Below are 57671 nucleotides of genomic sequence, written 5' to 3'. Positions count from 1 at the left end.
CTGGGCAGCACGTCGGACCGGGTCCTCCACCACGCCGCCCGCCCCGTCCTCGTCGTCCCCGCCCCGGACACCGACGACTGACCCCGTCGGCCGGCAGCCTCCGGCCCTGCGGTCGCCAGGACACGACCACTTTCCGCATAAGGCCGGAAGCCTCCGGACCCGTGCCTTCCCTGACGTCTCGCGGGCGCGCGGTCTCCCTGACCCCGTCCGGCCTCGCGGCCGCCAGGACACCGACCGCCTTCCGCACAAGGCCTCCGGACCCGTGCCCTCCCTGACGCCTCGCGGGCGCGCGGTCTCCCTGACGGCGACCGCCTCTGGCCTAGGTCCGCCGAGGCGTGACTTCGGACCCGTGGTCTCCCTGGCGCCGACGAGTACCCAGCGCCCTGACGGCCACCGTCGTTCGGAGCTGGGGTCTGCCGGACGTCGTACCTCGCGGGCGCGCGGTCTCCCTGATGGCCCGCCACCCTGGGGCTCCACACAGCGGCCGGAAGCCTCCGGACACCGACCGCCCAGGAGGCTTCGCCCCGGCCCGGGGCTACTCGCTGGTCGGACAGGCCTGGTTCCTGTCGTTCCGGGTTACGCCGTGGCGTCGCCGTACGGGCTGGGGCGGGGTCGTTTTCGTCGGGGGCGTACGGCAGAGTGGTGCCCGGCTTTCAAAAGGGAGGGGCCGGTGGCGGAAGGGCTGGCGCGGCGGCTGAGCACGGTGGACGCCGTCGTCGTGGGGCTCAGCGCGATGGTGGGCGCCGGGGTGTTCGCGGCGTTGGCGCCTGCCGCGCGGGCGGCCGGATCCTGGCTGCTCGCCGCGCTCGCGCTGGCCGCCGTCGTGGCGTACTGCAACGCGACCTCCTCCGCGCGCCTGGCCGCCCGCTACCCGGAGTCAGGCGGCACCTACGTGTACGGTCGGCGGCGCCTCGGCGACCTGTGGGGATACCTGGCCGGATGGGGCTTCACGATCGGCAAGACCGCCTCGTGCGCCGCCATGGCCCTGACCTTCGGCGCCTACACGGTTCCCGCCCTGGCCAGACCGCTCGCGATCGCCGCGGTGGTGGCGCTGACGGTCCTCAACCTGTTCGGCGTCCAACGCTCGGCCGGCGTGGCCAGGATCCTCGTGGCCTTCGTCCTGGCCGTCCTAGTGGCGGTGTCACTGGCGAGTCTGGGCCTGATCGGCGGGCACGAGACCGCCTTCGTAGCGTTCTCGCGAGACGTCGGCGTGCTGGGGGTGCTGCAGGGAGCCGGGTTACTGTTCTTCGCGTTCGCCGGATACGCCAGGATCGCCACGCTGGGCGAGGAGGTCCGCGACCCGTCCAGGACGATCCCGCGCGCCATCGGCATCGCACTCGCGATCGCGCTGGTGGTCTACGCCCTGGTCGCCGTCGCGTCCTTGCACGCCCTCGGCCCGCTGCGCCTGTCGACGTCCCAGGCCCCGCTCGCCGACGTCGCCCGTGCGTCGGGGGCAGACTGGCTCGTGCCCGTCGTCGGGGTCGGCGCCGCCGTGGCCGCACTCGGTGCCCTGCTGGCGCTCCTGCTCGGCATCTCCCGCACGGTCCTGGCCATGTCCCGCGAACGCGACCTCCCCACCGCCCTGGCCAAGGTCGGCAACGGCGTACCCAGGCGTGCCGAGGTAGCCGTCGGCATCGCCGTGATCGTCCTCCTCCTGGTCGCCGACCTACGCGGCGCGATCGGCTTCTCGTCCTTCGGCGTCCTGGTCTACTACGCGATCGCCAACGCCTCGGCCTACACCCTCACCTCCGAGGAAGGCGCCCCACCCCGCTGGATCCCCGTCCTGGGCTTCACCCTGTGCACACTCCTCGCCTTCACCCTCCCCCTACCCTCGGTCCTGTCCGGCCTCGCACTCTTCGCCCTCGGTTTCGTGATCTGGGCAGTACGGCGACGCCTTCACTGAGCGTGTCGGTCGCCGTACGCGTCACACCGGGCATCGCCGTACGCTTCCTCGCCGCACCGGCGCGAAGAGCGGGAGTACGCAGGTGCGTCCGGGCCCCCACACAACGCGTCCCCTCCCAGCCCACCAGGACGAGAAGCCGCCCGACGCCACCCTCCACAACACCCAACCGCCAACCCGCCACACGCCGCGATCACCGGCGACCCACGGCACCCCACGGACTCCCCGCCTGCAACGCCCCCGCACGCCAGGATCACCGCCGACCCACGGCGCCCTACCCCGCCCCGTCGCCAAACGCCATGGACACCCCGGCCCCTGGCGTCACACACCCGATCCACCCTGGCGCGCACACCAGCCCTCCACGACCCCGGCCTCAGCGCCCTCGTCCTGCGCCGGTCCGGCGAGGAGACGTACGGCGGTACCCGGCGCAACGCGTACGGCGTCCAACCGCCATGGACACCCCGGCCCCTGGCGTCACACACCCGACCTACCGCGCACATCAGCCCACCCCGGCCCCCGCCTCAACGCCCCCGTCCTGCACCGGTGCGGCGAGGAAGCGTACGGCGGTATCCGGCGCAACGCGTACGGCGTCCAACCACCACACCCCGCAGGGGCTCTTGGCATGTGTGGGCAGGTGGAAAAGGGGAGGTGGGGGGTGGGATGGGTTAGTAGGGTGGGAGGGTGAGCGCGGTGGGAGTGGTGATGATGGGCCCGTGAGGGCTCTCGTTGCGATGTCTTGACCGCGGAGGCCCTGGTGATGGGGCCTCTTCTCGTGGGCGGGGCCCTGGGAGGTTCCCGTGTACGTTACGACGACGATTCCGTATGTGAATGCGCGGCCGCATCTGGGGTTCGCGTTGGAGATCGTGCAGGCCGATGTGCTGGCTCGGCATCATCGGCGGCGTGGCGAGGCCGTACGGTTCCAGACCGGGACCGATGACAACTCGCTGAAGAACGTGCTGGCCGCGGAGGCCGAGGGCGTGGCCGTGCGGGAGCTGGTCGACCGGAACGCGGCCGCGTTCGAGGGGCTGCGCGGGCCGCTGGATCTGTCGTTCGACTCGTTTGTACGGACGAGTCGGGATTCGCGGCACAGGGCCGGGGTCGAGCGGATCTGGGAGGCCACCAGGCACGATCTCTACCAGCGGCACTATGAGGGGCTGTACTGCGTGGGGTGCGAGCAGTTCTACCCCGAGGGGCCGTGTCCGGAGGGGCATGAGGCGCCGCTGCAGCTCGTCTCCGAGCGGAACTGGTTCTTCCGGCTCTCCCGATACCAGGACGAACTGCTCGACCTGATCCGCGGCGGGAGATTGCGGATCGAGCCCGTCGCGCGGCGGAACGAGGTGCTGGCGTTCCTGGAGGCGGGGCTGGAGGACATCAGCGTGTCCCGCTCGGCCGAGCGCGCCCGCGGGTGGGGCATCCCGGTGCCCGGCGACCCCGGGCAGGTGATCTATGTGTGGTGGGACGCGCTGCCCAACTACGTCACCGGGCTCGACGACTACGAGCGCTGGTGGGTCTGGGAGCCGCGCCGCGTGCATCTCGTGGGCAAGGGCGTGATCAGGTTCCACGCCGTGTACTGGCCGGCGATGCTGCTGTCTGCCGGGCTGCCGGTGCCGACCGAGATCTACGTTCACGACTACCTGACCGCGAACGGGCGGAAGATCAGCAAGTCGTCCGGTGGCACGGTGGATCCGTTGGCGCTGGTGTCCGCCTACGGGGTCGACGCGGTGCGGTGGTGGCTGCTGCGGGAGGTGCCCCGGGTCGGGGACGCCGACTTCACCGAGGAACGGCTGATCGCCCGGGCCGACGAGGACCTGGCCAACGGGATCGGCAACCTGGTCAACCGCGTGGTAACCATGATCCACCGCTTCGAGAACGGCCTGGTCCCCGAAGCAGGTCGGCGTCGCGCGGGATCTGGTGCTGGTGAGGGTGGTTTCGGGGCCACGGGCCATGAGGGTAGTGGCGGCGGGGCCACGGGTCGCGAGGGTGGTGGGGGTGGTTTCGGGGCCGCGGGCCACGATGGTGCCGGGGCCGCGGGCCACGAGGGTGGTGGGGGCGTCGGAGTCAACGGGCGCGAAGGTGATGTGGGGGAGCGGGTGCATCTGGCGCTCGAGGAGTATGACTTCCGGCGGGCCGTGGGGGTCGTGTGGTCGGCTGTGGAGGAGGCCAATCGGCTCATCGAGCGCACCCAGCCGTGGAAGCAGCCGCCTGCCGCCAGGTCCGCCACGCTCGCCGAGCTCGTCCGGCGCTGCCGGGTGCTGGCCGAGGAGTTGGCTCCCTTCCTGCCGACCGCGGCGGCCAAGGTCGGTGCGGCCGTTTCAGGGGTACGGCTGCCGCCGCCCCAACCCCTGTTCCCGCGCCTCGCTCCCCGCCGGGAGTCGTAGGGAAGGGCGGCTTGTCGTACGGGAGCCACGCAGGCTTGTCGTACGGGAGCCACGCAGGCTTGTCGTACGGGAGCCACGCAGGCCTGCCGTACGGGAGCCACACCGGCCTGCCGTACGAGAGTCGCACAGGCTTGCTGTACGGGAGTCGCACAGGCTTGCCGTATGAGCCATACAACAGGCGTCGCGGAAGAACAGGATGTTCTTCTGGCGGGAGGGGATGTACGTTGGCCCAAACCGACCAGCCGGTATGGGAGGCGATCATGCCCACCGTCAGCACCATTCGCGGTCCCGTCGATGTGGAAGAGCTGGGCCAGACGCTGATGCACGAGCACGTGTTCGTCGTGGCCACCGAGCACCTGGAGAACTACGGGCGCGGCGCCTGGTGGGACGAGGAGTTCCGGGTCGCCGACGCGATCGGGAAGCTCAACGCCGTGGCCGCCAAGGGCGTCAGGACGATCGTGGACCCGACCGTGTGGGGGCTCGGGCGGTACATTCCTCGCATCCAGCGCATCGCGGCCGAAGTGCCCGAGCTGCACATCATCCCCGCCACCGGCATCTACAGCTACGACGAGCTCCCGCACCAGTACGAGCACCGCGGCCCCGGCCTGATCATGGACGTTCCCGAGCCGATGGCCGAGGACTTCGTGCGCGACCTCACCGTCGGCATCGCCGACACCGGGGTCAAGGCGGCCTTCCTCAAGTGCGTGGTCGAGCAGAACGGCCTGACCGCCGGAGTCGAGCGCATCTGCCGGGCCGTGGCGCAGGCCCACGTGCGCACCGGCGCGCCGATCACCGTGCACACGAACTCCTTCACGCAGAGCGGCGTGATCGCGCTCGACCTGTTCGCCAAGGAGGGCGTCGACCTGACCAAGGTCGTCGTCGGGCACGCGGGCGACAGCAACGACCTGGACTACCTGATGCGGCTGGCTGACACCGGCGCCATCCTCGGCATGGACCGCTTCGGGCTCGACCTGTACAACCCGACCACGCAGCGCGTGGCCACGATCGCGGCGCTGTGCGGGCGCGGCTACGCCGACCGGATGGTGCTCAGCCACGACGCCGCCTGCTTCATGGACTACTTCGGCGGCGCCTGGGACGAAGCGGTCGGAGCGACGGCGCCGAACTGGCGCTACGATCACATCCACGACGACGTCCTTCCCGCCCTCAGGGAGTCGGGTGTGACCGCTGAGCAGATTGAGCAGATGCTGGTGTTCAACCCGAGACGCTACTTCTCGTAAAGTGGTGGGATCAAACGAGCGACGCGGGTAGGTGGAGCTGGGTGACTTCGGAGCAAGCCTTGTCGATCAGCCTGGGTCTCCAGGGTCCGTGTGTCATCGCAAGGCTGACGGGGGACTTCGACTTCGGCTCCGCGGCCGAGGTGCGCGACCGCGTCACGAAGGCTCTGGACCTGACCCAGCCACCACTGCTCGTGATCGACATGCAGGCTGTCAGCGTCTGCGACTCCTCGGGCCTGTCCGTGCTGGTCTACCTGCACAAAGCGGTGACCGCCTCGGGCGGACGGCTGCTGCTGTCCGGGCTGAACGGGCGGTGCAAGCACCTGTTCGCGATCACCGCGCTGGACAAGTTCTTCGACATCCGCACCACGGCCGAGCTGGCCATCGCCGAGCTCAACGAGGAGCCGTACTCTCACTAGCCGTATGCCGGTTGGGTACGGCATTTGTTGACCTTGTCGCTTTCCTGATAGTTAATCGGAAGTGCCGCTTTCAACAGGGGGAAGCGGCGTTCCGCGCACTGGGGGAAGCATGGTCAACCGGTTAGTCAGCACGCTCGCGATCGCCTCGGCGGCCACGTCCATCGCGTTCGTGGCGCCAGCACCCGCTCAGGCCAGTACGGCCAAGGCGGCCGCCGTGGCCGAGGCGCAGCGGGGTTACATCCGCACCAAGATCTACAAGACGCGGTGCCCGAGCACCTGCCGGATCAAGGTGCGCATCACCAACATCTCCGGCAAGAACCTCTTCAGCATGAACGCCCGTGTCACGCTCTACGTGAACGGGCACAAGATGGGCCGCTGCAGCTCCTGGGTCGGCAGCCTCCGCGCGCACCGCGCGCGGAACGCCTCCTGCACGGTGCACACCGCCAAGCTCGCCAGGTACTGGGACCGGTGGGAGGCCGGTGAACTGAGCCAGTGGCGCCCCTACGCCGCCGTGTCGGTGTACTACAAGTACTACCGCTGATCCACGGCCAGGGGGTCGGCCGCACCCGGCCCCTCGTCCTCGTGCTTCAGCTACGCCGTGATCATCAGGGCGAGGCCGATGAGCACAGCGACCGGGACGATCCACACCACGGCCTCGACAGCGAACTCCTTGTACATCCTGCAGATCTCCCTTGAGGGTCGCGACATATGCCACTGCGCAGCATAGCCGCCCCGCCGTACCGCTCGGGTCCTACCTCTCCTGCTGGGCCAGGCGCTTGCGCAACCCCGCGAGCGATTCGTCGGCCATGAGCTCGGGCAGTCCGGCAGCGTCGGCGTCGATCCGGCGCAGGATCTCCGGCCTGTCTCCCGTCCAGGCGCGCAGCACCTCCGGCATCGCGGCGATCGCCTCGTCGCTCAGGATCGCCTCCCGCGGCAGCCACGACGTCAGGAACCGGCCGGCCCTGTCAGGACTCCACCACAACGGACGATCCCCCAGGAACTCCTTCAGCGCCTCGAACGCCTCCCGCGCTCCCGGCACCTCCGGCAGCACGAATCCCGACATTTCCTCATCTGCAGCGCCGTCCGCCGGGACGACGCGATCTGCGCCGCCGTCCGCCGGGACGGCACGATCTGCGGCGCCGCTCGCCTGGACGGCGCGCGCCCGAGCGATCGCGAGATGCCGTACGGCGGGCAAGGTCTCGGCCACCTCGGCCCCGAGGACGCTGTCGGTCCGCCGGAACGCCTCCAGAACCCGGGCCGCCACCGTGCCGGGCGAGGCCGGAGCGAGGTCCAGGTCGTCGAGGAACTTCGGCTCCTCCACCACGGCGTCCACCGCCAGGCCGCCGTGCACCTGGTCGATGCCCACGACCAGGACGTGCGGCTCCTTGCCGTTCTCGTAGCGGAAGGCCAGCGCGCCCAGCACCTGCTCGCCGTACGGGTCGGCCTTGCCGTACCAGGCGCCCTCGCAGGAGACCCGCCCCATCCGCAGCGCCCAGTCCGGCACGCCAGGGTCCTCGCGACCTGGGATCGCCCCGACGGCGGCCAGCGCCGCGAGCGCCAGCCTGCTCTCGGGCCTGCCGGTCCGCTCGAGCCCCTCGACGAAGTCCTCGCCCTCGTCCTGCCCCCACGTCGTGGTCAGGCGGGACGCCCACAGCTCGGTCCGCAACGGGGAACGCCACCTGAGCAGGTCGCGCGCCTGGGTGATCGTCGTGCCCACCACTTCACTACTCACACTCCGACGCTACCCCGGGACCAGGGTGCGAGAACCAGGGCCCCGGGGTCGTCGGCGATCAGGAGCCGTCGCCGGTGAGGCCCGCCTTGCGCAGGGCCTCGGCCATCGCGCCCGTGGGGGCCTGCCGGTCCTGGCGGCGTCCGCCGTCACGACGGTCGCCGCCGCGGCCGCCCTGGCCGTCGCGCCGCCCGCCGTCACGCCCGCGACCGCCATCGCCGCGACCGCTGTCGCCACGTCCGCTGTCGCCACGTCCGCTGTCGCCACGTCCGCCGTCACGTCCGCGACCGCTGTCGCCGCGCTGGTCGCCCCGGCCGCGCTGCCCGTCGTCCGGGCGTCCCGCCCGGCCGCCGTCGCCCCGGCCCCGCTGGCCCTCACCTCGGCCACGCTGACCCTCGCCCCGGTCGCGCTGCCCGCCGTCACCACGACCCTGCGCGCCGTCCTTGCGGTCGCGAGGACCGGCACCGCGTCCGCCGGTGTCGGCGCTGCGAGAGCGCGCGTCGGTTTCGTCCTCGAGGCGGAGGGTCAAGGAGATGCGCTTACGGGGGATGTCGACGTCCAGGACCTTGACCCGCACGATGTCGCCGGGCTTGACCACGTCGCGGGGATCCTTGACGAAGTTCCTGGACATGGCCGAGACGTGGACCAGCCCGTCCTGGTGCACCCCGATGTCGATGAAGGCTCCGAACGCGGCCACGTTGGTGACCACGCCCTCGAGGATCATGCCGGACTCCAGGTCCGAGATCTTCTCCACGCCCTCCTTGAACGTCGCCGTCCGGAACGCGGGACGCGGGTCACGGCCCGGCTTCTCCAGCTCGCGCAGGATGTCCGTGACCGTGGGCAGTCCGAACGTCTCGTCCGTGAACTGGTCGGGCTTGATCGACCGCAGCGTCGCCGTGTTGCCGATCAGCACCTTCAGGTCCGAGCCGACCGAGCTCAGGATGCGCCGCACCACCGGGTAGGCCTCGGGGTGCACGCTCGAGGCGTCCAGCGGGTCGTCGCCGCCGGGGATGCGCAGGAAGCCCGCGCACTGCTCGAACGCCTTGGGCCCCAGCCGTGCCACGTCCTTCAGCGCGCCCCTCGTACGGAACGGGCCGTTGGCGTCGCGGTGCCGCACGATGCTCTCGGCCAGCGTCGAGCCGATGCCCGACACCCGGGTCAGCAGCGGCGCGGAGGCGGTGTTGACGTCGACGCCGACGGCGTTCACGCAGTCCTCGACCACGGCGTCGAGCGAGCGGGACAGCTTGGTCTCGGCCAGGTCGTGCTGGTACTGCCCGACGCCGATCGACTTGGGGTCGATCTTGACCAGCTCCGCGAGCGGATCCTGCAGCCTGCGCGCGATCGACACCGCCCCGCGCAGCGACACGTCCAGCTCGGGCAGCTCCTGCGAGGCGTACGCCGAAGCGGAGTAGACCGAGGCGCCCGCCTCTGACACGACCACCTTCGTGATCGACGGCATGTGCTTGACCAGGTCACCGGCCAGCTTGTCGGTCTCGCGCGAGGCGGTGCCGTTGCCGATGGCGATCAGCTCGACGCCGTGCCGCTGCGCCAGCGCGCCCAGCACGGCCAGCGACTGGTCCCACTGCCGCTTCGGCTCGTGCGGGTAGATCGTGCTGGTCTCGACGACCTTGCCCGTGGCGTCGACCACGGCCACCTTCACACCGGTACGCAGGCCGGGGTCGAGCCCCATGGTCGCGCGGGTGCCCGCGGGAGCGGCGAGCAGGAGGTCGCGCAGGTTCGTGGCGAACACCCTGACCGCCTCGTCCTCGGCCGCCTGCCACAGCCGCATCCGCAGGTCGAGGCCGAGGTGGACGAGGATGCGGGTGCGCCAGGCCCACCGCACGGTCTCGTTCAGCCACTTGTCGGCCGGGCGCCCCAGGTCGGCGACGCCGAACCGGGAGGCGATGCGCATCTCGTACTCGGGGCTGTCGTCGGGCTCCAGCGCGACGGAGAGGATCTCCTCCTTCTCGCCGCGGAACATCGCCAGGATCCGGTGGGACGGCAGCTTGGTGAACGGCTCGCCGAATTCGAAGTAGTCGGAGAACTTGGCCCCCGCCTCCTCCTTGCCCTCGCGCACCTTCGACACGAGCTGCCCGCGGTTCCACAGCTGCTCGCGCAGGCCGCCGATGAGGTCGGCGTCCTCGGCGAAGCGCTCGATCAGGATCGCCCTGGCGCCTTCCAGCGCCGCCCCGGCGTCGGCCACGCCCTCGACGACGAACCCCTCCGCCGTGGCGACAGGGTCGAGCTCCGGGTCGGCGAGCAGCTGGTCGGCCAGCGGCTCCAAGCCGAGCTCGCGAGCGATCTGCGCCTTGGTACGCCGCTTGGGCTTGTAGGGCAGGTAGATGTCTTCGAGGCGGGCCTTGGTCTCGGCCGCCATGATCTGCGCGCGCAGCTCGTCGTCGAGCTTGCCCTGCGACTCGATCGACTCCAGGATCGCCGCCCTGCGCTCTTCGAGCTCGCGCAGATAGCGCAGGCGCTCCTCGAGCGTGCGCAGCTGCGCGTCGTCGAGCGCGTCGGTGGCCTCCTTGCGGTATCGGGCGATGAAGGGCACGGTGGCGCCGCCGTCGAGCAGCTCGACGGCCGCTCCCACCTGCCCCTCGCGTACGCCCAGCTCTTCCGCGATCCGCTGGTGAATAGAGAGCACTTGCCTGCCTTTCGATGGTCCCCGCCGGTCAATTGTGCAGGACCCCGCCGCCACTCACGACCGCCACACCTACCTCACCCCGCACCTGTACGGCCCGCCACCCGCACCCACGCCCCACCACGACAACCCCGCATGAGTGCCACGCCGGGACGCACGCCCGGACCAGGAGCCCGGGGCCCGGCATGACTCGGTATCCCTTGGGCGCGTGTCCCGTGAGTGCGGGGTGGTGTGCCCTGTCCCCTTGCTCCCGCACCAGGGCGAGAGCACGGGGAACGGGTGCCGTGGCGTGCGTTGTGAGCACGAAACGGTGAGAGCGCGCACATAGGTGAGAGCACGCGTTGTGCGCCGTGATGTGAGTGCGTGCGTGCGAGCTCGGGCACGGACGTCGTGGCGTGGTGCCGTGTGTAGACGCGAGCGCGTGGTGTGCGCTGCGGAGTGCTGTCGTGCGTGCGTGCGTGCGCGTGCGCGGCTGTGGTGCCGTGCGTGGGTGCGTGTACGGGTGCCGTGGTGTGGTGCCGTGTGTAGACGCGAGCGCGTTGTGCGCTGTGACGTGCTGTCGTTCGTGCGGGCACGGGCGTGGGGGCGCTGTGGCGTCGTCCCGAGCACCAGGTCGTGTGCGCCGTGGCGTGCTCTGCGCACGAGGTGGTGTGCTGCGGCGTGCGGGCGTGGGCGTCGTGGTGTCGAGCGCTGACGCGAGCGCGCCGTGGGCGCTGTGGCGTGCTCCCGTGCGGGGGGTGTGAGCGCGGGAGCGGGTGCCTTGGGCGTGGGGTGGTGGGCATGGGTGGTCAGGGGGTGGGGTGGAGGGGGGTGCCGGATTTCATGACGAGGGTGCGGGGTGGGTGGGTGATCACGGCCTGGGCGGGGGTGGTGGCGGGGACGGCGACGAGGTCGGCCGGGTTGCCGGGGGTGAGGCCGTAGCCGGTGAGGCCGAGGGCGCGGGCGCCGCCGTGGGTGGCGGCCTCCAGGGCCAGCTCGACGTCCTCGTCGCGGCGGAACGTGCTGCGGTACGCCAGGTGCATCGCGCGCTCGAGCATGTCGCCCTTGCCGTAGGGACCCCACAGGTCGCGGATGCCGTCGTGGCCGCAGGCGATCGTCACGCCCGCCGCCCGCAGGCGTTTGACGGGCGGCACCGGGAAGCTGTAGACGGCCGCGGTCGCCAGGGCGACGCCCGCCTCGGCGAGGCCGTCGGCCAGCCGCGCGGCGGCCGCGTCGTCGAGGGCGTAGGCGTGGCTGACCGTCACCCGGCCGCCCAGGCCCAGGACGCGGGTGCGTTCGATGATGAGCTCGAGCTCCCACACGCCGAGCGACCCGCCGTCGTGCAGGTGGATGTCGACGTGGGCGCCGTAGCGCTCGGCCAGGCCGAAGATCAGGTCGAGGTGGCGCACGGGATCGCGGTCGATGCCGGCTGGGTCGAGCCCGCCGATCGCCTCGACGCCGCTCTTGAGCGCCTCCTCCAGCAGCTCGGCGGTGCCCGGATTGATCAGCACGCCGTGTTGCGGGAAGGCCACCTGCTGCACGTCGGCCGGTGAGCGCGAGGCCGCCTCGCGGACCGCCTCCACGCCGCGCAGCCCCACCTCGGGATCGATGTCGGTGTGCGTGCGGACGTGCGTGGTGCCGAATCGGGTCATGGTCTCCAGCAGCGCGGAGATCCGCTCGACGCTGGGCACGCCGAGCTCGCCCCGGCGCCGCAGGTCGTTGCCGATACGGCCGGCCAGCGTGTCGTCGGCGGAGTGGGGCACCCACGGCCCGCCGTACAGCGTCTTGTCGAGGTGGCAGTGGCTCTCGACGAGGCCGGGCAGCACGAGGTTGCCCGAGAGGTCGATCTCGCGCGCGCCGGGGGCGTCGATGCCGGGGGCGACGTGGGTGATCAGGCCGTCGCTGACGAGGATGTCGGCGGGCGAGCCGAGCCCCCACGGGGTGCCGCCGCGCAGGACCACGTCGTTCATGACGAGAACCATAGACGGCGCCGCCGACGATTTCCCTCCCCTGGACGAAGGAGCCGTCGTTCACCTCTCCGATCGGTGCGAGTGAGGAAGACGAAGTCTCGTGTGACGCCCTGTTCACAATTGACGATGGTCAACGTAAGAGATTAGCGATATACAACGCTCTAAGCTGACAAACCTCCCATTTCGGAGGAAGGACCCGGAGGGGGCCCGATGGCACCGAGAGATGAAGAGGAACTCAGACAGACCAACAGCGACCTGACCGATGCCGCCAGGTTCTTCGACCTGGAAAAGGCGCATTTCACCGCCGACACCGACGCCCTGTTCGATGTGCTGGAGCGCATCGGCGACATCGCCGGCAGTGACGAGAACGGTCAGAGGTTCAAAGAGGGGTACGGCAAGGCCGACAAGAACGCGAAGTCCTACGTGCACGCGATGGAGGACGCCTACCAGGGGATCGCCGATCGGCTCCGGCTGATGGCGGTGAGTGTCGACCTGGCGAACTGGTCGACCATGGCCGCACTGCCGAAGGTCCCTGACAAGGGGCCCGGGTTCTCCTCGGGTGATGGCACCATGACAGCGTAAAACCTACATTACCTAGCGGTAAAACATGTCAAGGAGGGAGTGGGGATGGACTTCGAGGGAGAGTTCGGGCGGCTGCTTGGCGAGTTCCGCGACGAGGTGAGGCCGCTGGAGGACGCGCAGGAAGAGGTCGCCGCCATCCGCGGCCACGGAGAGGCCGCGGACGGGCAGGTACGGGCGGAGGCGCTGCCCACCGGGGTGCTCGCGGGGCTGCGACTGGACCCGCGGGCGCTGCGGATGGGCGCGGACGCGCTGGCGGAGGCGATCGTCGAGGCGGCCACCTTGGCCGCCAGCGACGTGACGGCCAAGGTGACGGAACGCATGTCCGAGGCGCTGGCGCCCTATGTGGACCAGGCGGGCCGCTTCCTCGACGGCCTGAGGTGAGAGGAGCCGGTCAGTGACGGCTCCACTTCTCGCCTCGCTGACCGGCTCCGACCATGAACTTGCCGATCATCTGCTGCCACGTCGGCAGCAGATGCCACGGATCGGTGACGGCGCCGGGGTCGTTCAGCAGGTTTCCCGCCGTGGTGAACATGACCGAGCCGTACATGAACTCCCCGTACTTGTTCCACTGTTCGCTCTTCGGCAGGATCTTGCTGAGGAACTTCAGCTTCTTCTGGTCCACGCCGTAGAACACCATGCAGGCGGCGAAGTTCTTGGCCATCGTCTTGAACTGGTCGCCCCACGAGTCCAGTGGCTGGCCGAAGGACAGCTTCACGCCGTCCACGATGACCTGGTCGGCGACCGCGAAGAAGGCGCTGCCGACGATCGACGTGGCGTACCGCTCGAGGATCTTCTTCAGCAGCTTCGCCTTGGCCCTCTTCTTGAGCCGCTCCGCGGCCCACTTGATGGGCCCGGCGCCGATCTCCGGCCAGAGCATGAACATCAACATCTCCAGGTAGGAGATGATGGCCATCTCGATGATCGTCTTCTGGGTGTGCCAGAGCAGTTCGGCGTAGTTGTCCAGGGCATCGGCCAGGCGGCGGATGTAAGCCGAGGCGTGCGGGGGGAACGGCGCGAAGTCCTCGTTCCAGTAACCCGCGAAGCCCGGCGCGTTGTTGTCCTTGAGTACGTTCGCGGCCACGGGGCCCATGTCGCGGCTGCTCTGGTCGATCCTGTCGGCGACCCGGCGCCACACCCTGGCGGCCTCCCGGACCTCGTCGGGATCGCCGTCCGGCAGCTTCTCGAGGAGTTGCCACATGACGAAGGCGGAAACGCCCATGGTGCCCAGCGGGTATGCGGTAATACGAGTAAGCGCCATCCGATAAGACCTACCGGATTCACAGGAAACTTTAAAGCCTCGCAATGTGCTCGATATTGGCACGATCTGTGCCATCGGTGCTAGCTTCGCCCGCCAACCAGGCCTCCAGAATCTCCCCGAGCACGATCTCGGAGGTCAGACGCAGGCTCAGCGCGAGCACGTTCGCGTCGTTCCACCTGCGGGCGCCGTCGGCGGTGTAGGCGTCCACGCACAGGGCCGCCCGGATCCCCGGCACCTTGTTGGCCGCGATCGAGGCTCCCGTGCCGGTCCAGCAGCACACGACGCCCTGGTCGGCGCGGCCCTCTGCGACGTCGCGCGCCGCGGCCTCGCACGCCCACGCCCAGTCGGCCCGCTCGCCGGCGTTCAGCGCGCCGTGCGTCACCACCTCGTGGCCGCGCCGGCGCAGCTCGTCCACGACCCGCTCGGCCACGCCGTCCAGGCTGTCGGCCGCGACAGAAATCCGCATGCCTTCCACGGTAGTCAGATCGGCACCTGGCGGTCGCCCATGATGATGCGCCCGAGGTCGAGCAGGGAGACGGAGTGGGGGACCCAGTGGCCGGAACGGTCTTCCCTGGATCCGCCGACGAAGACGACCTCGTCGGCGAGCTTGCGCGGCCGCAGCAGCACCGCCCGGGCCACGACCGGGCAGCCGGGCCCCTGAGCCAGGACGACGTGCCGCCCGGGCTCCCTGACGGCCGCCAGCGCGTCGGTGAAGGCCGCCAGCTCCTGCGCGTCGCTCTCGACGGCTCCGGCGCCGAGCCAGGCGATCGAGGCGACGGTGCGGGACCCGGCGACCGCCCGCGTCCGCTCCCACAGCAGCCGGGCGCGCTCGAGGTCGTCGGCCCCCGGCACGTAGGTGAGCGTGACGTCGGCCGTGTCAGGATCGCCCCAGGCGACGACCAGGCGCTTGGAGCAGCCGAGCAGGAGCACCGGAAGCTCCAGCGGGTGGACGGCCCGGTTCGCCTGGTCGCGCACGGCCGCGGGCAGCCCGTTCAGCGCCCCGAACCCCGGCATGGCCGGCAACCGCTGCTGGATCGTCGATGACAGCCCGCGCCACCAGGCGTTGACCCGGGTGGGCAGCGCCGCGTCGCGCATGCCGAGCAACTGCTCCAGCGACCCCGCGTCACCACGCGCCACCCTGGCGAGCAGCACGTCGGGATCCCCCGGCGCCGCGTAGGCGCCGAACAGGTCGAAGGCAACCACGTCGGCGGGGATCCAGGCGGCCCGCAGCTTCGCCAGCCGCCGCCGGAGATCGGGCGCCTGGGTGGCCGCCCACTCGCCGGCCCGCGAGATCGTCCAGCCGGGCGAGGCGGGCAGCGACAGCGCGGCCAGTTCGCCGCGCACGCGGGTGCCCACGTGCGAGAGCCGCGGCGCGGCGGCCTCGAGCGCGGCGACCAGGGCGGCCACCGCTGCAGCCTCGACACCACGCGAGGTCTCCTCGGTGCTCACGACGGGCGTCGCCAGGTCGGGCAGCCCCGGCTCCGGGTCGCCCTGCCGTACCGCCTCACGTGCCAGGGCGGCCAGCGCGACTGCGAGCGCCGATTGGACAGAGCCGCGCTGGGTGGCCAGGGAGGCGGCGAAGTGCGGGGCGCCGCCGCCGACCCAGGCGTGCGCGGACATGAGCCGGGCCGCGGCGTCGAGATCGGCGCGATGTTCCGCGGCGAGCGCCGAAACGCGGCGGAACGCCTCCAGAGCGTCGGACATGGGCTCCAAGCATCGCAACGCCCACCCGCTCGACACAGAGAAACGGCAGTTCACGGGGATAAGTCGGGTCCGCAACAAATGCCGGACTGGCGGAATGAGGTGGCTTGTGCTTGGTTGTGACGCCATATGGAGATGACAAGAGACGATATTTCCGCCCTTGCCCGGGGTTGTGCGGTTTTAGGCACCGGTGGAGGCGGTGACGTCAGGGCCGGCGCGCTGGCGGCCGTGCGGGCGATCGACGCCCACGGGCCCGTGCCGCTGATCGAGCTGTCCGACCTCGACGACGACGCCCTGGTGGTGCCGCTGTCGGGCATCGGGGCGCCCACGGTCAGCCATGAGATGATCCACGGCGAGGACGAGCCGCTGCGCATCGCCGAGGAGATCGAGCGGATCTTCGGCCGCCGCCCGTCCGCGGTCATGTCCTCCGAGATCGGCGGGTCCAACGGCGTCGCCCCCGTGGCCTGGGCCGCCCAGCTCGGCCTGCCGCTGCTCGACGCCGACGGCATGGGCAGGGCCTTCCCCGAGGTCCAGATGGTCTCGATGTACGTCGCCGGGCTGCCCGCCGACCTGGTGATCATGTCGGACGTGGTGGGGAACGTCACGACGATCCGCCCGATGGACGGCCTGTGGTCGGAGCGCATCGCCAGGGCGGTGTGCGTGGCGATGGGGTCGAGCGCGCTGATGGCCGACTACGTCCTGACCGCCGCCCAGGCGCGCGGCGCGGTCATCGAGGGTACGGTCACCCGCGCCCTGACTGTCGGCCGATCGACCGAGCACACCCGCGAGCCGCTCGAGGCGCTGCGCAGGACGCTGCAGGCCATCAGGCTGATCACCGGCAAGCTCACCGACGTCGAGCGCCGCACCACCGGCGGCTTCGTCAGGGGCACCGCCAGGATCGAGGGCACCGGCGCCGACAAGGGCCGCACGCTGACCCTGGAGCTGCAGAACGAGAACCTGGTGGCCGTCGAGGACGGCCGCGTCAGGGCGATGGTGCCCGACCTGATCACCGTGGTGGACACCGAGGCGGCGACGGCCGTACAGACCGAGGGCCTGCGCTACGGCCAGCGGGTGAGCGTCCTGGCCTGGCCCTGCGACCCGCTGTGGCGCACGCCCAGGGGCCTGGAGACGGCCGGCCCGCGGGCCTTCGGCTACGACCTGGACTACGTGCCGATCGAGGAGCTGAGCGCATGAGGATCGGGATCGACGTCGGCGGGACCAACACCGACGCGGTCGTCCTCGACGACGCCGACCGGGTGCTGGCCAAGGCCAAGCGGCCCACGACCCCGGACGTCACCGAGGGACTCAAGCAGGCACTCGACGCCGTCATCGGAGAAATCCCGATAGATCGGGTCACGCGGGTCATGCTCGGCACGACCCACGCCACCAACGCCATCCTGGAACGCCGCAACCTCGGCAGGGTCGCGGTCATCAGGCTCGGCGCCCCCGCCGCCACATCGGTGCCGCCGCTGTCCGACTGGCCGGCGGACCTGCGCGCGACGGTGTCCGCGGGGGAGACGATGATCCGTGGCGGGCACTACGTGGACGGCCGCGCGATCAATGCCCCGGACCTCGATGGTGTCCGGAAATTTCTGGACAAGGTGCTTACCGATGCCGTGGCCGTGACCAGCATCTTCAGCCCGGCCGACGCCGAGCACGAGCTGGCGGTCGCCGACCTGGTCAAGAGCGAGTACGGCCTGCCGGTCAGCCTCAGCCACGAGATCGGCTCGCTCGGCCTGCTGGAGCGCGAGAACGCCACCGTGCTCAACGCCGCCCTGTACGGCGTGGCCACCCAGGTGACCGAGGCGCTGGTCGGCGCGCTCGCCGAGCGGGGGCTGCCCGCCGTGCCGTACCTGGCGCAGAACGACGGCACGCTGATGACGCTGGAGCACGCCAGGAAGCTGCCCGTCTCCACGATCGGCTCGGGACCGGCCAACTCGCTGCGCGGCGCGGCCTACCTGTCGGGCGTGCGCGAGGCGATCGTCGCCGACGTCGGCGGCACCTCCACCGACCTGGGCGTGCTGGCGGGCGGATTCCCGCGCGAGTCGGCCGCGGCGGTGGAGATCGGCGGCGTGCTCACCAACTTCCGCATGCCGGACATCCTGGCGATCGCACTCGGCGGCGGCACCGTCGTCAGGCCGCGGGGGATCGGACCCGATTCCGTCGGCTACGAGATCGTCGACAGGGCACTTGTGTTCGGCGGGACGACTCCCACGATGACCGACGCCGCCGCCTACGCCGGCCGCGCGCCTATGTGGAACGTGCCCGACATGTCGGAAGAAATCCGCGACACTCTGGAAAGGGCGACAGCCCTGGCCGATGACATGGTGGTCGACGCCGTCGACAGGGTCGCTCTCGGCCGGACGGACCGACCGCTGGTCGCGGTGGGTGGCGGCGCGTTCCTGCTGCCCGGTGAGATCCCCGGCGTGAGTGGCGTGATCCGCCCCGAGCACGCCGAAGTCGCCAATGCCGTCGGCGCGGCCATAGCCCTGGCGAGCGGCAGAGTGGATACGATCTTGCCTGCGGGCGAAACCCGATCAAAAGCGATCGAAAGGGCCAAGGAGGAGGCGGCGGCCCGGGCCGTGGCGGCGGGCGCGGATCCGGACAAGGTCGAGATCGTCGACCTGTTGGAGGTGCCGCTCAGCTACCTCTCCGAGCCCGCAGTTCGGGTACACGTCAAAGCCGCCGGACCTCTCGCCCGGTGACAACTCGAAAGGATCCCCCCACATGCGCTGGCACAAGCGTCTGCTCGTCGCCGGGGTGGCCGGTGCCGTGGCCTTGACCGCATCCGCGTGCGCGGGCGGCCAGGTGCGCGGCACGGGCGGCACTCCCAAGCCCACGAATAGCACCAGCACCAGCACCAGCACCGGCACGAGCGCGAGCGCCAACGACGCCACGTTCGTCTACGCGCCCAACCTCGACGTGGTCACCGACTGGGATCCGGCGACCTCGTACTCCAACGAGATCATCGCGATGGAGAACATCTACGAGGGACTGACCAGGTACAACGCCCAGATCCAGAAGCCCGAGCCGCGCCTGGCCACCGAGTGGACCTCCTCCACCGACGGCAAGGAGTGGACGTTCAAGCTGCGCCAGGGCGTGAAGTTCCACACCGGCGTCGCGCTGGACTCGACGATCGCCAAGAAGGCCATCGAGCGCACGATCAAGGCCAACTCCGGCGCCGCCTACATCTGGGGCGCCGTCAAGACCATCGACACGCCCGACCCGCAGACGCTGAAGTTCACGCTCAAGTACGCGGCCCCGATGGACCTGATCGCCTCCTCCGGCTACGCCGCCTACATCTACGACCCCGACGGCGTGGACAAGGACGGCAAGAAGGACGGCGGCACCGGCCCGTACACGATCGACACCTGGCAGAAGGGCAAGGAGACCGAGCTCTCGCTGAAGGCCTTCGACGGCTACTGGGGCGGCTGGAAGCCGGAGCAGTACAAGAAGGTCGCCTTCCGGGTGACCCCGGAGATCACCACGGCCTGGCAGCTCCTCCAGCGCGGCGAGGTCAGCTTCGTCGAGCGGCTCAACCCGCAGCTGTTCGCCCAGGCGGGCACCACCGCCGGGGTGCAGACCTCGCAGACCCCCTCGTTCCAGAACCTGCTGCTGCTGTTCAACACCGCCTCAGGCCCGGCCAAGGACGTCAAGGTACGGCAGGCCCTGCAGGCGGCCATCGACTACGACGGGCTGAACGCGGCGCTCAAGGGCGCGGGCACCAAGGCCAGCGGGCTCGTCCCGAAGGGCCTGCTCGGCTACGCCGCCGGGCTCGAGCCCAAGCAGGACCTGGCCAAGGCGCAGCAGCTGCTTGCCGACGCCGGCTTCGGCCCCGACCTGCCGCAGCTGAAGCTGAAGATGACCTACGCCCAGGGCGACGACGACCAGAAGCTGCTCGTCACGCTGCTCAGCGAGCAGCTCAAGAGGCTCAACGTGGAGCTGCAGGCCAAGCCGATGGCCTGGAACGCGCAGTGGGACCTGGGCAAGAAGCAGGGCCAGGACATCTTCGTCATGTACTGGTACCCGGACTACGCCGACGCCTACTCCTGGTTCGTCAACGTGTTCAGGAGCGCGGACAAGCCGCAGTTCAACCTGTCCTACCTCAAGGACGGCGCCATCGACCAGGCGATCGACGGCCTTCCGCAGCTGACGGCCACCGACAGGACCAAGGCCGAGATGTCCTACGCCGACCTGCAGAAGAAGATCATCGATGAGCAGGCCGCGGTGGCCGTGCCGTACGTGCAGACCTACCAGCGGGCGCTGTCGGCCAAGGTGCAGGGCTACATGGACAACCCCGCCTATCCCAACGTGGTCTTCTTCTACGACCTCAAGTCCGCCGGCTGATCCGTGTTGCGTCACCTGACCCGCCGGCTGCTCCAGGCTCTCCTGGTGGTGGCCGGCGTGGTCGCGCTCACGTTCGTCATCATGCGGCTGGTGCCCGGCGACCCGGCGGTGGCCTTCGCCGGGCCGAAGGCCTCGCCCGAGCAGCTCGCCGCGGCGCGCAGGCAGTTCGGGCTGGACGACCCGATCCCCGTCCAGCTGTGGAACTACGTGCGCGACCTGGCGGGCGGCGACTGGGGGATCAGCCTGCACACCCGCCAGCCCGTGCTCGACGACCTCTACCTGGCCTTCCCGGCCTCGCTCGAGCTGGTCGGGTCGGCGCTGGTCATCGCGGTCGTGGTGGGCATCCCGACCGGGGTGCTGGCCGCCCGCTACAAGACGCGCTTTCCCGACTTCGGGGTGCGGATGACGTCCATGCTGGCCGTGTCGGTGCCGGTGTTCTGGCTGGCGCTGACGCTGCAGACGGTCTTCGCCAGCAACCTCGGCTGGTTCCCCGTGGCGGGGGAGTACGACTCCTCGCTCGACACCTCCAGCCCGCTCACCCTGTGGACCAACATCACGGTCGTGGACGCGCTCATCACCGGCAACTGGCCGATCTTCACCAGCACGCTGCACCACCTCGTGCTGCCCGCGCTGGTCGTGGCCGCCTACCCGGCGGGGGTGATCGCGCAGATGACCAGGGCGGCGCTGATCGAGGAGGCCGGTCAGGACCACGCGCGGCTCGAGCGGGCGCTCGGGTTCGGCGAGACGTCCATCCTGACCCGCTTCGCGCTGCGGCCCGCGCTGAACCCGGTGCTGTCGCTGATCGCGCTGGTCTTCGCCTACGCCATCGTCAACGGCTTCCTGGTCGAGGCGGTCTTCAACTGGCCCGGGCTCGGGCGGTACGCCGCCGAGTCGATCAGGTCGCTCGACACCCCGGCCATCGCGGGCGTGACGCTGCTGGTCGCGCTGGTGTACGTGCTGGCCAACCTGGTCGTCGACCTGCTGCAGGGGGTCGTCGACCCGAGAGCGAGGGCCAGGTGACCGTACGGCTTCGCCGCAGCCTGCCGAGGATCCCCGACCGCTTCGCCGCGGTCGGCGCGGTGCTGATCGTGCTGGTGGTGCTGGCGGCGGTGTTCGCGCCGCTGATCGCGCCCTACCCGGTCGACGAGGTGAAGCCGGTCGACAGCCTGCTCGGGCCGAGCGGCGCGCACTGGTTCGGCACCGACCAGGTCGGCCGCGACGTCTTCACCCGGGTGCTGTACGGCGGGCGGACCTCGCTGTTCGTCGCCGTGGCCGTGCTGGTGGCGGCCGCCCTGGTCGGCGTGACGCTGGGCATGGTGGCCGGCTACGTGGGCGGCTGGGTGCGCGATGTGATCATGCGGGTGACGGACGTGTTCCTGGCCTTCCCCGCGCTGCTGCTGTCGCTGGCGCTGGCCGTGGTGCTGCAGCCGAGTGTGACCACGGTCATCCTGGCCATCGCGGTGACCTGGTGGCCCTGGTACGCCCGGCTGGGGGCGTCGATGGCGGCCTCGATCGCCACGCGCAGCTACGTCGACGCCGCGCGCTGCCTGGGCGTGCCCGCTCCCAAGATCATCCTCCGGCACGTGCTGCCGAACTCGCTCACGCCCGTGCTCGTGCAGGTCTCGCTGGACGCCGGAGGCGTGATCCTCACCTCGGCCGCCCTGTCCTACCTGGGGCTCGGCGCGCAGGAGCCGACGGCCGAGTGGGGGCTGATGGTGGAGCAGGGCCAGTCGCTGTTCACCACGAACTGGTGGGTGGTGGCCTTCCCCGGCCTGGCCATCCTGGTGACGGCCTTCGCCTTCAACGTGCTGGGCGAGGGGCTGCGCAACGCCCTCGATCCCCGGAGGGTGGCGGTCAAGTGATCTCGGTGCGGGACCTCACGGTCTCCTACGGCGGGCGTACGGTGGCCCGCGTCCCCGCGCTCGAGGTGGGCGCGGGGGAGTGCGTGGCGATCGTGGGCGAGAGCGGGTCGGGCAAGTCGACCACGTTGCTGTCGCTGCTCGGCCTGACCGAAGGCGCCGACGTGTCAGGAAATATCAGTGTCTGCGGGGTCGACGTGCTGCAGGCTCCCGCGAAACGGCTCAGGGAACTGCGCGGCGCACGGGTGGCGCTGGTGATGCAGTCACCCCAGGCCGCACTCAGCCCGACGACCCGGCTGGGCACGCTGATGAGGCGGGCGCTGAAGCTGCACGGCCTCGCGTCGGACGACCGGGTCATGGGCGAGGCCGTCGAGGCGGTCCTGCTCGATCCGGCGATCCTGCGGCGCTACCCGCACGAGGTCTCCGGCGGCCAGGCGCAGCGCTTCGCGATCGCGCTGGCCATCGCGCTGGGCGCGGAGGTGATCCTGGCCGACGAGCCCACCAGCGCGCTGGACGTGACCGTGCAGGCCGAGGTGGTGGGCGTGCTGCGCCGCCTGCGCGAGGAGCGGGACCTGGCGCTGCTGCTGGTCTCGCACGACCTGGCGCTGGTGTCCACGATCGCCGACAGGGTGCTGGTCATGAAGGACGGCGAGGTCGTCGAGTCGGGCCCCGCCTCCCAGGTCCTGGCGGACCCGGCCCACCCCTACACCCGCGAGCTGCTGGAGGCCCTGCCGTGACGAGCCTGAGAGCCGAGCGGGTCACGATCGGGTACGGCCGGACGCTGGTCGTCCACGACGTCAGCCTGGACATCGTCGAGGGCGGAGTGGGGCTCATCGGGGAGAGCGGCTCGGGCAAGACCACGCTCGCCCGGGCGTTCCTCGGCCTCCTCCGTCCCATCTCCGGAAATATCTGGTACGGCGAGCAAGACCTGAAAAATGCGGACATGCGGGCCTTCCGGAGGGAAGTCCAGCCCGTGTTCCAGGCCGAATCCCTGGACCCGCGCATGCGCGTTTCGACGTCCATCCAGGAGGGCCTGTCGCTCAACCCGGCAGGAGGAAGCGTCGCCGAGCTGCTCACCCAGGTCGGCCTGGACCCCGAGCAGGCCTCGAGGAAGCCGCACCAGCTGTCCGGCGGCCAGCGCCAGCGCGTGGTCATCGCCAGAGCCCTGGCGGTCAACCCGAGCCTGCTCATCCTCGACGAGCCCACCAGCGCGCTCGACGTCACCGTGCAGGCCAGGATCCTCGACCTGCTGGCCGGGCTGGACACGGGACGGCTGCTCATCACGCACAACCTGGCCGTCGTGGACCGCCTGTGCCGCACCTCGCACGTGATGTTCGCGGGCCGCGTCGTCGAGTCGGGCCCCACCGAGCAGATCCTGCAGTCTCCCGCGCACCCCTACACCCGCGCACTGCGCGACGCCGTGCCCAGGCTCGGAGGGGAGCCTCCGGCGGCCTCGGGGAAGACGGAGGCCAGGCAGGCCGCGACGGGGTGCTCGTTCCGGCTCAGGTGTCCGCTGGCCGTACCGGAGTGCGAGCGGGCGCCCGAGCCGAGAGAGCTGGAAGGACGGCGGGTGGCCTGTCACCGGGCGGAGGACGTGCTGGTCAGTTGACCCGCTGCCGCTGGATGTGCTCGGTCACGTCGGTGTTGAGCTTGGTCAGCAGCCGCAGCAGCTCGTCGCGGTCCTCCTCGGGCCAGTCGGCCATGGCCGCGCCGAACCAGGCGGTGGTGAGCTCCACGCACTGCTGGGCGACCTTGTCGCCCTCGGAGGTGAGCGTGATCTGCCAGGCGCGCCCGTCTTCGGGGTCGCGGACGCGCTCCAGCAGCCCCCGGCCCTCCAGAGCGGACACGTGCCTGGTCACGTGCGGGCCCGCGACCTGCAGCCCGTCGGCGATCGCGCCGACCCTGCGGGGCTCGCCCGCGTCCAGGAGATAGACCAGCACCTGCACGTCAGGCTGGTCGAGTGGCATGCCGGCCGCCCTGCTCAGCCCTCCGGCCATTTTTTCGCGCCTGAGAGTGGCGATGATCTGGCGAAACGCCGCCACCGTGCCCGTGAGCCGCTCGTCCATCTATTTGCTTACCTAACTCAGGTATGTAATATCTCGCCTTGTTACTTACCTAAGTTACCTAAGGAGCCGTCATGGCGAGAAGTCCTTGGCCGGGGGTGGTGGCACTGTCCCTGGCCGCCTCGATCGCGGCCCTGCAGAACACGGCCGTCGTCCCGCTGCTGCCCGTGCTCCAGAAGGACCTGGGCGTCTCGTTGCCCGCCGCGAGCTGGACGCTGACGATCAGCCTGCTCGTCAGCGCCGTGGCCGCCCCGCTGATGTCCCGCTTCGGCGACATGTACGGCAGGCGCCGCATGATCGTGACCGCCCTCGTCCTGCTCGTGATCGGGTCCGTGGTCGCGGCCATGGCGCCCTCGTACACGTGGCTGATGGTGGGACGGGTCCTGCAGGGGTTCGTGGCGGCGCTGTTCCCGCTGGCGGTCGGCCTGGTCAGGAACGTGCTGCCGCGCGAGAGGATGGCCACCGGCATCGGGGTGCTGAGCGCCACGATGGGGTTCGGCAGCGGGTTCGGCATGATCCTGTCCGGCGTGGTGGGCGACTGGCACGGCGTGTTCTGGGTGACGGCCGTGATCACCATGGTGGCCGGCGCCTTCGTGCTGGTCTTCGTCCATGACGGTGCGGCACCCGTGCGGGGGCGGCCCGACCTGGCCGGCGCCGCGCTGCTGACCGGGTGGCTGGTGCTGCTGCTCCTGGGCATCAGCCAGGGCAGGGCCTGGGGCTGGACGTCCGCCGCGACCATCGGGAGCTTCGCCGGCGCCGTGCTGCTCGCGGTGGTCTGGGTGCTGGTCGAGCGGAGGACGGCCGAGCCGCTGGTGCAGCTGTCCATGCTGACCGACAGGCGTACGGTCGGCGCGACCGTGGCCTCGACCCTGATCGGGTTCTCCTTCTTCCTCTGCATGACCGCGATCTCCAACCACACCCAGGCGGATCTGGGCGCCTCGACCCTGCAGGTGGGCGTCTACCTGCTGCCGACCACGCTGTTCATGCTGGTGCTCTCGCTGTTCATCGGGCGGGTGGTGGCCAGGTACTCGGCCTCGTTCGTGGTGTCGGGCGGCTCGGTGGTGTCGGCGCTCGGCGCGCTGTGGCTGGCGCTGGAGCACACGAGCCCTGCCGACATCTACATCGGCTCGTCGCTGCTGGGACTTGGGCTCGGGCTCGGCTACTCGGCGCTGGGGACGATGGCGGTCGAGCACGTGGCCGCCGACAGGGCCGCGGCCGCGGCCGGGATCAACGCGCTGGTGCGCATCGTGGGCGGCAGCGCGGCGGGCACGGTCCTGGCGGCCATCGTCTCCGCGGTGCCGGGGGAGGGCGGCTACGAGTGGGTGTTCGCCGTCGCCGCCCTGGGCGCGCTGCTCGGCGCGCTGTCGGCGGGCATGTCGGGGGTGCTGAACAGGCGGGCTCCGCAGGAGACGCCTGTCACAGTGCCTTCAGGCCGCTGATCACCTCGAGCAGCACGCTGGCGTCCGGCGCGGGCGGCGGCAGCTCCACCTGGACCAGCTTCTGCGCGTGCAGGTCGCCGACCAGCACGCGCACCACGCCGATGGGCAGGTTGAGCTCCGCCGCCACGTCGACGAGCCGGGTCGGCTTCGTGCACTTCTGCAGGATGATCAGGTGTTCGGGGCCGAGACCGACCGGCGGCGTGAGCCCGCCCGCGGTGATGATGACCGCGATCAGGTCGATGGCCTCGCTGGCGGGGATGGTCCTGCCGCGGGTCAGCAAGTACGCGGGGACGATGGGGCCCGCGTCCTCGTCGAGCCAGCGCTCGTCCTTCTTCTCTTCACTCACCGGGCACCGCCCGCATCTGACGAGCGCCGGGGTCCTTGGCGTGACCGTCCGACTCTCGCGGCGGCTCGCTCACGTGTTCTGCCGGGATCAGCACGATGGCAGTGGTCCCTCCATATGGTGAACCGCGCAACGTCACGCGGATGTCGTGCCTGGCGGCCAGGCGGGAGACGACGAAGAGGCCGAGCCTGTCACTGTCGGCCAGGTCGAACTCCGGCGGGCTGGCCAGCCGCTCGTTGATACCGGCCAGCTCCTCCTTGCTCATCCCGAGCCCGCGGTCCTCCACCTCGATGGCGAAGCCGCGGGCCGCCACCTCGCCGCGGACCGCGACAGGCGTGTGCGGCGGCGAGTAGACGGTGGCGTTCTCGATGAGCTCGGCGATCAGGTGGATCACGTCGCCGACGACGGGTCCCGCCAGGCGGTGCCCGGGCATCGGCTCGACCGTGACCCGCTGGTAGTCCTCGACCTCGGCGGCGGCGCCGCGTGCCACGTCGAGCATGGGCACCGGCTTGCTCCAGCCGCGGCCGGGGGTGGCTCCGGACAGGATGATCAGGCCCTCCGCGTGCCTGCGCATCCGGGTGGTCAGGTGGTCCAGGCGGAACAGGTCGTCCAGGGCGTGCGGGTCGGTCGTGCGGTGCTGCATGCCCTCCAGCTGGATCCGCTGCCGGTGCAGCAGCGTCTGGCTGCGCCTGGCCAGGTTGCGGAAGACGTGGCCGACGCCGTCACGCAGCTGCGCCTGCCCGACGGCGGCCTCGACCGCCGTCTGCTGGACGGTGGAGAAGGCCTGGCCCACGTCGTCGATCTCGGCGGTGGTGGTCGGCACCGACAGCTCGGGCACCTCCACCTTCTCGCCCTGGCGCAGCTTGGCCACGACCTGCGGCAGCCGCTCCTGGGCCACCTCCAGCGCGGCCTGCCGCAGGGCGCCCAGCTCCTTCGACAGCCGCGTGCCCATCCGCAGCGAGAACGCGATCGACACGATCACCAGCAGGAAGCAGGCACCGGCCAGCAGGAACGCCCGGTTCAGCACCGAGTCGGCGACCGGCTCGGCCCGCACCGACAGCAGCGAGCTGGCCTGCATCTGCGCCGTGTCGAAGGAGCTGACCATCGCGGCGGAGGCGCGCAGCCAGTTCCGCGGCGTGCCGCCGGCGATGATCTGGTCCTCCATCACGCGCATCCGCTGGTAGGCGGGGGAGGTGATCAGCGCCACCTGCGTGTCGCGCAGGTTCGGGTCGAGCTCGGTCAGCGCCTGGTCGATCAGGAAGCGCCGGTTGCCGACCATCTGCGTGAAGTAGTTGCGCTCGGCCTCGGTGGTGGGCCCGGCGGCCACCGCCTGCTCCCTGGTCAGCAGCTCCTTGGCGTAGCCGGTGTCGATCACCACGCGCGACTGCTCGTAGATCGGGATGTCGTCGATGAAGGCGATCCGCCGGTGCAGCCCGAACAGCGTGTCGGTGATCCGGTTGTAGGCGTCGACCATCTGCATCCGGTTGGACACGCTGGCGTCGACCTCGCCCCTGATGATGTCGAGCCTGTTCAGCTGCGTCAGCGTCGCATCGACCTGCCTGCGGACATCTTCCGAGGTGTCCCTGGCCAGCCCCGACTTCTGGCGGTAGTCCTCCACCGCCGCGTCCGTGCGGGTACGCTGCTCGGCCGTGGCGGCCTTGGTGGCCTCGGTACCGGTCCGCAGCAGGCGGGCCGAGTCGAGCCGCTCGCGCTGGAGCTCGTTGATCACCTTGTAGGCCGGGAGGCGGAGGTTCGTCCAGAGCGTCTTGTACTGGCGTAGCTGGAGGCTCTCCGAGGCGGTGACCGCGGTGATGATCCCCCACAGGACGATCATCGATGCCAGAGGCACCAGCAACAACCCGATGATCTTCAATCGGATCGTTCGGCTGCGGGCCATGGCACCTCATTCCGGTCGGTCCCCTGCTGGCAACCCCGGACGGGACAGTCACTGAGAATAGCAAGCCGATCTCCGAATTTCCCTATTTTTCGGGACTTTTAGGCTCTGGGGGCGATCTTGGAGTAGGTTTCGCATACATCGCGTTACAGAGGGAGATGCGTTGCGCCGTCGTCTAGCCGCGGTCGCCGCGCTGCTGATCCTGGTCACCGCCTGTGCGACCACGACTGCCGAGGTACGGCAGGCACCCCCGGGCGACTCCTCGTTCGTCTTCGTCGAGAACCTGGACGTGATCAGCGACTGGGACCCCAGCACCTCCTACTCCAACGAGATCATCGCCCTGCAGAACGTCTACGAGACGCTGACCATCTGGAACCCGGTCACCAGGAAGGCCGCTCCCCGCCTGGCCACCTCCTGGCACTCCAGCTCCGACGGCAAGACGTGGACGTTCACGCTGCGCCCGGGCATGGCCTTCCACACCGGCAGGCCGGTCGACGCGGCGGCCGTCAAGGCCTCGATCGAGCGGACCATCAAGTCCAAGGCGGGCGCCTCCTACATCTGGGACGCGGTCTCGAGCATCCGCGCCGACGACCAGCTCACGGTCACCTTCACGCTCAAGTACGCGGTCCCGCTCGACCTGGTCGCCTCCTCCACCTACGCCGCCTACGTCTTCGACACCCAGGCCGCACCGGACCTGAAGAAGTGGTTCGCCACGGGCAGGGACGCGGGCTCGGGCCCGTACGCGGTCTCGACCTGGCGCAAGGGCAAGGAGGACGAGCTCACGCTGAAGGCCTATCCGGGTTACTGGGGCGGATGGGATCAGCCGCACTACCAGACGGTCAAGTTCCGCGTCGTGCCCGATCCCGACCGGGCCTGGCGGCTGCTGCTGCGCGGCGAGGTCAGCTTCACCCACCGGCTCAACCCGCGCCTGTACGCCAGGGCCAAGGCCACCCCGGGCGTGCGCACGTCGCAGCGCCAGTCGTTCCAGACGGCGATGCTGCTGTTCAATACGGCCGGCGGCCCGATGCGGGACGTGCGCGTACGGCGGGCCGTGCAGAAGGCCGTCGACTACCGCGGCATCGTCGCCGCGCTGCGCGGCGCCGTGTCACCGGCCAGCGGCGTCGTCCCCGAGGGCCTGCTCGGCTACGTGCCGGACCGGGTGCCGCAGCAGGACCTGGCGGGCGCGGCGGATTTGCTGAAGCAGGCGGGCTACGGCCCGGGCGGCAAGCCGTTGAAGCTGACGCTCACCTACGCCGAGGGCGACACCGACCAGCGCCTGCTCGCCACCCACCTGGAGATGGCGCTCAAGCAGCTCAACGTCACGCTCGAATACCGGGCGATGCCCTGGAACGCGCAGTGGGAGCAGGGCAAGAAGCGCGGGCAGGACATCTTCGTCATGTACTGGTGGCCGGACTACGCCGACGGCTACTCCTGGTTCGCCAACGTCTTCCACAGCATGAACCCGCCGGTGTTCAACCTGACCTACCTGAAGGACCCCGGCACCGACGCGCTGCTCGACTCGCTGCCCGAGCTGACGGTCACCGACCGCGGGGCGGCGCAGAACGCCTTCGAGCAGGCCACCACCCGGGTCCTGGACCAGAAGGCGGTCGCGGCCTTCCCGTGGGTGGTCAACTACCAGCGCGCCTACCTGGGCGGCATCCAGGGCTACGACGACAACCCCGCCTACCCCGACGTGGTGTTCGTCTACGAACTGCGGCCTTCAGGCTGACGTGGTGTTCGTCTACTAGTCGCGGTCTTCGGGCTCAGGCTCGACGCGGCTGCGCAGCCGTACCCGGATCTCCTCGGGGGTGTAGGCGCGGCGGCGCCGCTCGGCCCGCGCGATGGCCACTCCGGTCGCGGCGACCCCCGCCACCCCGGCGAGCCCGAGAATCTTCCACCAGCGTCGCATGTGCTTAGGCTAGCGGTGTGCTGACTCTCGATGAGGCGGTCGAACTGACCAGAACGGGCGACCTGTGGGTGTTCCGTGGACGGTCCGTGCCCGACCGGGCGATCCAGACGATGACCAACAGCCCCGTCAACCACGTGGGCATGGCCATCGTGGTCGAGGACATGCCACCCATGATGTGGCACGCCGAGCTCGGCAAGTCGCTGCTCGACCTGTGGTCGGGCACCCACCACCGGGGCGTGCAGCTGCACGACCTGCGCGAGGCCGTGACCGTCTGGGCCGACCGCTACGGCCAGCGGGCCTGGCTGCGCCAGCTCGAGCCCACCGCCACCGCCGGGATGGAGGACGCCGCGCTCAGGACGGTGGCCAGGCTGGACGGCACGCCGTTCCCGTCGACCGCGCGGCTGGCGGCGCGCTGGGCCAGGGGCAGGGTGCCGCAACTGCGCAGGCGGTTGCGCGACCGCACGCTGGAGAGCGCCTACTGCGCCGAGGTGGTGGCCGTCACCTACGAGGCGATGGGCCTGCTGCCCGCAGGCCGCCGCCCGAACTGGTACGACCCCGGCAGGTTCTGGAGCGGCGACGAGCTGGACCTGCTCGAGGGCTACAAGCTGGGCGACGAGATCACCGTCGGGGTCGAGCTGACCCGCTGAACCAGGGGCAGCGCGGCCACCATCACGAGCGCGACGAGCACGAACCCCAGCCCGTACCCGGTCGCCCCCACCACCAGGCCGAACCCGACCGCCCCCGCGCCCATCCCCGCGTCGTAGGCCAGGTTCCACAGCGCGCTGACCCGGCCGACCGCGCCGCGCTCGAACATCACCGCGAGCGTGGCGCTCTGCAGCAGCCCGAACCCGATGCCGAACAGCACCATCCCGGCGATCACGCCGGCCGGCCACACCTGCAGGGCCATCCCGGCGGCGCCGAGCACCAGCCCCGGCGCGAGCAGCCTGGCAGAACCGTGCCTGTCGCCGAACCGCCCCGCCCACCACCGGGCCGCGGGCGTGCAGATCGACTGGACGAGCAGCGCCACGGAGGCCAGCGAGGGCGACCCGGCCAGCGGCAGGAACGTCACCAGCACCCCGGTGGCCACGGTGACCGAGGCGAAGATCAGCGTGGGCCGCGCCAGCCCCGACACCGGCTCGGAGGACGGGGCCTGCGGCCGGGCCTTCAGCGCGGGCAGCCACGGCACCGCCGCCAGCCCGGCCAGCGGCACCAGCCCCGCCACCAGGAACACCGGGGTGAACCCGAGCGCCCCGGCCGCCCACAGCCCGAGCGGCAGGCCCACCACCGACGGGATCCCGACCGCCACGCCGTACACGCCCAGGCCCTCGCCGCGCCGTTCCGCGGGGACCAGCTCCGCGGTGAGGGCGGTGCCCGCGACGACCAGGATGCCGAGCCCGCCGCCGCGCAGCAGGCTCACCGCGAGCACCAGCGGCAGCGCCGAGGACAGCGGCAGCGCCAGCGCGGGCGCGCCGAGCAGCACCAGCCCGAGTACCAGCGCGGCACGGTAGCCGTGGCGCGCGAGCAACCACGGCACGGCCAGCTCGAGCAGCACGGTCGACAGCATCATCGCGCCGGTGGCGAGCCCGGCGCCGAACCCGCCCGCGCCCCCCGCGGCTGCGTACAGCGGGACGGTGGAGAACAGCAGGTAGAAGCCGAGCATCCCGCTGACCGTGGCGGCCATCATGAGCGTCATCGAGCGGTTCATCATGCCCATCACGCTCCCAAGCCGACGACTCGGGCACATCGGGCATCATGCTTAGCCGCCTCTTCATAATGAGTGACGTGTTCGTCGGACGAGAGGCTGAGCTGGCGGCCCTGGCCGAGCTGGCCGGCGCGAGCCTGCGCGCGCCCGCCGCCGTGTTGGTGGTCGGCGAGGCGGGGATCGGCAAGTCGAGCCTGGTGCGCGAGTTCGTCTCCCGCACGGACGCGCTGGTCGCCGAGGGCGGCGCCGACCCGGGCGCGACGGCCTACGCCGTGTTCGTCCCCGTGCTACGGCGGCTGGTCAGGGAGTACGGCGCGCGGCTCGTGCCCGGCGGCGGCAGCAGGGGCCTGGCCAGGCTCCTGCCCGAGCTGGGCGAGGTCGAGGAGAGCGGCGACCTGGGCAGGGCCCGGCTGTTCGAGGAGGTGCTGCTGCTCGTCGAGGGCGCGGCCGGGCGACGGCAGGTCGTGCTCGTGCTCGAGGACCTGCACTGGGCCGACCAGGCCAGCCGCGACCTGCTGGCGTTCCTGCTGCGCAACCTGATGCGGCCCGGCGTGCTCGTCGTGCTCACCTCCCGCGAGCCGCTGCGGCTGCCCGGCGTGGAGGTGCTGCGGGTGCCGCCGCTGGGGCGCGCGGAGGTGGCGCGGCTGCTCGGCCGTTCCGACGTGGACCAGATCCTGGCCCGCAGCGAGGGCAACCCGCTGTTCGTGGAGGCGCTGGCCGACGCGGGCACGGCCACGCCCGCCTCGCTGCGCGAGCTGCTGCTCGCCGGGGCGGAACGGCTCGGCGAGGCAGGCCTGGGCGTGCTGCGGGTCGCCGCGGTGGCGGGGCGGCGCATCCCGCACGAGGTGCTGTTGCGGGCGTCGGGCCTGGACGAGCTGACGTTCGACGAGGCGCTGCGGCCGGTCGTGAAGGCCCGGCTGCTGCTCGTCGACGGCGACGGGTACGCCTTCCGCCACACGCTCATCCGCGAGGCCGTCTACGACGACCTGCTGCCGGGCGAGCGGCGCCGGCTGCACGCCCGCTGCGCCGCGCTTCTGTCGGGCACCCAGCCCGAGCTGGCCGCCGACCACTGGTACGCCGCGGGGGAGCGGGCCAGGGCCTTCCAGGCCGCCTGGGAGGCCCGCCGCTGGGACCGCGTCCTGGAGCTGTGGGAGCACTCGAGCGGCCAGGACCACGCCCAGGTCCTCGAACTGGCCGCCCGCGACGCGCTGCACGCCGGCGAGGCCACCCGCGCCGAGGAACTGGCCGGCGCCGCGCTCGCCGAGGTGAGCGACCCGCTGCGCGCCGCCCACCTGCTCGAGCTGCGCGTGGCCATCCGCGACCTGCTCGGCGAGGAGGGCCTGGACGACCTGCGCGAGGCCGTACGGCTCGCGCCGCGCGAGGCCCGCCTGATCGGCTCCCTGGCCAACACGCTGACCTGGATCGGCCAGTACGGCGAGGCCCGCGAGCTGGCCGAGGAGGCGCTGGCGCTGGGCGACACCAGGTCGCTGACCCCGCTGGCCGCGCTGACCGCGCTGGAGGGCGACCTGGCCACCGCCGCCGAGCTGTACGCCAGGGCCAGGGCCGAGGCGCCCGACGACGACGCCGTGCTGGTGGCCTACGCCAGCGAGGCCGACGTGCTCGAGGCGGCGGGCGAGCACGCCAGGGCCGAGGCGACCGCCCGCACCGGCATCGCCCAGGCCCGGCGGGTGGGCCTGGCCCGCTCCCGCGGCGCCCACCTGGCCGCCAACCTGTCCGAGCCGCTGACCTCGCAGGGCCGCTGGCAGGAGGCGCGCGAGGTCATCGCCGCCGCGCTGACCCTGGACCCGCCGCCGATCATCCGCGCCTGGCTGCTGCTGGTGCTCGGCACGGTCGCGGTCTGGCAGGGCGCGCTCGAGGAGGCCGGCGGGGTCGTCCGGCAGGCCAGGCCGCTCATGCGCGGCAGGTCACGCGGCTACGACTCCTGCCTGGAGCCCGACCTGCTGGAGTGCCGGCTGGCCGAGGCCGCGGGCGACGGCGAGCGGCTGGCCGGGCTGGTCGGCCACGTCATGTCCGCCCACGACCTGACGCTCAGCTGCCGCTACTCCTGGCCGCTGCTCGCGCTGGCCGCCCGCGCCGGGCTCGTCTCCGCCGCGCCCGAGGGGATCCCCACGATCGGGCGGGTGCAGGAGGCCTACCGGGCCACGTTCGAGGCCGAGACCGGCGGCTCGTGGGCGGAGGCGGTGGCCGCCTGGCGGGTGGTCGGCCAGCCGTACGCGCTCGGGCAGGCCCTGGTCCGGCACGCCGAGCAGGAGCCCGCGCGGGCGCGCGAGCTGCTCAGGGAGGCCGCCGCGCTGGCCGGCCAGGTGGGGTCGGAGCCGCTGCGCGCGGCCGTGGCCGGCGCCGCGGGCGCCACCAGGACCAGCCTGACCGGCGAGCCCGCGCTGTCGGCGCGCGAGCTGGAGGTGCTGTCGCTGGTGGCCGAGGGGCTCAGCAACAAGCAGATCGCCGAGCGGCTGTTCATCTCGGCCAGGACCTCGGGCGTGCACGTGTCCAACATCCTGGCCAAGCTGGGCGTGAGCTCCCGCGTCGAGGCGGCCGCGCTGGCCCGCCGTACCGGGCTGATCTAGGTTCGCTCGAGCTCGGCCAGGGTGCCGCTGGAATCCAGGAGGAAGTCGAGGCGGATCAGGTCGTCGCCGGTGAGCGCGTTGACCAGCCAGTCGCCCGACACGCGCGCCTTGGCGCGGCCGGAGGGGACGGTCAGCAGGTGGTAGCCGCGCGTCACCAGCTGCGCGACCGGGCCGGTCAGGTTCACCCCGAGCGGGTCGGCGGTCGCCTGCAGGCCGCCCAGATCGATGACGAAGCCCAGGTCGCGGTGCCGGTACTGGCTCAAGGGCGTGCCGCGCAGCGCGGCGACCGCGTTACGCGCCACCGTCGCGGCCTGCCGGGTGGCGTGCTGCGCGGTCGCGCCGCACACCGCACCGGGCTCGCGCGCGAGATCAGGTACGGCTGCCGCGTCACCCAGCGCGAACACCCCCTGCTGCCCCGGCACCTGCAGGTCGGCGCCCACCACCAGGCGGCCCTTGGCCGTCTCGGTGCCGAGACTGGCCGCCACCGGCCGCGGCGTCACACCGGCCGCCCAGATGACGGTGCTGGTCGGAAGCGTGGTGCCGTCGCTCAGCTCGGCGGAGTCGGCGGAGATCTTGTCGACCGTCAGGCCCAGCCGCACGTCCACGCCGCGCTCGCGCAGGATGCGCTCGGTGGCCCTGCCCAGGTGGTCGCCCAGCTCGGGCAGGAGCCTGTCGGCCAGGTCGATCAGGGTCCAGCGCAGCAGTCCGCGCAGCTCGGGGAAGCGCCGCATGGCCTTGCTGGTCAGCAACTGCAGCGAGCCCGCCGTCTCCGAGCCGGTGTAGCCGCCACCGACCACGAGGAAGCTGCATCGGGAGGCCCGCTCCTGCATGTTGTCCGTCGAGGCGGCCAGTTCGAGCTGCAGCATCACCCTGTCGCGCAGGTAGACGGCCTCCGAGAGGGTCTTGAGGCCGTGCGCGTGCTCGCTCAGGCCGGGGACGTCGAACGTGCGGGTCATGCTGCCGGGAGCCAGGATCAGCAGGTCGAAGGGCACCTTGACGTGGTCGCCGCAGAGCTTGGTCACCTCGACGGTGCGGGCGTCCAGGTCGACGCCCCTGGCGGCGCCGGGCAGCAGCTTGGTGCGGTGCAGCTTGCGATGCAGCGGGGCCACGATCGAGCGTGGCTGCACCACGCCCGCCGCGACCTGGGGCAGCAGGGGCGTGTAGAGGGAGTAGTCCAGCGGCGTGATCAGGACGATCTCCGCCTCGGCCGGTCTGAGGGCCCTTTCCAGGTGCCGGGCGCAGCCGTATCCGCCGAACCCGCTCCCGACGATCGCGATTCGTGCCATTTGTGAGGACTTCCCCTGCGTGGCGGCCGCAATCGTGGATGTCCGATCAGTGCTAGACCCGTGGTTTCGCCGCCCGGGAGAGTGGAGGGGTGAAGGACCTGCTCATGAGCCGTGACCGGCGCTTCGACGGGTGATTCTGCGTCGGCGTCGTCATGACCGCCCTGGCCGCGTTGCTGCTGGTCTGGTCCTACGATGGCGTGCTTGACATCCTCCCCCGCCCGAAGGCGGGGGATTCCAACCCATCTCACGCTGAGAGGAGGACAGGTTGAGGTTCACGGTTTGCAGGCCAGCCCAACGGCTCGCCTCCCCGCGCAGACACGGCATGCCCTGCCGCGTGTTTGATGTTTCTGGCCGCGTTCACGTCGGCGTTGCAGGCGTATCCGCAGGATCGGCAGCGGAAGTCGGCTTGGCTCTCGCGCGACTTTCCGTCCACGCTCCCGCACGCCGAGCAACGCTGACTCGTGTACGCAGGGGTGACCTTGACGACACGGCCGGGTGCTTTGTGCTCCAGCCGCTACGCAATGCTCGGCCAGCGCCTGCTCTTGGGCAGGTGTCGGCTGGAGCCGGTAGCGGGACACGCCGATCAATCTAGCGATCAACACCGACAAAACCCGGAGACCACCATGTCCGACCGTTCCGGCTTTCCTCCCCGCCCTGAAGGACGGGGCCTCCAGCCTGTAGGCGCCTGGTGACCGGATTCACGCTGACCGCCGAGGGGCCCTACGACTTCGCGGCCGCGCTGCGCTTCGTCGAGGACTGGCCGGCCACCGGCGGGCTGTCCCACTCCGACGGGCGGGCGCTGCGCTTCGCGTACTGCGCCGAGACGGACTGGCGGCCGATCGGCGTCACTGTGACGGGCGCGCCGGGCGGCGTGGCGGTCACCACGACGCGACCCGCGGGGCCGGGGATCAGGGCCGAGGTGGCGCGCATCCTGTCGATGGACGTGGACGGCACCGGCTTCGCCAAGCTCGGCGAGGCCGACCCGGTCCTCGGCGACCTGCAGCGGCGCAGTCCGGGGCTGCGGCCGGTGTGCTTCTGGAGCCCGTGGGAGGCGGCCTGCTGGGCGGTCATCGTGCAGCGCTCCTCGATGCTCATCGCCTCCCGCATCAAGCAGCGCATCGCCGACAGGTACGGCGCCAGGATCACCGTGGACGACCAGGTGTTCACGGCCTTCCCTCCGCCCGTCGCGCTCGCGGACGCCGACGGCTTCGGCCTCCCCGCGCAGAAGGAGGAGTGGATCCGCGCCCTGGCCCGCGCCGCCCTCGACGGCACCCTCACCACCGAGCACCTGCGTTCGCTGGACCCGGTGGAGGCCCTGGCCGAGCTCCGCGCGCTGCCCGGCGTGGGACCGTTCTCCGCGGGCCTCATCCTGATCCGCGGTGCGGGCGCTCCCGACGCCTTCCCAGGGGACGAGCCCCGGCTCTTCGCGATCCTGCGCGAGCAGTACGGCCTGCCGCCCGACTCTCCCTCCGCGGCCTACCGCAGGCTGGCCGACTCCTGGCGCCCCTACCGCTCCTGGGCGTCCTTCCTCTTCCGCGCCGGCACCTACGGCACCCTCGACGACTAGCGGTCAGGCCGCCAGGTGGTGGCGCAGCCGCAGGTCGTCCGGGTAGGGCGCGAGGTAGGTCTGGCCGGCGATCCAGCCGGTGGCGTGGTGGCGCACCAGGGCCGTGGGGACGCTCAGCGGCACCAGTCCCGCCCGGTAGGCGTCGATGACGTGCAGCAGGTCGTCGCGGTGCGCGACGTCGAGGCCGAGCATGCCCATGCAGTGCAGCAGGACGTCGACGTTGCGGCCCGTGGAGGCCTTGGCGGCGAACGCCTCGCGGAACAGCGCCGCGTAGGCGCGCGCCAGCTCCTCGCGGGGCAGGACGCCGGCCTCCGACACGATCCGGCCCGCCTGCCGGTAGCGGGCCGGATCGTGGGAGAGCAGCTGCATCTTGTGCCGGGCGTGGAAGGCGACCAGGTCGCGGGGCCGCCACGGTCCTGACAGCAGCTCGCGCAGCCGGGCGTGGGCGAAGATCCGTTCGATGAAGCTCTCGCGCAGCAGCGCGTCGTTGAGGCGGCCGTCGTCCTCCACGGGCAGCAGCGGGTGGGCCTGGAGTATCGCGGCGGCGAACATGCCCCGGTTGCGGCGGTGCAGCGGCGGGCCGCCGGGCGGATGGACGGGGATGCCGTGCAGGCCGCAGCTGGGGCTCTTGGACTTGAAGACGTAGCCGTCCACGTCCAGCGTGGCGCCATGCCGTACGGCCAGCTCCCTCATGTCGCCGGTGAGGTCGCGGCGGCTGGTCCGGGTCATCAGCCGAGTCCCGTCGGCGTCCGGTGCCGCCTCCAGCCTGAGCGTCTCGCGGGGCGCGCCGAGCCCCGCGGCGATCTCGGGGCAGCAGGGCACCCAGTCCACGTGCGGGCCGAGCACGTCGGTGAGGAAGCGGCTGCGGCTGTGGCCGCCGTTGTGCCTGACGGGCTCGCCGAGCAGGCAACTGGAGACGCCCAGCCGGGGTCTGGCGGTCATGCCGCCTCCAGCATGGCGGCCAGGAGGCACAGCCCGCGAGAGGTGCGGGCCTTGACGGTGCCCAGCGGCACGCGCAGGCGTTCGGCGATCTCCCGCTGGCTCAGCTCGCCGTAGTAGGCCAGCTGGATGGCCTGGCGCTGCGCGTCGGGCAGGGCGGCCAGGGCGCGGCGGACCAGGTCGCGGTCGGCGATCCGGTCGCTGTCGCGGCGGCCGTCGGCGCCGACCGGCTCGCCGGCCGCCTCCAGGGGCAGGACCGGGCGCGCGCGGCGCAGGTGGTCGATGGCGCGCTTGCGCGCGATGCCGAGCAGCCACGCCTCGAGGCTGCGTCCTGGCTCGTAGCGTTCCCGCGATCGCCAGACCTCCGCGAACACCACCTGCGTGACGTCGTCCACGTCCTGCGCGGGCACCAGCCTGCGCACGTAGGACCGGATGAGCGGCGCGTGCGTCTCGAAGCACGCCTCCAGTGCGTCCATGCCAGCCGTCCTCGGCGTAGATAAGTTATTCAAAACCTATTCAACGCGGAGCGGCGACGGGAGGCAACCAAGGCAGGGGAGATCACCGCCGCGGCGATGTTGCCCGGCATCCGGCCGAAGATCCACCCGTGGAGCGGCCAGATCATCCACCAGTACAGGTGCCCGAGCAGCCCGCGCGGATGGAACAGGGCCCGCTGGCGGTAGACGGCCGTGCCGTCCTCCTCGGTCACGCCGAGCTCCAGCCAGGCCAGGCCGGGCAGCCGCATCTCGGCGCGCAGGCGCAGCAGGCGGCCCGGCTCGATCTCCTCGACCCGCCAGAAGTCGATCACGTCGCCCACCCGCAGCCGGTGCGGGTCGCGGCGGCCCCTGCGCAGCCCCACGCCACCCATGAGCCTGTCCAGCATCCCGCGCAGCCGCCAGGCGATCGGCAGCGAGTACCAGCCGTTGTCGCCGCCGATACCCTCGATCACCCTCCACACGGCCTCCGGGCGGGCGCCGACCCGCAGCTCGCGCTCGTCGGCGTACAGGCTGCCGCCCGCCCAGTCGGGATCCGTCGGCAGCGGGTCGCTGGGCGCTCCCGGCGTCGAGGCCGAGGACCAGCGGGTGGCCACGTCGGCCTCCTTGATCTTCTGCAGCGCGAGGGAGACGGCCCGGCGGAAGCCGATCAGGCCGCCGGGCGGATCGGGCACGTACGCCGTGATGTCGTGCTCCCCGCAGATGGCCTGCCCGCGCAGCGACTCCACCAGCGGCCGCGCGATGCCCGCGGGCACCGGCGTGACCAGGCCCACCCAGTGGCTCGACAGCCACGGGCTCAGCAGCGGGACCGGGATGATCAGCCGCGGCGGCAGCCCGGCGACCGCCGCGTAGCCGCGCATCATGTCGGCGTAGGTCAGCACGTCGGGGCCGCCGATGTCGAAACTCCTGTTCACCTCCTGCGGCAGGCCCGCCCACGCCAGGAGGTGGCGCAGCACGTCGCGGACGGCGATGGGCTGCGTCAGGCTGCGCACCCAGGTGGGCGTGGTCATGACCGGCAGCCGCTCGGTCAGGTGGCGCAACATCTCGAAGGAGGCCGACCCCGAGCCGATGATCACCGCGGCGCGCAGCACCACCGCGGGCACCGGGCAGTCCAGGAAGATCTCCGCGACCTCCGCCCGCGACCGCATGTGCGGCGACCTGGCGGCGCCGAAGGTCAGGCCGCCGAGGTAGACGATGCGCCGGACGCCCGCCGCCTCGGCGGCCCGCGCGAACGTCCGGGCCGCGGCGCGGTCAGCCCTGGCGAAGTCGCCGCCCTGGCCCATGGTGTGGATCAGGTAGTAGGCGACCTCGACACCCTCGAGCGCGGCACGGGTGGCCTCCGGGTCGCGCGCGTCGGCCTCCACGATCTCCACGCGCGGCGCCCACGGCAGGTCGCGCAGCCGTCCCGCCGAGCGGGCCATGCAGCGCACCTCGTGGCCGCCCGCGAGCAGCTCGGGCACGAGCCGCCCGCCGATGTACCCCGAGGCTCCCGTCACCAGGCAACGAGCCATGCCAGGTTCTTCGCGCGCACCATGCCCGCCGGTTGCACCCCGCTCAGCCGCCGGGCAGCCGCGCCAGGATCGTGGTGATCGCCTGGTCGAACGTCGTGACCCGGGTGACCTTCCCCGGCAGGCCTGGCCACCAGCCGGGGCCGCCCGCCACGACCGGCACGGGCGGCCGGAGAGCGGGCAGTCCCGCCAGGGGAGCAGGGTCGCCGGTCTCGCGCAGGTGCGCCCAGAGGAAGACCACGGACGGGCCGAGCCTGCGCATCGCGTCACCCAGGGCGGGGTAGGGAGTGCGGGCGCCCAGCGTCCTGGTCTGCACCCGGTAGGTCTGGGTCAGCTCGGCGGCCAGGGCGTAGGCGGGCAGGTTGTGCTGCTCGTCGGGGGCACAGGCGAGCAGCACGGGCCGCGGGTTGACCGGGTGCTCCGGCCGATCGGTCAGCGGCAGCAGCGCGGCGAGAAGCCGGTCGGAGAACAGGTGCTCCACCTCGATGCCCGCGCCGGTCTCCGCCTGCCTGCGGGAGATCGCCGCGAAGACCGGCAGCACCAGCTCCAGCCACGTCCAGCGGACGCCGTGCCTGGCCAGCGCCGCGCCGACGGCCTGGCTGACGGTGGCTCCGTCGAGCGCCGTCGCGGCCCTGGCCAGCGCCGCGACGGTCGGGATGTGGCCACCGACCGGCTCCCTCGGTTCCGGGGCGGGTACGACCTCGGCTGCGACGGGAAGGCGGCGGGCCAGCGCGGCGGCCTCGGCGGGGGCGACGCCCTCGTGGATCAGGCGCTTCATCTCCTGCAGGACGCGCAGGTCGCGGGCGCCGTAGCGGCGGTGGCCGCCGGAGGTGCGGTGGCTCGGGCCGAGGCCGTAGCGCAGGTTCCACGTGCGCAGCGTCGGCGCGGGCACGCCGAGCCGCCGGGCCACGGCGCCGATGCCGTACCCGGGCTCCTCCTCCACACGGTCGTCGTCCATCCGCCCATTCTTTCGGCCCGCCGTACGCCCGCGGTTGCAACCGCGGGAGCCGGGCCCGCGAAGACTCAGGAGTGGACACCGTGATCGTGCTCTTCAACCGGGACCTGCGGGTACACGACCACCCGGCGCTGTCGGCCGCGTGCGAGCGGGCGCGGCGGGTGATCCCGCTGTTCGTGCTCGACCCGGCCGTGCCCGCGGGCCGGCGCGGCCCGTTCCTGGCCGCCTGCCTGGCCGACCTGCGGGCCTCGCTGCGCGCCCGCGGCGCCGACCTGATCGTACGGCGGGGCGACCCCGTGACCGAGACCATGCGGCTGGCCACCGAGACGTCGGCGTCCGCCGTCTTCGCCAGCGCCGACGTCACCGCCCTGGCCCGCGCCAGGCAGGACCGCCTGGCCGCCGAGCGGATCGAGTACCGCAGCTTCCCCGGCGTCACCGTGCTCCCGCCCGACCTGCTGCGCCCGAGCGGCGGCGGCGACCACTACCGCGTCTTCACCCCCTACTGGCGCGCCTGGACCCGGGCCCGGCGCCGCCCGCTCCTGCCCGCACCGCCCCGCATCCCGCTGCCGGACGGCCTGGACCCCGGCGCCCTGCCCGAACCGGGCTCCGCACAGGGCGGGGAGAGCCACGCCAGGCGCAGGATGCGCCAGTGGGCCGGACGCCATCTCGGCGAATACGCCGACCTCCACGACGACCTGGCGGCCGACGCCACCTCCCGGCTCAGCCCCTACCTGCGCTTCGGATGCCTGTCGCCGCTGGAGGTGGCCACGCTCGGCAACGACGACTTCGTCCGCCAGCTGTGCTGGCGCGACTTCCACCACCAGGTGACCTTCGCCTTCCCGCGCATCAACCGCGACGACTACCGCCCGCGCGGCCACCGCTGGCGCGACGACCCGGACGCCGAGCAGGCGTGGAAGCACGGCCGCACCGGCGTCCCGATCGTCGACGCGGGCATGCGCCAGCTGCTGTCGGAGGGCTGGATGCACAACCGCGCCCGCCTCATCTCCGCTTCCTACCTGGTCAGGCACTTGAAGATCGACTGGCGGGCAGGCGCCGCGCACTTCTTCGACCTCCTGCTGGACGGTGACGTCCCCGACAACTACGGCAACTGGCAGTGGGTGGCGGGGACCGGCAACGACACCCGCCCGAACCGCACCTTCAACCCTCTCCGACAGGCCAGGCGGTTCGACCCGGAGGGCCGCTACGTACGCGCCCACGTTCCCGAGCTGGCCGGCGTGCCGGACGCGCTCGTGCACGAGCCGTGGCGCGGGACGGTGCGCGGCTATCCGCGGCCGCTCGTCCTCACAGGTGAGTGACGGGAAGCTTGTCGTCGGCGTACCACCGGCGCAGGACCTTCTTGTCGAACTTGCCGACCGACGTCTTCGGCACCGCCTCGACCCTGGTCCAGCGCTCGGGGAGCTGCCAGCGGGGGATCCGCTCGGCCAGGAAGAGGCGGAGCTCCTCGAAGGTGACCTCCGCGCCCTCCGCCACGACCACCGCCGCCAGGGGCCGTTCGCCCCACTTGTCGTCCGGCACCGCCACCACCGCCGCCTCCACGACGGCCGGGTGGTCCATGAGCAGGTTCTCCAGCGCCATCGACGAGATCCACTCGCCGCCCGACTTGATCACGTCCTTGGCCCGGTCCGTGAGCGTCAGGTACCCGTCCGGGGTGATCGTGCCGACGTCGCCGGTGCGCAGCCAGCCGTCGGGGGCGAAGCGGTCCGCCGGGCGCAGCGGCTCCGCCGCTGTCCCGCCGTAGTAGGCCGCGGCGATCCACGGCCCGCGGACCTCCAGCTCGCCGACGCTCTGCCCGTCCCACGGCAGGATCTCGCCGTCCGGCCCCGCCAGGCGGGCCTGCACGCCCGCCCGGAACCTGCCCTGCGTGACGCGGTAGCCGTACTCCTGCTCGGGGGGCAGGCCGGGCGGAGGCTCGGCGACCGTGCCGAGAGGCGACATCTCCGTCATGCCCCAGGCGTGGTTGACCCGCACGCCGAGCGCGTCGTAGGCGCGGATCAGCGCGGGCGGGCAGGCCGAGCCACCGATCACGAGCGAGCGCAGGCTCGACAGGTCGCCGGACCCGGCCGCGAGCAGCCCCTGCCACACGGTCGGCACCCCGGCCGCGTGCGTCGGCCGCACGGTCGCGATCATCTCCGCGAGCGGCCCCGGCTGCGCGAACCGGTCGGGCAGCAGCAGGTTCACCCCCGCCAGGAACGACGAGTGCGGAACCCCCCAGGCGTTCACGTGGAACATCGGCACGACCGGCAGCGCCGTGTCCTCGGGCCCGGAGCCCAGCACCCTGGCCATGTTGACCTGCATCGCGTGCAGGTAGACCGACCGATGGCTGTAGACGACCCCCTTGGGGTCCCCGGTGGTGCCCGACGTGTAGCACATCGCCGCCGCGGTCCGCTCGTCCAGCTCCGGCCAGCCGAACTCGTCCGGCCGCCCGGCGATCAGCTCCTCGTAGTCGTGTACGGCCGGCCGTACAGGACCTAACTCCCCGCCCCCGACCACCACCACGTGCTCCACCCCCGGCACGCCGGGCAGCAGCGGCTCGAGCACCGGCAGCAGGGAGGCGTCGACGATGATCACCCGGTCGTCGGCGTGGTTGACGATGTAGGCGAGCTGGTCGGCGGGCAGCCGCAGGTTCAGCGTGTGCAGCACGGCGCCCATCGACGGCACGGCCAGGTAGGCCTCCAGGTGCTCGGCGTTGTTCCACATCAGCGTGGCCACCCGCTCGTCGCCGCGCACGCCCAGCTCGCGCAGCCCGTGCGCGAGCCGCGTGGCCCGCGCGCCCACCTCGGCGAACCTCCGCTCGCGCGGCCCCGAGGCGGTCCAGGTGATCACCCGGGAACCGGCGTGGACCACCGAGCCGTGCCGCAGGATCTGCGAAACGTTGAGCGGAACGTCCTGCATCGTGCTCAACACGACGCGATGATCCGTCCATCAGGACCAGAATGTCCATATGTCGCGACGCCTTTCCTACGCCGACGCCGCCAAGCTGCTCGGCGGGGGTGATGGCGCCATCGTCACCGCGCTGGACCGGGCGGCAGGCGGAGTGCTGCTCGCGGCCACCGGCGGAGGCGCCGACCTGGCGCTCAACCTGTTCGACGCCAAGGGGGAGCTGGCACGGCTGAGCCACCAGCTCGTCAGCGGGCTGGGCGAGCGGCTGCGCGGGCTGAACCGCTTCGACAGGACCGAGCGGCTCGTCGCCGCCCAGCGGGTGCTGGTCCTGACCGCCTACTTCGACACCGTGCGCGGGCTCGAGCTGCCCGCGCTCGGTAGGGCCGGCGAGGTCGCCGTCGCCACCGGGCACGAGATCGGCTCGGGACGGATCGCCCCGATCGCCAGGATCCTGCTCGCCAGCGACATCCCCGGCCACTCGCCGCGCGACCGGCGCCACTCCAGCACCGACGAGCTGCTGGCCTACTACCGCTCGATCGGCGAGGACCTCCTTGAGGGCTTCGACGCCGAGGCCGCGATGCTCCTCGAGGAGGTGCCCGAGACGGCGGCCAGGCGCTACGACGAGCTGTTCGCCCGGCTGGCCGCCGAGTTCCCCGAGGTGGCCTTCTGGGCGGGCCGGCTCGACCACGAGGGGACCCGCGACGAGCTGCGGACCGGCATGGCCAGGCTCGGCCAGGTCCTCGACCGGATCGCCGCCGGGCGCGCGCCCGACGAGCGGCGCGAGGCGCTGGCCCGCACCTACCGCAGGCAGCTGGAACGGCCCGTCGTGGCCACCGGCGACGTCCCCGACGGGTTGACCATCCCGTCGCTGGCCGGCGCCTACGTCAACCCCGACTACCGCGTCGCGCCCGTCATCAGGGCCGACCGGCTGGACGAGGAGTCCTGGTGGAGCCAGTACCCCGTCCGCGACGACCTGCAGGACTACCTGATCGGCCACCTCACCTCGCTGCACGCCGTCGAGTGCCCGCTGATCGTGCTCGGCCAGCCCGGCTCGGGCAAGTCGGTGCTCACCCGGGTGCTGTCGGCGCGGCTGCCGCCCAGCGACTTCATGGTGGTCAGGGTCGCCCTGCGCGAGGTGCCCGCCGACGCCGACCTGCAGACACAGATCGAATACGCGATACGGCAGGCCACCGGCGAACGGCTCTCGTGGCCCGCCCTGGCCAGGGCCGCCGGCGACGCGCTGCCCGTCATCCTGCTCGACGGCTTCGACGAGCTGGTGCAGGCCGCCAACATCGGCCAGAGCGACTACCTGGAGCAGGTCGTCCGCTTCCAGGAGCGCGAGGCGGACCAGGGACGGCCGCTCGCCGTGATCGTCACCAGCCGCACCGCCGTCGCCGACCGTGCCCGCATCCCGCCCGGCGGGGCGGTCGCCATCCGGCTCGAGCCGTTCACGCCGGTCCAGGTCGAGCGCTGGCTACGGGTGTGGAACGGGGACAACCAGGCGTTCCTGGCCGCGCAGGGGCTCGAGCCGCTGTCGGCGGAAGCGGCGCTGCGCAGGCCCGAGCTGGCCACCCAGCCGCTGCTGCTGCTCATGCTGGCCCTCTACGACGCCGACGGCAACGCGCTGCAGCGCGACGGCCAGGGCCTGGATCCGGCCGACCTGTACGGCAGGATCCTGGCCCGCTTCGCCGAGCGTGAGATACACAAGTCGGATCCCGGGTTACCCGATACCGAGCTGCCCGCCAGGGTCGAGCAGGAACTGCTGCACCTTTCCGTGGCCGCCTTCGCGATGTTCAACCGGAGCCGGCAGTGGGTCACGGAGGCCGAGCTGAGCCAGGACCTCGGCGCGTTGCTCGGCGAGTCGGCGCTGCCCGGTCAGCAGGTGATCGGGCGGTTCTTCTTCGTCCACGAGGCGCAGGCGATCCGCGACGAGCAACGGCTCACGACCTGCGAGTTCCTGCATGCCACGTTCGGCGAGTTCCTGGTCGCCCGGCTCATCGCGCGCGAGCTGGCCACGCTGCCCGACGAGGGACTGCTGCGCAGGCTGCTGTGTTACGTGCCACTCACCCGGCGCGGGCCGGTGATGGACTTCCTGGCCGCGTTGACCAGGTGGTTCCTGCCTCCCCTGCGGGAGCGGCTGCGCGAGAGGCTGCTCGACTTGTTCCACCACTCGCTCGAGGACCTGCCGCGGACGGCCTACGAGCCGGTCCACCGCGGCGTGCCCCTGCGCCATGCCGCCTACTCGGCCAACCTGGTGCTGCTGGCCACGCTGGTGGGAGAGCCCATCAGGGGGCGGGAGCTGTTCCCCGCCGCCCGGTATCCGACCACGGAGTGGCGCCGGTGCGCGATGCTGTGGCGCTCGCAGTTCTCCGGCGAGGGCTGGCGCGGCTACGCCGCCGCGCTCAAGCTGGAGCGGATCTGGTACGAGGGCGACAGGGAGATCGTCCTGTCCATGGGCCCATGGTCGCCGCCCCCGCTCGACGCCTACTGGGCCAACCGGATGTCGCCGGGCCACCCGCTGCGCGAGAGCCCGTGGCGCCGCGTGCCGACCGCCGAGCTGCGCAGGGAGAGCTACCTGACCTGCGACACCGCCGAGGACACCGCCTGGCACGCGCTGGAACCGCTGGGCGACCACGTGTCCGAGTTCGCCGGCCCCCGCTCCCACGGCCACGCGCTGACCTCGCTGTTCCTGACCTCCGCGCGGCCGTGCCCGCCCGAGGAACTGGCCGCGGCCTACGACGCGTGTGTGGGCGAGGGCGGCCCGCACCTCAGCCTGGTGCTGCGGCAGCTGGCCGCCGACAGGGACCGGCTGCCACCGGCCGATCGGGCACGCCTGCTGCCTCTCTTCGCCAGGGACGTCCTGGCGGGCGAGCTCACACCCGAGGCGTCCCGGTGGGCCGTGCAGGCCTTCGGCGACGTCGGCTGGACGCCAGCACCGCCAGGGCAGCGGCCGCCAGCGTGACGGTCCGCGTCAGCCGTACCGCCCGCCTGATGTCGCGCACGCCCGGGGCCGGACCGTCGCCCATCGTCGGGCGGTGCTCGGTCCTGCCGCCGTAGACGTTCGTGCCGCCCAGCGTGACGCCCAGCGCGCCCGCGAACGCGGCCTCGCACCTGCCCGAGTTGGGGCTGGGGTGCCTGTGCCCGTCCCTCAGCAGTACGGCGAGCGCGCCCGCCCTGTCAGGCCCCGCGGCCACCGCGAGCAGGCCCGTGATCCGGGCCGGGACGTAGTTGGCCGCGTCGTCCAGCCGGGCCGCCGCCCACCCGAAGCGTTCGTAGCGCAGCGACCGGTGGCCCACCATCGCGTCCAGCGTGTTGATCGCCCGGTAGGCCAGCAGCCCCGGCACGCCCGCCACCACGCCCCAGAACAGCGGCGCGACCGCGGCGTCCGAGGCGTTCTCCGCCAGCGACTCCACCGTCGCCCTGGCCATGCCCGGCTCGTCGAGGTACTTGGGGTCGCGGCCGCACAGGTGCGGGATCCGCTCGCGGGCGCGCTCCACGTCCCCGTCCTCCAGGGCCTCGGCCAGGTAGGCGCCCTCCTTGGCCAGGGTGGTGCCGCCGAGGACGGCCCAGGTCGCCGCGGCCGTCGCCGCGGTTCTGACGGCCGGGTTCCTGTGGCGCTCGGCCAGGAGGCCGAGCGCTCCGGCCGCGCCCACGCAGAGGGCCACGTGCAGGACGCCGTTCGCTCTTGCGTCACGGTAGATCCTGCGCTCCAGAGCCGCCGCGGCCCTGCCGAACAGGGCCACCGGGTGTGCGGTGCGCGGGTCGCCGATCGCGGCGTCGAGCGCCACGCCGAGCGCGATCCCCGCAGCCCGTTCAGACCAGATGCGCATGGAGGACGTCTTCGTGCTCGTCGAGCCAGGCCGCGGCCCGGCGGATGCGCCGGCCTGCGCCGCCCTCCCACATGCGGGCCCAGCTGCCGTCGGTGGCGGCGCGGCGGCGCATCGCCGTGTAGGAGCGGTCGAAGCGGATGCGGGCCAGGGGGATCAGGCGGCGGCGGTCTCTGGGCGGCACGCCGTACGCGTCGCAGAACAGGCGCAGGCGCGCGCCGACGTCCGCTCTGCGCTGCAGGGACGGCCGGTCGATCGGGTCCGCGATCGGGGCCCAGTGGCGCAGCGTGGTGACGATGTCGAACAGCCTGGTCGTGGGCCTGGCCAGATCGAAGTCGATCAGCGCGACCGGAGTCTCGCCCCGAAAGATCGCATTATCAGGTGTTAAATCACAATGCCCGATGACCTCAGGGGGTGCGTCATCATTTGACCCACCTTCCCAGCCTTGGTTGTCGAGCGGAAAGCCCACCGTGGCGTCGTGATACTCGCGAAGCAACCTGGCCAGCCCCGCCAGCGCCTCATCACCCGAGTTCGCCACCGTCAACCCCGACGTGCCTGGCACGTAGGTGATGATCTCCCGCCCCGCCTCGTCGAACCCCGCTACGCGCGGCGCGTGCCGGAATCCCACGGACTCCAGATGACGCAACAACGCGTGCACGGCGGGGGTCGACGGCTTGACCGGCCTGCGCACGGTGTCACCGACACGCACCACTCCGTCCGTCACGTCCCCGCCCTGCAGGGGAATCTCATGCAGGACCGTGGCGACCATGCACCCAGAGCTTAGCCCCATCCCCCAGAAGATCGCCCACCCTTTATCTCCCTGGTCGACCCCCCTCCGGACCTGACACGACGAAAACGTGTGCATGACACACCGCCAGATCATGCACAATAAGGCGGGAGCGCCCTTAGCTCAGCTGGATAGAGCATCGGACTTCTAATCCGACGGTCGCAGGTTCGAATCCTGCAGGGCGCGCTTTGATCATGGTCTGACCTGCGGTTATGCGGGATCGGATGCGTTCTAGAATTTTCGTCTAGCGCTTGCGTGCTCCCTACGTGCTCGCGCGCACCAACCCCGCACACACGATCGATTCCCCGTCCCCGGCTGCTGCGGGAAGAGCAGCGGCCCCGCCTCGCCGCGAGCATGCGGCGAGTGCGGGGCCGGATGCTTAATCCGACTGTCGGCTTCTCAGTGAGATGAGTTTCCCGGACGCGTCCTGATCTTGTTCGCCGAACAGCAAGGCTGCGGTCTTCTCGGCGGCCGCTATGGCTACCTGCGGGTAGACGGAGGTGTAGGTGTCGGCGGTGAAGGCGCTGGAGGTATGTCCCAGCGTTTCCTGCACCACCTTCATCTCCACCCCGGCCACCAGCATCAGCGAGGCTGCGCCATGGCGGAGGTCGTGGAGTCGGACGGGCGGTAGCCCGGCCAGGTAGGCCAGCCAGAGGAATTGGTCGGAGACGTGCTGGGGATGCAGGCGGCTGCCGTCGGGCTGGGTGAAGACGAAACCGCTGTCGGTCCACGCCTCGCCCATCGCGAGGCGTTCCTGGAGTTGCTGCTGTCGGTGGAGGCGTAGCGCTTGGGTGGTGTCGGTGTCCAGGGCGATGGTGCGGACGGAGGCGTCAGTTTTCGGGGTGCCCTCGTGGACCTGCCAGGCCAGTTGCACGAGTTGCCAGTTCACCGTCAGGGTGCGGGCGTCGAGGTCGATCTCTTTCCAGCGCAGCCCGCAGGCTTCGCCCCGGCGTAGTCCGCGCAGCGTGATCAGCTGATACAGGGCGAAGAGGCGATGTCGTCGTGCTTCTTCGAGGAACAGGCGGGTCTGCGCGGGCGTCCACACCATGACGGGGGAGGGGCGCGGCACGCTGGTGTAGGCGTCGATCGGGTCGACCCGCCGCCCGCTCCGGCGTTGCGTTTCCGCTTGCCGGTAGGTGTGGAAGTCTTCTTGCCAGGCGCGGACTCGGTCGTCGGTCCATACCAGCGGTCTGGGCCGGGTCTTGGCCGGCATCTCCAGCACGGCGGCGGGGTTGAAGTCGATCAGTCGATCCTGGCGCATGGCCATGTTCAACGCGTGCCGCAGGGTGGCGCGGATGTTGTGCATCGTCGTGACGCTGATCGGCCGCCGATATTTGACGCTCGCCCGCACCTGCGGGTCCGGATGGGTGCGGCGTTCGGCGATGGTGTCGTTGAACTCCTCGATGTGTTCGAACATCAACGCGATGTCGCTGACCTTGAGTTGATCCAACCGCAGCCGCCCCAGATACGGCGTCAGGTAGAGGCGGATGTGGCCTTCGTAGGAGCGGCGGGTGGTCTCCTCGATCTTCCGCTTGCGGTTGAGGAACTCCGCCAGCCACTGCTCGACGGTCATCTCCTCGGTGAGATGCTGCCCGGTCCTGATCTTTCGGCGGACTGTTTCCACGCTCGGCAGCGTGTCGGTCTCGACCAGCGTGCGTTTGATCAGGTCGGCGATCTGGGTGCGGGTGGCGGGCTCGCGCGGGTCGGCCAGGGCGAGCAGGTCGCGCACGTGGCCGAGTTCGTCTTTGGCTGCGTCCTGGGTGGCGAAGCCGCCGCGGCGCAGCGGCCCGCGCCGCTTGCCGTCGGGGCCGGGCGGGAGTTCGATCTGGTAGTTCCAGATGCCGTGCCGGTAGCTCCACCCGCCGTCGGAGCGGCGCAGCCTGGGGCATTTCTGCCCGAGTTCCTTGCCGTCGCTGTCGCGGCAGGAACAGCGTTTGAACGTGCGTCCCTCGGCCATGGTGTGTCTCGTTCCTCTTCTCTTCGGTGCTGTTGGGGAGGGCTGGTGTGGCGCTAAGCAGGGGGAGCGGGGTGGCGCACAGCACAGGGTTGCTGAGCCCAGTCCCCGAAGCGACCGGTGACGGAGCTGGTCGCCCTGGTAAAAGGGCGTGCCTTTGGAGGTCCTGTTCCGAGCACTCACCCCGCGATGTCCCGCTCAGCCACGACCCCGGCAATCGCTGGACACGGGCGCACGACGGTCCTGTTGCCTGTGCCGCCGCCGTACGGCGTGGAGCGCCGGGGTCGTCGTGTTCACGTCCGGCGCGGCCGATGCGGTGGGCATGATCGGGCGAGCACGCCCGTGGTCGTCACCCGCCGCATCGATGGCCGTGCCGGACAGGGCGTATCGACGCCCACCTGGATGGCGACGGTCAAGCCGCATCCGACGGCCAACGCCGGGCCGGGGCACCGGCGGTCTCCGCACGGCGTCGCCGCCGTCTCACCGCGCATTGCTTCTCGGAGGCGCCACCGAGTAAGGGCGGCACTGGCGTGCAGCTGCACACAAACCCGTACAGGCGAGATGAGACAGCCGTTTCCAGCACGTCGGCCCGGAATGACCGGGCGGTCGCTGCTGATGGGTCTCATCGGTCGGCAGTTGGGCGCCGTCGGTCGTGCTCAACGGTATGGTCCGCGGTCGCGTTGCACGGCGGACGATGTGATTCGGTGGTGGTGCGTGGTGGTGAGGCGGTGTCATGTTGGTGCGGCCCGATCACCTGGGCCACCTGATCCCTGTCACCTTTTAAATGCCTGTGATCAGGCCCGGATTCGGACAGTAGACGAGGCAAAGGGTCGACCATTATCGCCGGACAAAGCATGCGTTTCTGGTGCGGGCACCGCTCTCAGGTTCGGGCGGCATGAAGAGAGGGCAGCCCCGAAGAAGCTGCCCATCTGTGATGTGCCCCCGGCGGGGTGCAGCGCAAATGGGCAGCAATGCTCCCACGCCGTCGGTCGACAGAAACTCACGACATCCGAGAGCTTCCAGCTCGGTAGAACCCGCTGATTATGAGTCGGTTCCTTTGGTGTCGTCCGGTGTCGTGGAGTGTTGTTTTGTGTCGCTGTGAGCGGGATTCTCCCCGTCGTCGTGCCGGTCAGTGCCGATGCGTGCCGCGCCGTATCGCGTTCACGCGAGCAATCACCGAGCAACCATGCGCGCTTGACCATCGACACTCTGTGCTATTTGTCCCTCTCGGGACTGCTGCCTAGGGCCATGCTTTCGCGATGAGGCCCATGTGGCCTACGCAGCTCGAACGCGTACGAGCAGCCGCCGAGCAGCCTCGGCCATCGATCGCAACGGCTACGACCGCACCGCCTTCACCATCGACTGGAACCGTCGGCAGGTCACCTGCCCGCAAGGACAGACCAGCACCTCCTGGACACCCTGCCGGCAGAAGAGCACCCGATGATCGTCGCCGCCTTCCCGCTCAGCACCTGCCGTCCCTGCCCCGTCCGGGCCTTATGCACCAGCGGCCAGCGCAGCGGCCGCCACCTCACCCTGCATCCACGAGCGATCCAGGAAACCCTCGACGCGGCCCGCGTCGAACAGACCACCCCCGCCTGGCGCGACCGATACGCCATCCGGTGCGGTATCGAGGCCACCATCCACCAAGCCGTCACCGTCACCGGCATGCGCCGCGCCCGCTACCGAGGCATCAAGAAAGTCCACCTCGAACACATCGTCTCCGCTGTCGCGGTCAATCTGATCCGCCTGGACGCCTGGTGGAACGGCCAGCCCTGGCCGTATGAGAATGAGTTAACCAGCAGAGTCGTACAGGCTCCAGCAGACCACTCGCCTCAGCGACACCCAGGCCCAGATCTTCAAAGACGCCGGGGTGTCCTTGCCGCCAAAGATGAGCGGCCTGCAACCCTTCGAATAGCCCTCGACCTGCAGAAACGTTCTCCGGAGACGTGGACACACGCCCCTGATGCTTCTTCACGCCCGTTCCCGCAGGTCAACCCCCAGATTCACGGCTGGCGTGTGCCCACCGACTGCGAAACTCGGGTTTCAGCCCGCTTGACCCGGAGCGCAGTGAGCCGAGCAGGCTGTGTGCGGTCGCCTGCCCCTACGGGGCCGTAGGCCAAAACTGCAGCTTCAGTAGGGTGAAGCTAACAATGTCCGCCGTGAACTCCTCGTGCTGGAGGGCTTTGCGATGCACACTGACGTTCCAGGCGTGGTCCCGGCGGCCCAGATCGAACACGTCGCCATGAGACTCTCCGCCGGAATAGATACTAACGGCGAAGATCTTTCCTGAAGTCAAGTGGACGCGTCCAGTCTGACTGCTGTCCCACAGGGATAGCGGGGGAGGAGAGCTATCCCATAGTTCGTACTTGATGCGGCATCGTTCGCTATGGGTTTCGTTGATCGCTATCCCGTTGTCCACAGTGCGAACCCACTCGTCCTCGGGGAGTTCGACCTCGTCGAGAACCCAGTCCAGGTCGGCGTCCACGACGCCGCGTACATACCTCTGCATCTCGCGTCGATCGAGAATCCCGTCGATAAGGGTTGCCATGAGCTTTAGTGGCCTTTCGTGCTGGCTGGACCGACCTGCCGGACGGTCCAGCCAAAATTAAGAGCTAGTCGAGTGGCTGGATCCAGAACGGGTCAGAGTTCAGCATCCTGTTGTTGCTGTACCAGGCATTGAGATACGTTCCGTGCGAGGTGTTCACCGAGCCATTTATCCAGGCGACGGAGAAGTTGTAGAACGGGTTGGCGCGAGCGGCCCCTTCCAGAGTCGAAGCGAACGGGAACTCGTCACAATGCATCTTCTCATCCCGGTCGCCGAGTTCCAGGTCGCAGACGGTCTTGGCGGCACTACGGTTTCCGTTCTGGATGGGCTCGTATCCGTGGCGGTGCAGGGGCTTAATTTCACTGCCGCCGGGAATGGACTTCGTTCCGGTTAGATCCGGGAAGGTCGGCCCTCCAGGCTTGGGTACGGTGTCCTCCGGATGAGTGAGGGCCTTCTTGATGTGCTGATGAATGCTCTTGTATGGGACTCCGGTGCTGCTGACGTCGTTCATACTAATGGTGAACGCCGGTACAGCGTCCGAACTGACGCAACCACCGCCCGTGTGATATTTGACCATCGGAGACGTGTCGCAGCGGAATGTGCCGAGAGCGTATATCTTAGTGCTGCTTTCCTCGAAGTCGACCGGGCTCTTGCTTAGGATGGAGTGATTGATCGTGCAATTACTGATCTTGTGGTATCCATTGCCCGGACCGGCCGTGAACAGTTCGCTCGAATGCCATTCGGTCGCTGTGTCCTGCTTCCATGCGTTCACGGTCTTGTAAACGGTTGTCCCGCTTGCGGGTGACACCCGGGTGCAGTCGCTACTCTTTGAGCCCATCGTGCTGGCGAAGGCGATGTAGGCGTCACCGAGATCGTATTTGGAGGCATCTACATTCTCGACTTTGTCTATGTAGAAGTGCTTGCGGACGTAGAACTCGCGTCTATTCAGCTTACCGTCCAGATAGGTGAGCTGGTGACCGCGAAGTGTCCCGAGCTTCTTGCCGAAGGGCCTACTTCCTTTCCACCATTCCTTCCAGTACTCCACAATGAAGCCGGAGACCTGGCAGACGTTGAAGCGGTTCATTGTGTAGGTGTACGGCCCTGCGTCCCACTGTGTTTTGGTACGGCAGTCGTTGTAGGAAGGGGTGGGTACCACTCCCTGTGGTCCGGCCCGCAGGGTTCGCTTGATCTCGTCCGCCGTCGGCTGAGGATACGCGGCTGTGGTAGCGGTGGTTAGTGCTCTGGCGTCGGCAGTAATGCTGAGGTCCTGCCAGTCGGTCCAACTGCCGCCGGTGATGCGGGCTCGCCATCTCACGTTGGCGCCCTTGCTTAGCCGATCCTTGGGAACCTGCAGTGTCACCCGGGAGTCATCTGGCCGGGCGGTGACCTGGCCGGACCAGATCAGCAAGTCGTCCTTGGCCGGCCTCTCGGTGATCTTGGTGGAGTTGATGGTCTTGGTGGGCCTGTTGCTGACCTCGATCTCGATCTTGGTCTTGTCTCGGCGCTGACCGGGGATCCAGGCGGTCAGGCGGGGGGTGAGCGATCCGCTGTCCGCTGTCAGCTTTTCGATCGTGGGAGCGTCCGTGCGTGATGTCTGGGCAACTGCCCGTGGTGCTGCTGCCGTGCCGATGGGCGTGTTCATGTCGGTTTGGATTTCGGCGGCGGTCTGGGCGCGGTTGTAGATCCGTACCTCGTCGATCAGACCGCTGAAGTACTCGCCCCAGACGGAGTTGCCGCCGATCCGCAGCGGGCCGCCGTCGTCGAGGACGTCGCCGGCGATGGGTGCCTGGGCGGCCAGGGCACCGTTGATGTACAGGCGGAGGGTGCTGCCGTCGTAGGTGGTCGCCAGGTGGCTCCACTGGTTTGCTGGTAGCGGGTCGTCACCGGTGAGTCCGCCGCCCTGTTGGTTGGTTTCCAGCCAGCCCGCGGGGGCGTTGTATTCGGAGGAGGCGTACAGGCCGTAGCCGCCGCCGGTGGATCGCTCTTTCATGAGAACGGCTCGCCAGAGGGCGTCTGCTGTGGCGGGTCGTACCCAGGCTGAGAGCGTGAGCGCGTTGGTCAGGCGCAGTGAGGCGGCGTGCTGGATGGTCACCCAACTGGAGGAGCCGTTGAACGACAGCGCCGAGCCGTACTTGCCCGTCGTCCACGTGGTGTCCAGGGCGGTTCCGGTGTTGTTGTTGCCGGAGAAGTCGCCCACGGGTGGTGCCCGTGGTTTCGTTCATGCCGTAGGCCGCCACAAGGCCCGTGGGAGGTTTGGCTCCGGTGGTGAAGGCCCAGGTGTGAGCTCCGGTCATGACGTTACCCGCGGTGTCCTTGGCGCCGGACACCGTGGCGGTGTAGGCCGTGGTGTCCGCCAGCGGCTGTGCTGGGGTAAACGTGAGGACGCGTTGGGCGGCGTCCATGATTGTGGTTCCGGCGATCGTCGTGCCGGTCGGGTTCTTCAGCGTGAGCTGGGCTTGGGTCACGGCTTCACTGAAGGTGGCGGTCACCGTGGTGGTGACTGGGACGCCAGTTGTCTGGGCTGCCGGGGTGACGGAAGAGACGGTTGGTGGGATGGTGTCAGGGTTGGGAGTTCCGGAGCCGATGGGGGTGTTCATGTCGGCTTGGATTTCGGCGGCGGTCTGGGCGCGGTTGTAGATCCGTACCTCGTCGATCAGACCGCTGAAGTACTCGCCCCAGACGGAGTTGCCGCCGATCCGCAGCGGGCTGCCGTCGTCATAGAGACTCGCGCTGAGCGTCGTCTGGGCAACCTGCTGGCCGTTGATGTACAACCGCAGAGCGGTCCCGTCGTAGGTGAGCGCCAGATGGTTCCACGCGCCCACCGGCAACGGCGAGGTTCCAGCGACCGTTGAGGTGACGTCGGCGGAGGTTTGCACCCAACCGGATGGGTTCCCGCCGCCGTTTGCGGCATACAGGCTGTAGGAGGCGCCGTCAGAGCTCAACTCCTTGGTCAGCACGCTTCTCCAGTTGGCCGCTGTGGCCGGGTTGACCCAGGCCGAGAGCGTCATCCCCGTCGTCAGGCGCAGCGACGCGGCATCCTGGACGGTGACCCAGCTCGACGTACCGTTGAACGACAGAGCCTGGCCGTACTTGCCGGTCGTCCAACTGGTGCCGGAACCCGTACCGGAGTTGTTCTTCCCGGAGGCATCAGCCACACCGGTGCCGGATCCTTCGTTCATGCCATACGCGGCCACCAGGCCCGCCGGTGGCGGTGGTGTGTCCGCACCCGTCGTGAATGACCAGGTATAGGGCGCCATCACATTGCCCGAGGAGTCTTTGGCGCCGCTCAGTTCAACTCGATAGGCGGTCTGCGCTGAGAGCGTCGACGCCGGAGTGAACGTCCATTCGGTCGTACTCTCGCCACTCTGCAGCGCCCCCTGCACCGGGACTCCCGCCGGATCTTTGACAGTGAGCTGCACCTGGGATGCAGCCTCATTGAACGTTGCCTTGACCGTGGTGTTCACCGGCACATTCGCCGCGTCGGGACTCGGTGCAGCCGCGGTCACGACCGGCGGAGCGGTGTCGGGTTCTCCCGTGGTGAACGACCACGAATAGGGCGCCATCTGATTACCGGCGAGGTCTTTGGCACCGCTGACTTCCGCCGTGTAGGTGGCGCTCGAGGCCAGAGGCGCGTTCGGCGTGAAGACTAGTAGGCCGCCATCCGACTCATCCATGACCGCATTTCCAGCCATCTCGGTGTGCTGCGCGTCCTTGCCCACGATGTGGGCATCGGTCACCTGCTCGCTGAACAGCGCCTTGATCGGCTCGTTGAGCGGGGCGCCGGTCTGGCCATCCGCGGGAGTGGCCTTCACCACGCGCGGCGGTTTGGTGTCCGCTGGCAGTGGGTTCGTTTCCGGCGGTTCCTCGCCGCCCGGCGGAAGGGTGTCGGGGTTGAAGGCATCCACCAGTTCCTCGTCTGTGAGGTTGTCTGGATAGAACGCATCCGTCAAGCGGGTGGTAGCCGACTGCCCTCTCTCCTGTGCCTGGGCTATCGCCTCTTCATGCGACAGGGCCTCTGGTGGAGGAAGGAGCACGCCGAGGACCTAACCGGCGACGACGGCACCTGACCGCGCAGGGAACCAGACGATGCCTTTCTCGCTTCGGATCCGGGCGCGTTCCTTGCGCTCGGCGGCCAGGACGTCGCGGTGACGGGCGTTGGCGTTGCGCCACCGCAGGTAGGCGTGCAGGGCCCGGGTCTGCACGGTGTGGTTGGGGTGGCTGGAGTTGGCGATGGTGAACTGCCTCAGCGGCCCGAAGTGCGCCTCGATCGGATTGGCCCACGAGGCGTAGGTCGGGGTGAAGCACAACTCGACCTTGTTCTTCGCCGCCCAGCGGCGGATGTCGGCGCCCTTGTGGGCGGACAAGTTCTCCAGGATCACGTAGACCGGAGCGCCGTCGGGACGGGCGGCACGGATCGACTTCAGCGCGGCCAGCGTGTTCCCGGCGCCCTTCTTGCGCCGGTTGACGCCCCACAGGCGGTCGTCGCCGACCGAGTAGCAGCCGTGGAAGTAGCGCACCCCGTGGGTGCGGTGGTAGGTGGCCGACAGCCGGTCGGGATGCTTCTGCTCGGCCCAGCCAGAGCCGTGGGTGGGGCGGATGCCGAGCGGGCCGAACTCGTCGAAGGCGAAAACCCTGTCCGGGAAGCGGTCCAGCACCTCCTCGATCCGGTCCAGCTTCGCCTCGAGGGCCGGGTCGGGGGATTCCTTCCAGGTCTGGTGCGCTGGAAGGTGACACCGCGACGGGCCAGCAGGGTGCGTAAGGTTTCGCGGCCAATGCGAATGATCCGGCCGTGGACTTTGCGCAGGTAGGCGACGAGCTTGCGCAGAGACCAGCGGGTGAAGGGCTGGCTTGGCCACGCTCATGGCCGATCGCTCGGGTGCCCTCGCCGAGGGCAGCCGGGCGCTGGAGCAGGCTGTCACCGACCTGGTGGCCGCCGCCGTGCGGGACGGCGCCGTTCGCGACGACGTGGATGCCG

At 70.6% G+C, this 57671-nt stretch carries 47 protein-coding genes, 1 tRNA gene and 2 pseudogenes (1 of these 50 running past the window's edge); 25 read left to right on the top strand and 25 right to left on the bottom strand.

What is annotated here, in order from left to right; genetic code table 11:
* The 6 genes from KIK09_RS31880 to KIK09_RS31855 form a co-directional block, all read left to right on the top strand.
* Nucleotides 1–81, top strand: partial view of a universal stress protein gene (locus KIK09_RS31880; RefSeq protein WP_214323120.1) — the 3' end only. The gene continues 378 nt to the left of window position 1, outside the view; the window shows 81 of its 459 coding nt (coding positions 379–459); its start codon lies off the left edge, out of view; its stop codon occupies nucleotides 79–81.
* Nucleotides 82–670: 589 nt separating this feature from the next.
* Nucleotides 671–1903, top strand: a complete 1233-nt coding sequence (locus KIK09_RS31875; RefSeq protein ID WP_214323119.1) for an APC family permease — start codon at nucleotides 671–673, stop codon at nucleotides 1901–1903.
* Nucleotides 1904–2697: 794 nt separating this feature from the next.
* A complete protein-coding gene (locus tag KIK09_RS31870; RefSeq protein ID WP_308164395.1) occupies nucleotides 2698–4278 on the top strand; it encodes a methionine--tRNA ligase in 1581 nt (526 codons plus the stop codon).
* 260 nt (nucleotides 4279–4538) lie between these two features.
* Entirely contained in the window at nucleotides 4539–5516 is a 978-nt protein-coding gene (locus KIK09_RS31865; RefSeq protein ID WP_214323118.1) for a phosphotriesterase family protein, read from the top strand.
* A 41-nt stretch (nucleotides 5517–5557) separates the two neighbouring features.
* The gene (locus tag KIK09_RS31860) at nucleotides 5558–5932 is read left to right on the top strand and encodes an STAS domain-containing protein (RefSeq protein WP_214323117.1); all 375 of its coding nucleotides are present in this window, start codon (nucleotides 5558–5560) and stop codon (nucleotides 5930–5932) included.
* A 109-nt stretch (nucleotides 5933–6041) separates the two neighbouring features.
* The gene (locus KIK09_RS31855) at nucleotides 6042–6473 is read left to right on the top strand and encodes a hypothetical protein (protein WP_214323116.1); all 432 of its coding nucleotides are present in this window, start codon (nucleotides 6042–6044) and stop codon (nucleotides 6471–6473) included.
* 210 nt (nucleotides 6474–6683) lie between these two features.
* Here KIK09_RS31855 and KIK09_RS31850 read toward each other — a convergent pair whose 3' ends face one another.
* From KIK09_RS31850 to KIK09_RS31840, 3 genes are all read right to left on the bottom strand, one after another.
* Nucleotides 6684–7664: a hypothetical protein gene (locus tag KIK09_RS31850; protein ID WP_214323115.1), complete on the bottom strand. Its 981-nt coding sequence runs from the start codon at nucleotides 7662–7664 to the stop codon at nucleotides 6684–6686.
* 58 nt (nucleotides 7665–7722) lie between these two features.
* Nucleotides 7723–10305 carry a Tex family protein gene (locus KIK09_RS31845; RefSeq protein WP_214323114.1) on the bottom strand — a complete coding sequence of 861 codons (2583 nt, stop codon included), beginning with the start codon at nucleotides 10303–10305 and terminating at the stop codon, nucleotides 7723–7725.
* A gap of 785 nt (nucleotides 10306–11090) precedes the next feature.
* Nucleotides 11091–12251, bottom strand: coding sequence for an amidohydrolase (locus KIK09_RS31840; protein WP_214323113.1), 1161 nt, complete (start codon nucleotides 12249–12251; stop codon nucleotides 11091–11093).
* 210 nt (nucleotides 12252–12461) lie between these two features.
* Between KIK09_RS31840 and KIK09_RS31835 the strand changes: the two genes are divergently transcribed.
* Nucleotides 12462–12833: a hypothetical protein gene (locus KIK09_RS31835; RefSeq protein WP_214323112.1), complete on the top strand. Its 372-nt coding sequence runs from the start codon at nucleotides 12462–12464 to the stop codon at nucleotides 12831–12833.
* A gap of 45 nt (nucleotides 12834–12878) precedes the next feature.
* On the top strand, nucleotides 12879–13214 hold the full coding sequence (locus KIK09_RS31830) for a YbaB/EbfC family nucleoid-associated protein (protein ID WP_214323111.1): 336 nt from the start codon (nucleotides 12879–12881) through the stop codon (nucleotides 13212–13214).
* Nucleotides 13215–13224: 10 nt separating this feature from the next.
* Here KIK09_RS31830 and KIK09_RS31825 read toward each other — a convergent pair whose 3' ends face one another.
* The 3 genes from KIK09_RS31825 to KIK09_RS31815 all read right to left on the bottom strand — a co-directional run bounded on the left by KIK09_RS31825 (nucleotide 13225) and on the right by KIK09_RS31815 (nucleotide 15795).
* The gene (locus KIK09_RS31825) at nucleotides 13225–14052 is read right to left on the bottom strand and encodes a WXG100-like domain-containing protein (RefSeq protein WP_214323110.1); all 828 of its coding nucleotides are present in this window, start codon (nucleotides 14050–14052) and stop codon (nucleotides 13225–13227) included.
* 70 nt (nucleotides 14053–14122) lie between these two features.
* Nucleotides 14123–14557, bottom strand: a complete 435-nt coding sequence (locus tag KIK09_RS31820; protein ID WP_214323109.1) for an RpiB/LacA/LacB family sugar-phosphate isomerase — start codon at nucleotides 14555–14557, stop codon at nucleotides 14123–14125.
* 14 nt (nucleotides 14558–14571) lie between these two features.
* Nucleotides 14572–15795, bottom strand: coding sequence for a hypothetical protein (locus tag KIK09_RS31815; RefSeq protein WP_214323108.1), 1224 nt, complete (start codon nucleotides 15793–15795; stop codon nucleotides 14572–14574).
* Nucleotides 15796–15921: 126 nt separating this feature from the next.
* On the opposite strand from KIK09_RS31815, the gene KIK09_RS31810 reads away from it, so the two are divergent.
* From KIK09_RS31810 to KIK09_RS31780, 7 genes are read left to right on the top strand one after another with little or no spacing between them, the layout of a single operon-like run.
* Complete coding sequence (locus tag KIK09_RS31810) at nucleotides 15922–16986, top strand: S-methyl thiohydantoin desulfurase family protein (RefSeq protein WP_308164393.1); 1065 nt, start codon at nucleotides 15922–15924, stop codon at nucleotides 16984–16986.
* Nucleotides 16983–18497 carry a hydantoinase/oxoprolinase N-terminal domain-containing protein gene (locus tag KIK09_RS31805; protein ID WP_214323106.1) on the top strand — a complete coding sequence of 505 codons (1515 nt, stop codon included), beginning with the start codon at nucleotides 16983–16985 and terminating at the stop codon, nucleotides 18495–18497. The genes KIK09_RS31810 and KIK09_RS31805 overlap by 4 nt, the downstream gene beginning before the upstream one ends.
* 22 nt (nucleotides 18498–18519) lie before the next feature.
* Nucleotides 18520–20139 (top strand): ABC transporter substrate-binding protein, encoded by a 1620-nt coding sequence (locus tag KIK09_RS31800; protein ID WP_214323105.1) that lies wholly within the window; start codon nucleotides 18520–18522, stop codon nucleotides 20137–20139.
* Between the two features lie 3 nt (nucleotides 20140–20142).
* The gene (locus KIK09_RS31795) at nucleotides 20143–21159 is read left to right on the top strand and encodes an ABC transporter permease (protein ID WP_214323104.1); all 1017 of its coding nucleotides are present in this window, start codon (nucleotides 20143–20145) and stop codon (nucleotides 21157–21159) included.
* Entirely contained in the window at nucleotides 21156–22001 is an 846-nt protein-coding gene (locus tag KIK09_RS31790) for an ABC transporter permease (RefSeq protein WP_308164392.1), read from the top strand. Before KIK09_RS31795 ends, KIK09_RS31790 begins: the two co-directional genes overlap by 4 nt.
* On the top strand, nucleotides 21998–22735 hold the full coding sequence (locus KIK09_RS31785; protein WP_214323103.1) for an ATP-binding cassette domain-containing protein: 738 nt from the start codon (nucleotides 21998–22000) through the stop codon (nucleotides 22733–22735). Before KIK09_RS31790 ends, KIK09_RS31785 begins: the two co-directional genes overlap by 4 nt.
* The gene (locus KIK09_RS31780; protein ID WP_214323102.1) at nucleotides 22732–23607 is read left to right on the top strand and encodes an ABC transporter ATP-binding protein; all 876 of its coding nucleotides are present in this window, start codon (nucleotides 22732–22734) and stop codon (nucleotides 23605–23607) included. Before KIK09_RS31785 ends, KIK09_RS31780 begins: the two co-directional genes overlap by 4 nt.
* Here the strand turns inward: KIK09_RS31780 and KIK09_RS31775 are convergent.
* The gene (locus tag KIK09_RS31775; RefSeq protein ID WP_214323101.1) at nucleotides 23600–24064 is read right to left on the bottom strand and encodes a MarR family winged helix-turn-helix transcriptional regulator; all 465 of its coding nucleotides are present in this window, start codon (nucleotides 24062–24064) and stop codon (nucleotides 23600–23602) included. The genes KIK09_RS31780 and KIK09_RS31775 overlap by 8 nt on opposite strands.
* A gap of 71 nt (nucleotides 24065–24135) precedes the next feature.
* Between KIK09_RS31775 and KIK09_RS31770 the strand changes: the two genes are divergently transcribed.
* Nucleotides 24136–25500, top strand: a complete 1365-nt coding sequence (locus KIK09_RS31770; RefSeq protein WP_214323100.1) for an MFS transporter — start codon at nucleotides 24136–24138, stop codon at nucleotides 25498–25500.
* On the opposite strand, the gene KIK09_RS31765 is transcribed toward KIK09_RS31770, so the two are convergent.
* Together KIK09_RS31765 and KIK09_RS31760 are read right to left on the bottom strand one after the other, a co-directional pair.
* A complete protein-coding gene (locus KIK09_RS31765) occupies nucleotides 25478–25846 on the bottom strand; it encodes a DUF742 domain-containing protein (protein ID WP_214323099.1) in 369 nt (122 codons plus the stop codon). The genes KIK09_RS31770 and KIK09_RS31765 overlap by 23 nt on opposite strands.
* Nucleotides 25839–27740, bottom strand: a complete 1902-nt coding sequence (locus tag KIK09_RS31760; protein ID WP_250574112.1) for a sensor histidine kinase — start codon at nucleotides 27738–27740, stop codon at nucleotides 25839–25841. The genes KIK09_RS31765 and KIK09_RS31760 overlap by 8 nt, the downstream gene beginning before the upstream one ends.
* A gap of 160 nt (nucleotides 27741–27900) precedes the next feature.
* On the opposite strand from KIK09_RS31760, the gene KIK09_RS31755 reads away from it, so the two are divergent.
* A complete protein-coding gene (locus tag KIK09_RS31755) occupies nucleotides 27901–29466 on the top strand; it encodes an ABC transporter substrate-binding protein (protein ID WP_214323098.1) in 1566 nt (521 codons plus the stop codon).
* A gap of 15 nt (nucleotides 29467–29481) precedes the next feature.
* On the opposite strand, the gene KIK09_RS31750 is transcribed toward KIK09_RS31755, so the two are convergent.
* Nucleotides 29482–29646, bottom strand: coding sequence for a hypothetical protein (locus KIK09_RS31750; protein ID WP_214323097.1), 165 nt, complete (start codon nucleotides 29644–29646; stop codon nucleotides 29482–29484).
* Nucleotides 29647–29666: 20 nt separating this feature from the next.
* Here KIK09_RS31750 and KIK09_RS31745 point away from each other — a divergent pair, with 20 nt between their 5' ends.
* The gene (locus tag KIK09_RS31745) at nucleotides 29667–30293 is read left to right on the top strand and encodes a hypothetical protein (protein WP_214323588.1); all 627 of its coding nucleotides are present in this window, start codon (nucleotides 29667–29669) and stop codon (nucleotides 30291–30293) included.
* Here the strand turns inward: KIK09_RS31745 and KIK09_RS31740 are convergent.
* Entirely contained in the window at nucleotides 30245–31354 is a 1110-nt protein-coding gene (locus KIK09_RS31740) for an MFS transporter (RefSeq protein ID WP_214323096.1), read from the bottom strand. The two genes, KIK09_RS31745 and KIK09_RS31740, sit on opposite strands and share 49 nt — an antisense overlap.
* Before the next feature lie 74 nt (nucleotides 31355–31428).
* Between KIK09_RS31740 and KIK09_RS31735 the strand changes: the two genes are divergently transcribed.
* Complete coding sequence (locus tag KIK09_RS31735) at nucleotides 31429–33936, top strand: ATP-binding protein (protein WP_214323095.1); 2508 nt, start codon at nucleotides 31429–31431, stop codon at nucleotides 33934–33936.
* Here the strand turns inward: KIK09_RS31735 and KIK09_RS31730 are convergent.
* Both KIK09_RS31730 and KIK09_RS31725 read right to left on the bottom strand, forming a co-directional pair.
* On the bottom strand, nucleotides 33933–35222 hold the full coding sequence (locus KIK09_RS31730; RefSeq protein WP_214323094.1) for an NAD(P)/FAD-dependent oxidoreductase: 1290 nt from the start codon (nucleotides 35220–35222) through the stop codon (nucleotides 33933–33935). The two genes, KIK09_RS31735 and KIK09_RS31730, sit on opposite strands and share 4 nt — an antisense overlap.
* 244 nt (nucleotides 35223–35466) lie before the next feature.
* Nucleotides 35467–35733 carry a zinc ribbon domain-containing protein gene (locus tag KIK09_RS31725; RefSeq protein WP_308164460.1) on the bottom strand — a complete coding sequence of 89 codons (267 nt, stop codon included), beginning with the start codon at nucleotides 35731–35733 and terminating at the stop codon, nucleotides 35467–35469.
* A gap of 177 nt (nucleotides 35734–35910) precedes the next feature.
* Between KIK09_RS31725 and KIK09_RS31720 the strand changes: the two genes are divergently transcribed.
* The gene (locus KIK09_RS31720; protein ID WP_214323093.1) at nucleotides 35911–36789 is read left to right on the top strand and encodes a DNA-3-methyladenine glycosylase family protein; all 879 of its coding nucleotides are present in this window, start codon (nucleotides 35911–35913) and stop codon (nucleotides 36787–36789) included.
* Between the two features lie 3 nt (nucleotides 36790–36792).
* Here the strand turns inward: KIK09_RS31720 and KIK09_RS31715 are convergent, their stop codons facing one another.
* Genes KIK09_RS31715 through KIK09_RS31700 form a run of 4 tightly spaced genes read right to left on the bottom strand, consistent with a single transcriptional unit; the run spans nucleotide 36793 to nucleotide 40685 of the window.
* A complete protein-coding gene (locus KIK09_RS31715) occupies nucleotides 36793–37731 on the bottom strand; it encodes a YbgA family protein (RefSeq protein ID WP_214323092.1) in 939 nt (312 codons plus the stop codon).
* Entirely contained in the window at nucleotides 37728–38204 is a 477-nt protein-coding gene (locus KIK09_RS31710) for an RNA polymerase sigma factor (RefSeq protein WP_214323091.1), read from the bottom strand. The genes KIK09_RS31715 and KIK09_RS31710 overlap by 4 nt, the downstream gene beginning before the upstream one ends.
* 29 nt (nucleotides 38205–38233) lie before the next feature.
* On the bottom strand, nucleotides 38234–39730 hold the full coding sequence (locus tag KIK09_RS31705) for an SDR family oxidoreductase (RefSeq protein ID WP_214323090.1): 1497 nt from the start codon (nucleotides 39728–39730) through the stop codon (nucleotides 38234–38236).
* 43 nt (nucleotides 39731–39773) lie between these two features.
* Nucleotides 39774–40685 (bottom strand): MerR family transcriptional regulator, encoded by a 912-nt coding sequence (locus tag KIK09_RS31700; protein ID WP_214323089.1) that lies wholly within the window; start codon nucleotides 40683–40685, stop codon nucleotides 39774–39776.
* 71 nt (nucleotides 40686–40756) lie between these two features.
* On the opposite strand from KIK09_RS31700, the gene KIK09_RS31695 reads away from it, so the two are divergent.
* On the top strand, nucleotides 40757–41998 hold the full coding sequence (locus KIK09_RS31695; RefSeq protein WP_214323088.1) for a cryptochrome/photolyase family protein: 1242 nt from the start codon (nucleotides 40757–40759) through the stop codon (nucleotides 41996–41998).
* Here the strand turns inward: KIK09_RS31695 and KIK09_RS31690 are convergent.
* A complete protein-coding gene (locus KIK09_RS31690) occupies nucleotides 41985–43607 on the bottom strand; it encodes a long-chain fatty acid--CoA ligase (RefSeq protein ID WP_214323087.1) in 1623 nt (540 codons plus the stop codon). The genes KIK09_RS31695 and KIK09_RS31690 overlap by 14 nt on opposite strands.
* 37 nt (nucleotides 43608–43644) lie before the next feature.
* On the opposite strand from KIK09_RS31690, the gene KIK09_RS31685 reads away from it, so the two are divergent.
* Nucleotides 43645–46545, top strand: a complete 2901-nt coding sequence (locus KIK09_RS31685) for an NACHT domain-containing protein (protein WP_214323086.1) — start codon at nucleotides 43645–43647, stop codon at nucleotides 46543–46545.
* On the opposite strand, the gene KIK09_RS31680 is transcribed toward KIK09_RS31685, so the two are convergent.
* Together KIK09_RS31680 and KIK09_RS31675 are read right to left on the bottom strand one after the other, a co-directional pair.
* Nucleotides 46457–47413 (bottom strand): cobalamin biosynthesis protein, encoded by a 957-nt coding sequence (locus KIK09_RS31680; RefSeq protein WP_214323085.1) that lies wholly within the window; start codon nucleotides 47411–47413, stop codon nucleotides 46457–46459. The two genes, KIK09_RS31685 and KIK09_RS31680, sit on opposite strands and share 89 nt — an antisense overlap.
* Nucleotides 47397–48179: a phosphotransferase gene (locus KIK09_RS31675; RefSeq protein ID WP_214323084.1), complete on the bottom strand. Its 783-nt coding sequence runs from the start codon at nucleotides 48177–48179 to the stop codon at nucleotides 47397–47399. The genes KIK09_RS31680 and KIK09_RS31675 overlap by 17 nt, the downstream gene beginning before the upstream one ends.
* A gap of 130 nt (nucleotides 48180–48309) precedes the next feature.
* Between KIK09_RS31675 and KIK09_RS31670 the strand changes: the two genes are divergently transcribed.
* Nucleotides 48310–48383 (top strand) — tRNA-Arg (locus KIK09_RS31670).
* A gap of 193 nt (nucleotides 48384–48576) precedes the next feature.
* Here KIK09_RS31670 and KIK09_RS31665 read toward each other — a convergent pair.
* The gene (locus KIK09_RS31665) at nucleotides 48577–50154 is read right to left on the bottom strand and encodes a tyrosine-type recombinase/integrase (RefSeq protein WP_214323083.1); all 1578 of its coding nucleotides are present in this window, start codon (nucleotides 50152–50154) and stop codon (nucleotides 48577–48579) included.
* Between the two features lie 1437 nt (nucleotides 50155–51591).
* Between KIK09_RS31665 and KIK09_RS60700 the strand changes: the two genes are divergently transcribed.
* Entirely contained in the window at nucleotides 51592–52266 is a 675-nt protein-coding gene (locus KIK09_RS60700; protein WP_214323082.1) for a transposase, read from the top strand.
* On the opposite strand, the gene KIK09_RS31655 is transcribed toward KIK09_RS60700, so the two are convergent.
* The 4 genes and pseudogenes from KIK09_RS31655 to KIK09_RS31630 form a co-directional block, all read right to left on the bottom strand.
* A complete protein-coding gene (locus KIK09_RS31655) occupies nucleotides 52253–52699 on the bottom strand; it encodes a hypothetical protein (protein ID WP_214323081.1) in 447 nt (148 codons plus the stop codon). The two genes, KIK09_RS60700 and KIK09_RS31655, sit on opposite strands and share 14 nt — an antisense overlap.
* A 64-nt stretch (nucleotides 52700–52763) precedes the next feature.
* The gene (locus KIK09_RS31650; protein WP_214323080.1) at nucleotides 52764–54893 is read right to left on the bottom strand and encodes a LamG-like jellyroll fold domain-containing protein; all 2130 of its coding nucleotides are present in this window, start codon (nucleotides 54891–54893) and stop codon (nucleotides 52764–52766) included.
* A gap of 76 nt (nucleotides 54894–54969) precedes the next feature.
* Nucleotides 54970–56601, bottom strand: a pseudogene (locus tag KIK09_RS58140) (Ig-like domain-containing protein); the annotation flags it as partial.
* Nucleotides 56602–56739: 138 nt separating this feature from the next.
* Nucleotides 56740–57542, bottom strand: a pseudogene (locus tag KIK09_RS31630) (IS630 family transposase); the annotation flags it as partial.
* 14 nt (nucleotides 57543–57556) lie between these two features.
* Here KIK09_RS31630 and KIK09_RS60695 point away from each other — a divergent pair.
* A partial coding sequence (locus tag KIK09_RS60695; protein ID WP_372455712.1) for a hypothetical protein occupies nucleotides 57557–57671 on the top strand: 115 nt, incomplete at its 3' end.

The organism is Nonomuraea sediminis, from assembly GCF_018531495.1.
Classification (GTDB): domain Bacteria; phylum Actinomycetota; class Actinomycetes; order Streptosporangiales; family Streptosporangiaceae; genus Nonomuraea; species Nonomuraea sediminis.
The sequence above is the reverse complement of the archived record's forward strand: the minus strand, read 5'-3'. Positions and strand labels throughout refer to the sequence as shown.

Bases quoted from the DNA above. Each gene is read 5' to 3' on its own strand.
- KIK09_RS31865 (WP_214323118.1), top strand. From the start codon at position 4,539: ATGCCCACCGTCAGCACCATTCGCGGTCCCGTCGATGTGGAAGAGCTG.
- KIK09_RS31855 (WP_214323116.1), top strand. From the start codon at position 6,042: ATGGTCAACCGGTTAGTCAGCACGCTCGCGATCGCCTCGGCGGCCACG.
- KIK09_RS31840 (WP_214323113.1), bottom strand. From the start codon at position 12,251: ATGAACGACGTGGTCCTGCGCGGCGGCACCCCGTGGGGGCTCGGCTCG.
- KIK09_RS31835 (WP_214323112.1), top strand. From the start codon at position 12,462: ATGGCACCGAGAGATGAAGAGGAACTCAGACAGACCAACAGCGACCTG.
- KIK09_RS31830 (WP_214323111.1), top strand. From the start codon at position 12,879: ATGGACTTCGAGGGAGAGTTCGGGCGGCTGCTTGGCGAGTTCCGCGAC.
- KIK09_RS31825 (WP_214323110.1), bottom strand. From the start codon at position 14,052: ATGGGCGTTTCCGCCTTCGTCATGTGGCAACTCCTCGAGAAGCTGCCG.
- KIK09_RS31820 (WP_214323109.1), bottom strand. From the start codon at position 14,557: ATGCGGATTTCTGTCGCGGCCGACAGCCTGGACGGCGTGGCCGAGCGG.
- KIK09_RS31815 (WP_214323108.1), bottom strand. From the start codon at position 15,795: ATGTCCGACGCTCTGGAGGCGTTCCGCCGCGTTTCGGCGCTCGCCGCG.
- KIK09_RS31810 (WP_308164393.1), top strand. From the start codon at position 15,922: ATGGAGATGACAAGAGACGATATTTCCGCCCTTGCCCGGGGTTGTGCG.
- KIK09_RS31805 (WP_214323106.1), top strand. From the start codon at position 16,983: ATGAGGATCGGGATCGACGTCGGCGGGACCAACACCGACGCGGTCGTC.
- KIK09_RS31800 (WP_214323105.1), top strand. From the start codon at position 18,520: ATGCGCTGGCACAAGCGTCTGCTCGTCGCCGGGGTGGCCGGTGCCGTG.
- KIK09_RS31775 (WP_214323101.1), bottom strand. From the start codon at position 24,064: ATGGACGAGCGGCTCACGGGCACGGTGGCGGCGTTTCGCCAGATCATC.
- KIK09_RS31770 (WP_214323100.1), top strand. From the start codon at position 24,136: ATGGCGAGAAGTCCTTGGCCGGGGGTGGTGGCACTGTCCCTGGCCGCC.
- KIK09_RS31760 (WP_250574112.1), bottom strand. From the start codon at position 27,740: ATGGCCCGCAGCCGAACGATCCGATTGAAGATCATCGGGTTGTTGCTG.
- KIK09_RS31750 (WP_214323097.1), bottom strand. From the start codon at position 29,646: ATGCGACGCTGGTGGAAGATTCTCGGGCTCGCCGGGGTGGCGGGGGTC.
- KIK09_RS31740 (WP_214323096.1), bottom strand. From the start codon at position 31,354: ATGATGAACCGCTCGATGACGCTCATGATGGCCGCCACGGTCAGCGGG.
- KIK09_RS31730 (WP_214323094.1), bottom strand. From the start codon at position 35,222: ATGGCACGAATCGCGATCGTCGGGAGCGGGTTCGGCGGATACGGCTGC.
- KIK09_RS31715 (WP_214323092.1), bottom strand. From the start codon at position 37,731: ATGACCGCCAGACCCCGGCTGGGCGTCTCCAGTTGCCTGCTCGGCGAG.
- KIK09_RS31710 (WP_214323091.1), bottom strand. From the start codon at position 38,204: ATGGACGCACTGGAGGCGTGCTTCGAGACGCACGCGCCGCTCATCCGG.
- KIK09_RS31705 (WP_214323090.1), bottom strand. From the start codon at position 39,730: ATGGCTCGTTGCCTGGTGACGGGAGCCTCGGGGTACATCGGCGGGCGG.
- KIK09_RS31700 (WP_214323089.1), bottom strand. From the start codon at position 40,685: ATGGACGACGACCGTGTGGAGGAGGAGCCCGGGTACGGCATCGGCGCC.
- KIK09_RS31685 (WP_214323086.1), top strand. From the start codon at position 43,645: ATGTCGCGACGCCTTTCCTACGCCGACGCCGCCAAGCTGCTCGGCGGG.
- KIK09_RS31680 (WP_214323085.1), bottom strand. From the start codon at position 47,413: ATGCGCATCTGGTCTGAACGGGCTGCGGGGATCGCGCTCGGCGTGGCG.
- KIK09_RS31675 (WP_214323084.1), bottom strand. From the start codon at position 48,179: ATGGTCGCCACGGTCCTGCATGAGATTCCCCTGCAGGGCGGGGACGTG.
- KIK09_RS31665 (WP_214323083.1), bottom strand. From the start codon at position 50,154: ATGGCCGAGGGACGCACGTTCAAACGCTGTTCCTGCCGCGACAGCGAC.
- KIK09_RS60700 (WP_214323082.1), top strand. From the start codon at position 51,592: ATGATCGTCGCCGCCTTCCCGCTCAGCACCTGCCGTCCCTGCCCCGTC.
- KIK09_RS31655 (WP_214323081.1), bottom strand. From the start codon at position 52,699: ATGGCAACCCTTATCGACGGGATTCTCGATCGACGCGAGATGCAGAGG.